Here is a 42,178-nt window from a genome sequence, read left to right as displayed (position 1 = left end):
TTTATATTTTTAAAGTAAGCTTTGGAGCGATGGTTTGCATCAAGATAACGGAAATATGCTGGCTCCGGCGGCGCCTCGTATTTATAGTAATATGCAGGTAATAAGATTCCATAAGAGCTGCATGATTTTTTAAACGTGCAACTGAAGATACTATGAAAAACGGCACACAAGTGTTGTGGCGCAAGGCACGATGCCCAACGCATTCATTACCTGTAACCAACAATTAAAACCCCCAGTCAACCACGCGGCGCAGGTATTTCCTGTCCTGTATAACCCAGGTTACTTCATAACGGCCCGCGCCTTCACCGTTTACCATATATATATAGTACTTGCGGTTGTCGGGCGAACGGTAAACATTGCAAAAAGTTTTTTGTTTGCCCTTTGCATCCGTATAATAAAGCTTAGGTTCATAGAGGTCTCCATACGCAGCCGCCGGCACAACAACGGTATCGCTTTCAATAACGGCAACCACAGATGTTATGCTGCGCGTTGGCACTTTATTTTCGGTGCCCCAGAAAGGCCTGTTATCTAATTTAACTGCATATTTATCATCATACCAGGTTACTTTATGTTTGGCGGCATCAAAACCGCCTGCTGTTATTTGCACAATGGCCGTATCGTTTGAAAAAACAAGGGTATCGTTGCTTACGCTTTCCAGCGGAAGCGCATTCAGCCTGTGCTTGGTAAGGCTTTCGCTTATACCGCCGAATGTAAACTGCGCCAGGTCTGCGCGAATGTCTTTCTCCTGCATTTTTAAAAAATTATCCTTCTTCGTTCTGTAATCAGGTATGTCATCCTGTGCAAAGGAATGCAGCACAATGCAGCAAAAGAGTATGGATAAAGCGGTACGCATGGCTTATTGTTGTTCCAGGTTTTTAAGCATATCTGCCGTTATTTTTTCAAGGTCATATTCATGTTTCCAGCCCCAGTCTGAGCGGGCAACTGCATCATCAATGCTTTGCGGCCAGCTATCGGCAATGGCCTGCCTGTAATCAGGCTCGTAAATTATTTCAAATTCAGGTATCTGTTTTTTTATAGAGGCTGCAATTTCAGCAGGCGAGAAGCTTATGCCTGAAATATTGTACGATGTGCGTACCGAAATTTTATCTGCCGGCGCTTCCATCAGTTCCATGGTGGCCCGTATGGCATCGGGCATATACATCATGGGCAGGTAAGTATCTTCTCTTAAAAAGCTGGTATATTTTTTATCTTCTATTGCATCATGATAAATTTCAACCGCATAATCGGTAGTGCCGCCGCCGGGGTCTGATTTATAACTGATCAAACCGGGATAACGCAGGCTTCTCACATCCACGCCAAAACGCTTATTGTAATAATTGCACCAGAATTCACCCGCATACTTGCTGATGCCATAAACCGTTATCGGCTCAATTATAGTTTGCTGGGGGCAATTTTTTTGGGGCGATGTGGGCCCAAAAACGGCTATGCTGCTTGGCCAGTACACTTTTTGCAGGCGCTCTTCGCGGGCAATATCCAATACATTTAACAGGCCCTGCATATTCAGGTTCCAGGCGAGGTTGGGATTTTTTTCACCCGTTGCAGAAAGTATGGCGGCGAGTAAATATATCTGTGTTACATTCTGGCGAATTACCTGCACATGCAGCATTTCTTTGTTCATTACATCCAGCGAAACATAAGGGCCGGTGCCATGCAGCAAAGGGTTTTCTTCACGCAGGTCACTGGCAATAACATTCGCATTACCGTAAATTTTGCGTAAAGCCATCGTTAGCTCCACGCCAATCTGGCCACTGGCGCCTATCACCAAAATCTTTTCTTTTATCACAAAAACCTGTTTATTATTTCGGAAAGCAGCAAACCTAATGAAAGATTAATTCAGATTTTTAAGGTTAATAAATTATTGGCAGATACACGTAAAAACCGCATTACAGGCAGGCCACTGCTCTTATAATGCCATTCATCGGGCGCATTTCAAATTTTCGCTTCATACGCGGCACTGCGGTCGGTGAGACACCGGCCGGTGGCGGGTTCTGCAGGTGGGTGTCACCAACCACCTGCGAAAATTTGAAATACACACCATTCATCTCAAACATTCCCATAGATTCGTGCATACTGTATATTTGAGCGGAATTAATTTGATAATTGATGCGGTTGTTTTGTTTTCTGAAAATTGTGCTTGTCTTCTTTATACTGCTGATTGCATTTACGCCAATAAATGGACAGCAAAACGTTACCACAAAATACCTGGGCATAGAAAACGGGTTATCCAATAATATTGTAACCGCCATTTTTCGCGATTATAACGGCTTTATGTGGTTTGGTACTTATGATGGCCTGAACAAATACGATGGCTATAATTTTAAAGTTTTTCGCAACACTATTGGCGACAGTACTTCCGTTAATTCCAATATCATTAATAAAATTGATGAAGATAAACTGCATAATATATGGATTGGCGGGCAGCGGGATATAAGTATTTATAATGGCGCAACCGCAAAATTTTCAACACCGCTTTATTCATTATACAACGGCGAACAAGTACGCAGCATACAGGATAATGTGATAGAAATAAAAATGCTTGGTAAAAACAATCTTACACTCATCGGCACTGAACATAGCGGGTTGTTTTATTTTAAGACGGTTAATAATGGCAGGCAGGTTGCTCTTTCTGACAAAGGAAAATTAATCGCTGATTATTATGTAAGCGCTATTGAATATGACAGTATAAAAAACATTGCATGGGTATTTATTCAAAACAAAGGCTTGTATACATACAACCTTTTAAACCACCGGTTAGTCCCAAAAAATAATTCCATTCAAAATGCCAATTGTTTAAAGCTTGACAGTGAGGGCAATTTATGGCTTGGTGAAGGCAACGGCCTGCATAGATATGATTATACCAGCAACACTTTCTCCGGCAACTATGTAAGTGAAAAAACATCTGTAACCAATCTTATTGAAGATAAAGATGGTTTATTATGGATCGCTACCGATGGCTCAGGCATTTTATTGCTTAAAAAAGATCAGAAGGCTGCATTGCCGTTAGCTTCTGTTTATAAAAACGGCAGCCAGCTTATTAACAGCAATTCCATATATGCTTTATATGAAGATGATCAGCAGAGAAAATGGATCGGCACTTTGCGTGGCGGTGTTAATATACTGGAGCCGGCAGCGGCGGCTTTTTCAAAAATTGTCTATGGAGAAGGGCAGCCGAATATATCGCCGGTCCAAAATTTTATTCTTTCCTTTTGTGAAGATGATGCAACACATGTTTGGGTGGGCACAGATGGCGCCGGCCTTCGTTACTGGAACCGCACAAATAACCGGTTTGATAATTACACGCACAACGGTAACACTTCATCCATAAGCAACGATTTTATTACCTCTGTTACAAAAGATGCGCAGCATAATATATGGGTGTCAACCTGGTTTGGCGGCATCAATAAATTCAACCGCCGGTCAAAGACATTCACACGTTACCGTTGTTTTAATACCCGCACAAAAACCTACAATAACCATTGCTGGTTTATGTTTGAAGACAGCCGCAAAAAATTATGGACGGCTGCGGTGCGCAACGGGGCGCTGTATTCTTTTAACAACAGGCTTAATAGTTTTGAGGAGTTTGATAACAGTTTATCGGAGATACAATGTATGGCAGAAGATGCCGCCGGCAACCTTTGGTGCGGCAATTATGCTTCCCTTATAAAACTTGATACGCTGCACAAAAAGCACATCTATTATAATATTGGCTATACGGTACGCAGCATTCATGAAGATAAAAACCATAATTTCTGGGTGGGTACGCAGGAGGGGGGCTTATTGCTTTTTAACCGCGCCAATCATTCTTTTAAAAGGTTTACAACGCAGGATGGCTTGCCCAATAACAGCATTCTGCGCATCCTGGAAGACGGGCAGGGAAACCTCTGGCTAAGCACCTTCAACGGGTTATCAAAATTTAACGTTCATAACAACACTTTCATCAATTTTTCTGAGGCGGACGGTTTGCAGAGTAACCAGTTTAGTTTTAACGGGGGGCTGGCTTTAAGCAGCGGCGAGTTTCTCTTTGGCGGTATAAAAGGGTTTAATATTTTTTATCCTGATAGCATTGCCGCGAAAGTTCCTGAACGCCCGCTATTTCTTTCTGCTTTAAAAATAAATAATAACCCTGTTGAGAATAATTTAGAATATGTGCATGAACGCGACTTTGAAAAAATAAAAAAAGTTGTCATTCCGTATAACGAGGCATCGCTGGCCCTTGATTTCCTGGCCCTGGATTATAAAGAAGCGGCTGATCTTAATTATGCCTACCTGTTAAAAGGGTGGGATAAGAACTGGAATTTTGTAAGCCACACCCGCATTGCCAATTATTCACGGCTGCACGAAGGCGATTATGTTTTTGAAGTAAAAGTAAGCGGCCCGGACGGCGTGTGGGGCGCTGCGCAGCCATTGCTGCAGGTTACCATTTTGCCGCCCTGGTACAGAACATGGTGGGCTTATGCTTTGTATATTTTTTGCGGGGTGGCTGTAATGTATGCCTACGCACAATATAAAAACCGGCAGGCCCGGCTTACTTACGAGGTGCAGTTGGCGCACCTGGAAACACAGAAAGAAAAGGAACTGAATGAAAAAAAGATAGATTTTTTTACAGATGTATCACATGAATTTAGAACGCCAATATCACTCATTATCAATCCCATAAAAGATTTATTGAATAAAAATGCTGAATTTAAAGAGCGCAGCGACCTCAAAGTTATTTACCGCAACGCGCAACGGTTGCTGCGGTTGGTAGACCAGCTTTTACTATTTAAAAAGGCAGAATCTGAATCAGACAAACTAAATCTTGTAAAACTGGATTTTTGCCGGCTTTGCCAGGATGTTTTTCTCTGCTTCACCGAACAGGCTAAATCAAAAAATATCAGGTATGAATTGCATGGCGCATCAAAACGCATCATGCTGGAGGTGGACAGAGAGAAAATGGAGATTGCCCTTTTCAACATACTGTCCAATGCTTTTAAATATACACCGGAAGGCGGGGAGATAGGATTTACGGTGGAAGAAACGGCGAAACAGGTTAAGGTTACCATTTCAGATTCCGGCGCCGGCATCCCGGACACAGAAGGCGATAAGCTGTTTGAGCGTTTTTACCAGCTAAAAAGAGCCGACAATAAAAGCGGTTTTGGCATTGGATTATACCTCGTTAAGCATTTTGTTGAGGCGCACAGCGGAGAAGTAACCTACAAAAGTGCACAAGGCACGGGCACTGCTTTCTTTATTACATTAAATAAGCCGGCTGTGGATGCAGCAGCCGTTTCTGTGGAAGACAGCAATGATGGCATTGCTATCCTGAACAAGGCATTACCTGAATTGAATGGGGCTGGTCAGCCGTTCCAAAAACTGTCTGAGTTATTGGGTGAATTATCAGAAAGCAATGAAGCGGAGAATGGGGAAGAAACGCCTGCCGTCTTTCCCGGCGGCATTGCCCATGAAAAACAAAGCCTGCTGGTGATTGATGATGACAGTGAGCTAAGGCATTACCTTAAAAATGTTTTTACAGAAACTTATACCGTTTATGAAGCGGCTTCGGCAGAAGAAGGCATTAAAATAGCGCATAAGCAACTGCCGGATCTGATCATCAGCGATATAATGATGAAAGGGCTTAGCGGCATTGACCTTTGTAAAACATTGAAGGAGGATGAAACCGTAAGCCATATACCTATTATATTATTAACCGCATCTTCGGACGAACTGCAGCTTGAGGGCATGCAAAGCGGCGCAGATGATTATATTAAAAAACCTTTTGACAACGACATTCTCCAGGCCCGCGTGCAGTCTATTTTAAAGCGCCGCAATGTTTTGCAGCACTATTTCTATAACGAGATTACGTTAGGAACAAACAGGTATAAAGTTTCGCCGGAGTACAAGGCGTTTTTAGAGAATTGTATGCGCATTGTGGAAGAACATTTGGAGGATGAACAGTTCAGCATAAAAACCCTGGCTGCCGAAATTGGCATGAGCCATTCTAACCTGTATAAAAAAATCAAAACTGTTTCCGGCCAAACGGTTTTGGGCTTTATACGGTATGTGCGCCTGAAGAAGGCAGCCGAGCTTTTCATCAATACGGAAAACAATGTAAACGAAACAGCCAATGCCGTTGGCTTTTATGATGTGAAATATTTTCGCCGGCAATTCTCCGGCCTGTTTGGCCTGAACCCTTCGGCCTATATAAAAAAGTACCGCAAGCCTTTTCATAATAATCAAAACCTGGAAGAAGGGTTCAAGAAGTAAGATTTGAATACTAAAAACGGAATACCATAGCCTCTGTTTTATAAATCATTCAATACCAGTACAATACTATTTTATTTTACGGTTTTATCCCTTTTTTGTTTACCAGTATTTTTCTTTAAAAAACCGAAAATGACCCCTTTTTTTGGCTGATTTGGCAACCATTGAAGCTATCCTGAACTGATACTTTTGCCTTGTTAATTGTTATTTTAACGTTTAAAATTGGTTGCCGGTGAAATAAAACTTCCAGAACGCTTTTGCTTCCATTCTCTTCTATTTTTTCAATTTAAAAAACAACTGTTAAATGAAATTCTTGCCAGTTAAAAGGCCGGGCAGTTTTGCCGCTGATGCAGGCCGAAAACTAAAACTAAAAATGCTGATTTTCTTTTTCAGCCTTTTCGCATCTTATTCTTTAAATGCCCAAACTGTTACAGTAACCGGAAAAGTAACCCTGGGCGATAGCACGTTGGAAAATGTTTCCGTACAGGTAAAAAACAGCGCTGTTGGAACGGTAACCGATGCAGAAGGCAATTACCGGATAAATGTGCCGGCAAACGGGGTATTGGTATTTAGTTATATTGGTTACCCGAGCCAGGAGCTTAACGTTAATGGCCAGTCTGTAATTAATGTTTCGTTTACTGCCGGTGCTACCCAGATAAACGATGTGATCGTGGTGGGTTACAGTTCCCAAAAGAAAGCGACGGTTACCGGTTCAATTTCCGTGGTGAAAGGCGCTGATATAGTAAAAAGCCCGCAGCCAAACCTGTCTAACTCGCTGGCTGGCCGTGCGTCAGGCATCATCTTAAATAACCGCAGCGGTGAGCCGGGTTATGACGGTTCCAGCATCTATATACGTGGCTTGGCCACTACCGGCAGCAACGATGTATTGGTGGTTGTGGATGGGGTGCCCGGCCAAATAGGCGGCCTTGAAAGGTTAAACCCCGCCGATGTGGAAAGCATTTCTATTTTGAAAGATGCTTCCGCTGCTATTTATGGAAGCCGCGCCGCAAACGGTGTTATATTAATCACCACCAAACGCGGCACAACGGGCAAGCCAAACATTAATGCCAGTTTTAACCAGGGCTTTTCTTCGCCCACACGTTTGCCAAAAATGGCAGATGCCGCCACGTATGCAGAAATAGTTAACGAAATAGATTATTACAATAGCCCGGATGGCGGCTTAAACCAGGCGTATTCTGATGACGAAATTACCAAGTTCCGTGATGGGAGCGACCCGCTTAACTATCCTAATACAGACTGGGCCAAGGCAACTTTAAAAAATACAGCTTTGCAAAACCAGGCCAATGTATCAGTAAGCGGCGGTTCTGAAAATGTAAAATATTTCGTGTCGCTGGGCTCTTTATACCAGGATGGATTGTATAAAAATGGCGTTACCAAATATAACCAGTACAGCTTTCGCTCAAACATAGATGCAAATGTTACCCAAAGGCTTAAAGTAAGTTTATACCTCTCCGGCCGTGAAGAAGGCAGGATTTATCCTGTGGCCAGCGCTGCAGATATTTTCCGGTCTATTTACAGGGCGTATCCCACGGTAAATGCTGTTTTTCCAAACGGGTTGCCATCGTATGGAATTGAAGGCTCAAACCCGGTAATGATGGTAACAGATGCCGGCGGAACCACTAAAAACCCCATACAGGTTTTTAATGGCATACTGAAAGGCTCTTATCTCATACCAGGCATAGATGGCCTTTCGCTGGATGGTTTTGTGGCAATTGACAGGTCATGGAATTTTTCCAAATCATTCTCCATTCCTTATAAGCTGTACACCTACGATGCATCTGACGAAACTTACAGCTCGGTGGTTGTGGGCGGTTCCAATGAGCTTGCCACCTTGACCGAAAGTTCGTATAACCAGGTACAGCTTACTGCGAATGCCAAACTCAACTATCGCCATAACTTTGGAAAACACGCCATAGATGCTTTTGCCGGTATGGAGCAAAGCGAAATAAGGAGTGAAACATTTGGCGCTTACCGGAAGAATTTTCCTACTACGGAAACACCTGAGCTTTCCCAGGGCGGCACGGCTTCAGATGATGAGACCAACTATGGCAGCAGCTATCATTTTACACGGCGCAGCTATATTGGAAAAGCCAGTTACAATTATGCAGAAAAATATTTGCTGGACGTGCAGATGCGCATTGACGGCTCTTCTACTTTTCCCGAAGGCAGCCGGTTTGGTTATTTTCCTTCTGTATCAGGCGGATGGGTTATTTCCAAAGAAAATTTCTTCAATGTTCCGGCTATCAGCAATTTAAAGCTTCGGGCCTCTTATGGTTTGCTGGGCAACGATAATGTTGACCTTTTCCAATATCTCAATACCTACGCTTTAACCAGCCAGTTGGTATTAGACGGGGAAATAGTGCCGGGCATTGACCTTACCAAACTTGCCAATCCGCAAATTCACTGGGAAACAGCCAAAAAGCTCGACATAGCTGTAGAGGCAACCTTCCTCAAAAACTTCAACCTGGAATTTATTTATTTCCAGCAGAGAAGGTCTGATATTCTTGCTACCAGAAATGCATCCATACCGAATGTGTCAGGTATAGTTAACCCCTATGGCGGAAGCCTTGTGCCCGATGAAAATATAGGAAAAGTGAACAGCAACGGTATAGAAGCCACGCTGGGTTATTTTAAACCATCGAAAGATTTTTCATGGGGCGTTAGCGGCAACTTTACGTTTGCAAAAAACAAGATTGTTTTCATAGATGAAGCTTCGGGCACGCTTTCTTACCAAAGCGAAACGGGCCACCCGCTTAATACCTACCTGCTTTATAAGTCAGTCGGCATTTTCCGTTCAGATGACGACATCGCCAAATACCCGCATCTGAGCACAGCGCAGGCCGGTGATCTTATTTATGACGATTACAATAGCGATGGTGAAATTACGGCAGATGATGAAGTGCGGAGCAAGTATGGCAATATTCCCCAAATCACGTATGGCCTTACTTTAAATGCTTCTTACAAAAATAAAATTGACATGGCCATGGTGTTTGCAGGCCAGGCAGAGGTAAGCCAGTATGTATTGCCCGAAAGTGGTACCGTGGGTAATTTTTACAGCAGTTGGGCCGATAACAGGTGGAGCCCCACCAATACAAATGGTTCATACCCGCGTGTGGATACCAGGGCATCATCTTCTGTAAACGGCGGCTTATATCCAAACACTTTCTGGCTGAACGATGCTTCCTTCCTGCGTTTAAAAAGCGTAGAGCTTGGTTATTCCTTCTCCGGCAACTGGATGGAAAGGCTGAAACTTCAAAGGGCAAGATTGTATGTAAATGCATTCAACCTGTTCACCATAACCAAGGTGAAAGACTACGATCCGGAGGGCAGCAGCACCAGTGGCCAGTTCTATCCGCAGCAACGCATCATTAACGTGGGGGCGACTGTAAGTTTTTAAACGTAAAACCAGAAAAAATGAAAAAAAATATTTTAATAAATTCCATATTGTTTACTGCTGTAGTATTGGCTGCATCCTGCAAAAAAGATTTTCTGAATGTAAATGCCACCAACCTCATTTCTGAAGAAGCCATATTTGCAGATTCCTCTTTGTTTGAAGATTATGTGGTAGCCCGTTACATAGGTGTAAAGCTGCAGGATAAAGAAGGCGAGGGCACGAACCCGGGCTTTGGCCGGGGCTTCGAATATGCGCTTTGGAGCTCTATTACCGATGAATCCATTTATACCAATGATGACAACACCTGGGTGATACAGGAAGGCCTCCTGACGCCTGCAACCCTGGGCATTGCCGGTACAATATGGGGCAGGAGCTACCGCAGCATCCGCGAATGCAATTATGCGTTGAACAATATTGACCAGGTAACCATGAGCGATGAGCACCGGGCCTATTTGAAAGCTGAATTGCGTTTTATAAGGGCTTACCGCTATCACGATCTCATCCGCAATTACGGCGGCGTGGTTTTAATGGGCGATAAAGTGTATAATCTTGATGACGATTTGCAGGACGCCGCTTTATTCACGCGCAGCACTTTGCAGGAAAGTATGGATTATGTGCTGGCTGAACTGGACACGGCTGCTGCAGGCCTGCCGCTTGATAACGGTGATAGCTGGGCTGTAGGCCGGGCAACAAAAGGTGCTGCGCTCGCACTTAAATCAAGACTCGCTTTATATGCAGCAAGCCCTTTGTATAGCGTGGGCGCCTGGGCTGATGCCGTTACGGCGGCACAAGCTGTTATTGACCTGAATAAATACAGCCTGTATAGCGGTGATTATGGCGATCTTTTCCTCGATGCGGATAACAGCGAAGCCATCTTTGCCAGATATTATACTACCAACGCCAATCATGTGTGCCTCGAAATAGCCAATGGCCCGAATGGTTATGGCGGCTGGGGCGGCAATACGCCCTTGCAAAACCTGGTGGATGATTATGAAATGGACAATGGCAAGCCGATTACCGATGCAACCTCCGGTTATGATGCCGGCAATCCTTATGAAAACAGGGATCCACGTTTTTACGCCACCATTTTATATAACGGCGCGGCTTATCGCGATGATACCGTTTGGACCTATACGCCGGGCGGAAAAGACAGTAAGGATGGCAACGATAACTGGAACACTTCATTAACCGGTTATTACCTCAAAAAGTTCATGAACGATGATTACCCGCTTACCAATCCCTGGGGCAGTGCAGGCTTTCAGCCCTGGTATTATCTGCGCTATGCAGAAGTGCTGCTGAATTTTGCAGAAGCTGCCAACGAGGCTTACGGCCCCGATGTAGTTCCTTCAGGCTCCACGCTTTCTGCCCGCACTGCCATTAATTTAATCCGGGAAAGAGCCGGTATGCCAGACCTGGATGCTGGTATGTCGCAATCGGCAATGCGTGATGCGGTAATATATGAAAGAAGGGTAGAGCTTGCATTCGAGGAGCATCGTTATTATGATGTAAGAAGATGGGAAATTGCCGAAACCACCGAGAATGTTCCTGCCTATGGCATGACCATAACATTGAACGATGACGGCTCCTATACTTATACGGAAAAAACAGCGCTGAGCCGTGCATTTGAAACACAGCACTACTGGTTGCCCATACCCCGCACAGAAATACTGGCAAGCGATAACCAGTTAGAGCAAAACGCGGGGTATTGATAAAGGGTCAATGTAGAAGCAAGCGAAAATTGTATATATAATCATTATTGGCTGATGGCCTGGGCTAAAACCCATTGTGCAAGGGTTTCAGATATATAAACCCAGGCTTAACTATGGGTTAGTAAAAAGCAAGCCCAATGCTATACCGGTTTTCATTAAGCCGGCCTTAAGGCCGGCTTAAATAGAACGCGCATTAACCGGCTTTAACCAGTTAAGCGTACAATAATGACAGGCAATACAATGCAAATAAATAATGTAATAAACCTTCAGTAATTACCTGTAACTAATGAAAAAACTTTTTAGCTGTATCTTTTTTATAACTGTAATAACAGCCTGTTCCAAGAACGTAAATGATAGTAGTGGGGATGATGATATTGATACGCCGGAAACCATGGCTGCTTCAGATACAGTTACCTCATCAACGGTAAATTTTAAAGGTGTTAACTGGGCCGACCTGGAGGATAATTTTGCCGATGGATGGCTGATGCTTTCCGGCCTTTCCGTGTCGGATGATGAAGCAACCGTAACATCAAAAGCCGAAACCATTTTATCGGCTTTTAAATCAAATGATGCAAATACAGTTCGCCTGCCGGTTAACCCGTCAACTGTTTTGCAGGACTGGTGGCCCAAACATGCAGCCGTTATAAGCCAGGCAGCATCTATGGGCATGAAAGTTATACTTGCTTATTGGGAAGGCGCTTCTTCAAAAGACGGACTGGTAGATAATGAAACAGCTTTCTGGCTGATGTGGGACAGGGTGGTGGCCAAATATTCAGGCAATCAGAATGTTTATTTTGAAGTCATGAACGAACCATATAGTTACAGCCTTGCTAACCTGGAAAGTTTATATACAACGTGGCTTGAAAAATATCCTGGTGTTCCCAAACACAGGATACTGCTTGACGGTGCAGGCTATGCTACTGATGTAAACAGCATTGGCGCCGACAGCCGCTTTGACAGTTGCCTTTTATCTTTTCATTTTTATACATGGTTCAATGGCGATTACGAAACCACAGCCGACTGGGAGCTGCCGGTTAAAAGCCTGGCTTACCCCAACCGTACAGTTATGACGGAATTTGGCACCACCATGACCAGTGGTAATGCTTTTACATCAGCGCCGGGCAATAATAATGAAGTTACTTACCTGCAGGGCATAACAAGCCAGTTGCACGATTTGGGCGTAGGCAGCGTATATTGGCCCGGCCTTCGCACGGATGATACATACAGCATGTTTGCTTACGATGGAAGCACGCTGACTGCAAATAATGAATCAGGCCTTGAACGTTTGCAATATGGCTGGGGCAGCGGCACTGCAAATGCTTTTTATGCAGATTTTGCAGCCGGCGCTTTTTATAAAGTGATAAACAGGAACAGCAGCAAAGCTTTGGATGTAAACAGCAGTTCAACAGCTAATGGCGGCAATATTATACAATGGGATTATTCGGGCGGCGATAACCAGCAATGGTCATTCAATACATTAAGCGATGGTTTTTTCTCCATCATTAATAAAAACAGCTCGAAGGCGCTTGATGTAAATGACGCTTCTGCCGATGCAGGCGCAAGTATTGTACAATGGGATTATTCAGGCGGCGCCAGCCAGCAATGGCAGATAACCGATATAGGTTTTGGCTACTACAAAATCATCAATAAAAACAGCGGCCAGGCATTGGATGTAAATGGCGGTTCCACCAGTAATGGCGGCGATATTATTCAATGGTATTGGAACAATGGCTTTAACCAGCAATGGCTGATAACAACACCTTAAATTTAAAAAATGTGTACATGTTTTTAAAATTTAAACAGTCAGCAACCATATCAGCACAGTTATTATTTCTTTCCTTTTTCCTGTTGTTATTTCAATTGGCAACAGCGCAGCAGCAGGATAAAATTATTATCAATATTAATGTTGACAGCATTTATCAAACCATCCGAAATTTCGGTGCGTCTGATGCGTGGAGCGGGCAGTTTGCAGGTAATTGGCCTGATGCAAAAAAGAATGCTATTGCAGATTGGCTTTTCAGTACCGATACTTTGGCAAACGGAAATCCAAAAGGCATTGGTTTGAGCCTATGGCGTTATAATTTGGGTGCAGGCAGCGCGGAGCAGGAAGATAACAGCGGTATAAAGGATGAATGGCGCCGTGCCGCATTAACAACCGGCAACAGCGAAAAAGTACAGGCACAAAACTGGTTTTTAAAAGCAGCGAAACAACGCGGTGTTACACAATTCCTTGGCTTCTTCAACAGCCCGCCGGTAGCGCTTACAAAAAACAATAAAGCTTTTGCCCATAAAGGCATTTGCAATATTGATAGTACAAACTATGCTGCATTTGCTAACTATGCAATGAAAGCAATGCAACAAATAAAAGATGAAACCGGCATCAGCTTTAATTATATCAGCCCTGTAAATGAGCCGCAGTGGGATTGGAGCGATAGCGGGCAGGAGGGAAGCCCTTATACCAATAAAGAAATTGCCGGTATTGTAAAGGCTTTTAATAAAGCTTTTCAGCAGGATAAAACAGATGCAAAGCTGTTGATAACAGAATCAGGCAGCCTTACATACCTGCTTCCTGCCGGCGATAAAAGAGACAAAGATGAACAGGTGAACGATTTCTTTAATGCCGCATCACCTTTATACGTTGGCAACCTGTCAAACATAACATACGCAATTGCTGCGCACAGTTATTTTACCACATCTCCTTTTAATAAAGCCATTAAGTTAAGAGCAGCCGTAAACAATTTCGTTTCTAAAATAAAAGACCTTGAATACTGGCAATCGGAATATTGCATTCTTGGCGATAATGCCGGCGAAATAAATGGCGATAAGCGGGATACAGGTATGAGCTCGGCCTTATATCTTGCAAGGGTTATTTATACCGATCTTGTTTATGGCAATGCCTCTGCCTGGCAATGGTGGCTGGCCATATCGCCATACAACTATAAAGATGGATTGATCTATATTGATAAGAATGAAAAAGATGGCAATTATCACGATAGTAAAATGCTTTGGGCAATGGGCAATTACAGCCGTTTCATCCGCCCGGGCATGAAGCGCATAAAGATGGATATGAGCATGGACAGTTTATATGCTTCGAGTTTTGCAGATGCTGCCAAACACAGGCTGGTATTGGTTTTTGTGAATACAGCAGCAAGTAAGAAAGCTGTTGGGTTTAGCAGCAAAACTATTCCGTCAAACAAAAAAATTATTACTTATACAACCAGCGCAACGCAAAGCCTGGAAAAGAAAATTATTGCAGCGAAGGACCTGGCCATACCTGCAAAAAGCGTAATAACGGTTGTATATGAACCGTAATCCCGGATGGCTTTAACCCCTTTGGAAAAGTGCAGAACAGCATTAAATAACAATAACCGATATACTGATGAAGAAATTATTATTGCCCGTATTACTATTACTGCTTCAATGCACGCTGTTTGCACAAAAAACAGCCCATACGTTTACATTAAGCGATACCGCTTTTTTACTGGATGGAAAGCCATTTCAGATTATTGCCGGCGAAATTCATTATCCGCGTGTGCCGCGGGAAGCCTGGCGGCAGCGCATGCAAATGGCAAAGGCGATGGGCATCAATACCATTGGCACGTATGTGTTCTGGAACGTGAATGAACCGGAAAAAGATGTGTTTGATTTTACCGGCAATGCCGACATAGCAGCTTTTGTAAAAACGGCGCAGGAAGAAGGCTTGTGGGTGGTACTGCGGCCATCGCCTTATGTATGCGCCGAATGGGAATTTGGCGGTTATCCGTACTGGCTGCAGAACGAAGGTATGCAGGTGCGCAGCAAAGACCCTGCATACCTTGCCGAATACAAAAAATATATTGATGAGCTGGGCAAACAACTGGCCCCTTATCTCATCGTAAACGGCGGTAATATTTTAATGGTGCAGGTGGAGAATGAATACGGCTCTTACGGCAGCGATAAAGCATACCTTGAAATAAATAAAAAGATGTTCATTGATGCCGGCTTTAAAGGTTTGCTATACACCTGCGATCCCCCGAATGACATGGCAAAAGGCAGGCTGCCCGGCCTGCTGGCGGCTGTGAATGCCGTAAATAAACCCGATGTATTGAAAAGCTGGATAAAACAAAACAACGATGGCAAAGGGCCGTTCTTCGTGGCAGAATGGTACCCGGCCTGGTTCGACTGGTGGGGCGAGGCGCATCATACGGTTCCGGCTGCACGGTATGCTGCAGAGCTGGATGAATTGCTGGGCGCCGGTTTTTCCATGAGCATGTACATGTTTCATGGCGGCACCACAAGAGGGTTTATGAATGGCGCAAACTGCTACGACAGCTCTTACTACCAGCCCCAGATCAGCAGCTACGATTATGATGCGCCACTGGATGAAGCGGGCAATGCAACAGATAAGTTCATGCAGTTTCGCGCCGTAATTCAAAAGCATGTAAATTATACGTTGCCTGATGTGCCTGCTGCCAAAAAATCAATCGCCATTCCTGCAATAAAATTTACTTCATCAGCAGATGTTTTTTCTATATTGCCCAAACCTGTTACGGCGCAGCAACCGCTTTCGTTTGAAAAACTAAACCAGGCTTATGGCTATGTTGTATATCGCACCAAAATAAAAAATGCAGCCTCCGGAATGCTTGCTGTGAAAGAATTGCGTGATTACGGCGTTGTGTTTGTGAACGGTAAAAAACAAGGAGTGCTGAACAGGATGCTGAAACAGGATAGCCTGCAGATTGAATTATCGCAGGGCGAAAATACTATTGATATACTGGTTGAAAATATGGGCAGAATAAACTTCGGCCCCAATCTTTTAAAGAATAATAAAGGCATTACTGAAAAGGTAACATTGAATGGAAAAGAGCTGCGTGGCTGGCAGATGTATTCATTACCAATGAAAGATATAAGCAGCATCAAATACAACAACAAACCGTTAACCGGTGCACCGGTTTTAAAGAAAGCATCGTTTACGCTGGCTGAAGTTGGCGACACCTATCTTGATATGCGCAAATTTGGTAAAGGCTGCGTTTGGGTAAATGGTCATAACCTGGGCCGCTACTGGCAGGCGGGCCCGCAGCAAACTATGTATGTGCCTGCCGAATGGCTGAAAAAAGGCAGCAATGAAATTATAGTGTTTGAAATGATAAAGCCCAATGTGAATGAAATTTCGGCTTTGGACCAGCCCATATTAAACGATCTTGATGAAACCTATAACAAACAGTTGCTTTCAAAATAATCTGCGCTGTATTTTTAAAACATGAAGAAGAACATATTTATCATCATCGTTTTTATTGGCTGCATGAAAATGCAGGCGGCTGCACAGGCAAACAACAATAAACTTACTGCGTACCTCTTTGCTTATTTTACAGGCAACGATAAAAGTGAAGAAGCCATTCACTTTGCCATTAGCAAAGATGGCTATCATTATTATGCTTTGAATGATGACAGGCCGGTAATCACTTCAGATACCATCAGCGAAACGGGCGGTGTTCGAGACCCGCATATTTTACGCGGCGCAGACGGCAAAACTTTCTACATGGTGGCTACCGACATGGTTTCGGCCAACGGCTGGAACTCAAACAGGGCAATGGTTTTATTGAAGTCTGGCGATTTAATTCACTGGTCGCATGCAGTTATTAATATTCAAAAAACATATCCCAACCAGGAAAAACTGGAGCGCGTTTGGGCTCCTCAAACCATTTATGATGCTGCCGCAAAAAAATATATGGTTTACTGGGCCATGAAGTATGAAGATGGCAGCGATAAAATTTATTATGCATACACCAATAAAGATTTTACGGCATTGGAAGGAGCGCCAAAGCAATTGTTTTTCAGCCCGGGCAATAAATCATGCATTGATGCAGACATTGCAGAAAGAGATGGCGTTTATCATCTGTTCTTTAAAACCGAAGGCCACGGCAATGGCATTAAACAGGCTGTTTCCAAAAACCTTACGCATGGCTATGTTATGCAGGATGCTTACCTGCAGCAAACAACAAAACCTGTTGAAGGCTCAGGCACTTTTAAACTGAACGATGGCAGCGGTTACATACTCATGTATGATATGTACACGAGTGGCAGGTATCAATTCACTTTCAGCAAAGACCTTGAACATTTTAAAGCGATAGATAATGAAATATCCATGAATTTTCATCCGCGCCATGGAACGGTAATGCCCATTACCAATGCAGAAGCAGAAAGGCTTTTGGGGAAATGGTTTAATACAGATGCGCTTGCCGGCACTGCATCCAGTCCATCCATAAAAAAAATAAATGTTGAACTTGATACAGCCAATGCTGTATTAAGCCTGCCGGTACAGCCGGGCACTGATCTTAAAGAATTCGATCCTCAGTTTTTGCAGTTGCCGGGCATAAACATTACACCAAAAGGCGCTGTTGATTTTACCAAAGGCGCCGTTACCTACACGTTGCAAATTGCCGGCACTTCAGCCCGCCATTATAAAGTAAACGCTGTTGTAAATGGTAACGCTTTGTTCAATGGATTGTATGCCGATCCTGAAGTATTGTACGCGCACAAAACCAATAAATATTATATTTATCCAACGAGCGATGGCTTTACCGGCTGGTCGGGCACTTACTTTAAAACATTCTCATCGCCCGATCTCGTTAACTGGAAAGATGAAGGTGTAATACTTGATCTGGGCAAAGATGTTTCGTGGGCCAACCGCAATGCATGGGCGCCCACCATTATTGAAAAAAAGATTAACGGGCAATACAAATATTTCTACTATTTCTGTGCTGCGCAAAAGATTGGTGCTGCAGCGGCGGATGATCCGGCAGGCCCTTTTACTGATGCCGGAAAGCCTTTAATAACAAGCCGCCCTGCCGGTGTAAAAGGCGGGCAGGAAATAGACCCTGATGTATTTGAAGACCCTGTTACGGGCAAAGACTATTTGTATTGGGGCAATGGTTATATGGCAGTTGCAGCGTTGAATAAAGACATGATTTCCATTGATACAAACTCCATTACAATAATCACACCTGATAATACTTTCCGGGAAGGCACGGAAGTGCTTTACCGAAAAGGCAAATATTATTTTATGTGGAGTGAAGATGATACACGCAGCCCCAATTACCGTGTGCGTTATGGCTACAGCGATTCGCCAACAGGAAAAATCATCGTTCCGCAAAACAATATTGTTATTGAAAAAGATACAACACAGGGCATTTACGGCACCGGTCATAATTGCGTGCTGAATATCCCGGGCACGGATGAATGGTATATTATTTATCACCGTTTCAACAGGCCGAAAGGCATAAGCATGGGCGATGCGGCCGGGTTTAACCGCGAAGTATGTATTGATAAACTGGTGTTTAATGAAGACGGCAGCATACAACAGGTAAAACCAACATTAACCGGCATTACAGAACCGGTGGCGCCAAAGTTGAAAAACGAATAATTGCCGGGTAATACGAGATTAAATGATTATCTGCTTAAAGCTCCAATAACGGGCATCTTTCAAATTTTCGCTCCTTGCATAATTTTTTGTTCCGGCAGCAGGAACAAATGATTATTGAATAACACGAATGAAGCTTATCTGTAAAGATTATATATTTAAGCTGCAAAACATATTTGCAGGTTTAAGCTGGTTAATATGGAGATAAGCATTGCTAAAGCCAACGTTCAGGAATTGCAGCCTTTGCGTGATTTGTTTCTTCATGAAAACAAGATTGAGTTTGTATATAACAAATGCCATTTGTACGGATGGGCAGATACGTATGCATTTACCATTGATAATGTAATAACCGGGTATGGGGCTGTATGGGGCAAAGACAAGCGGGAAGACAGGGATACGATTTTTGAGTTTTATATGATTGAAGCTTTCAGAAAATATGCTAACCTGGTTTTTAAAAAGTTTAAAGAGGCCTGTGGCGCCACATTTATTGAGTGCCAGAGTAATGATGTATTGTTGTTTTCGCTGCTTTGTGAACATGCACAGAATATACATGCCGGGGCTATTTTGTTTGAAGATAGTTTTCAAACAAATTTTTATCATCCTCAATTGCTGTTTGAAAAAAATAAAACACCCGGAAGCCACCCTGATGACCGTTCTTATATTCTGAAACTGCACGGCGAGACAGTGGCTGCCGGCGGATTAATGCTTAATTATAACAAGCCTTATGCAGACATATATTATGAGGTAAAAGAAAACCATCGTCGTAAAGGCTACGGCAGTTTTATGCTGCAGTTATTAAAACAGGAAGCCTATGCCATACAGCGGGTGCCTGCCGCACGCTGCCACATAAAAAACAATATATCAAAAGCAGCCTTGTTAAAAGCAGGCTTTAAAACCTGTGGGTTTATGCTTACCGGAGAGATAAAAAAAGAAGCGTAAGTTTTTCTGCAAATAAAACCTCTTTGCTTTACGGGGGCACGGCGTTTGTATAACTAAGCCAATGCATTTATCTTTCTTTGTATAAGTTGTTTGTCTGCTGATGTTTTTGCCAATTCCAATGCTTTTAAAAAATGCAAAAGGGCTTTTTGCTTATCCCTGCCTTTATATAACTCCCCTAATAAGGTATGATACAAATGGCTGTATGCAAGCTGCAGCTTACCGGCTTCTTCAATAGCTTCATCTATGCTGTTAGCCTTTGATAAAGCATAGGTTCTGTTCAGCGCAATAATGGGTGAATATTCCAGCATGAGCAACTGGTTGTAGAGCTGTAAAATATTTTCCCATTTTTCTCTGGTATCTTCTTTATGCGTGTGCCAGTAAGCAATGCCCGCTTCCAGGTGATACCTCGATAGCTGGTTTCCCTGCGATGATTGTTGTAAAAAATAGTTGCCTTGCTGTATCAGTTCCTTGTCCCACAGCGTTTCATCCTGCTCATCGTATAAAACCAGCCCGCCGTTTTCATCAAGCCTTGCATCAAACAGGGAAGCATGAAAGCTCATTAAAGCAAATAAAGCGTTCACCTGCGGCAGGTTAGTGTGCGGGTTTTCTATCAGCAGAAAACTGAGCCGCATTGCTTCATAACATAACTCTTTATGCAGCACGTTTTTGTTTTGCGAAGTATAATAACCTTCGTTATACAGCAGGTATAACGTTCTTAATACGGCATCCAGCCGGTTATTGATTTCATCAGGAGGCGGCAATTCAAGGGAGATGTTTTCTTCACGCAGTTTTTCTTTTGCGCGCACCAGCCTTTTATGGATCGTTACCTTATTGGTTAAAAACGCAGAAGCAATTTCATCAATGCCAAAGCCGCAGAGGATGCGCAAAGCCAATGCTATCTGCGCTTCTGCAGCAATGGAAGGATGGCAAACGGCAAACATCATTTTCAACTGGCTGTCGTGTATGTTTTCATCGCTCAAATCAATCTCCGCTTCTTCGCTTTGTGCAGCATTGTACTTTATCTGGGGCAATATTTTATCCCGCAATATGGTATCATGCTTCAGGTAGTTTTTTGTTTTGTTTTTTGCCACTGCAGTAAGCCATACAGCAGGATTGTCGGGCAGGCCTTTAATGCCCCATGTTTCCGAAGCCTGGAGAAAAGTGTCGCTGGCAATGTCTTCTGCGGTGGCAACAGGCGGGTGTCCACCATAGCCGTCAACTTAAGCCCGGAGGGCTTGAATTTGAATAGCCGTGAGTGAAACGCACGGTAAAAATGTCGAAGTTTTTGTTGAACCCGCGGCGGCGGGTTCAATATCAAAACCGTTTCATTTGTCCATCGGTGCAACCGATGGCTATTCAAATTAGACCCCATTCGGGGTATTTTATAGCTCATATTTCTTAAGTTGACGGCTATGTTGGAGACACATACCGGTAGGGCTTTACAGGCGGAATGCCCTCACCCGCCTGCAAAAAATATTATTCACCTTACCTTCATTGTTTTTCATAACCGCATTGTAAAAAATGGATAGTTATTTTAATGTGCTTGCGCAATTTTCCGAACTGTTGCCTGAAACCGAACTTGCCGTTGCCAAAGTGCTTACAAAGCTTGAACTGCCAAAAGGATATGTATTGGTGCGGCAAAATACGGTTTGCCATTACCTGTATTTTATTGAAGCAGGATTAACCCGCACTTTTTATTATAAGCATGGCAAGGATGTTACGGACTGGATAAGTGCCGAGCGCTCATTTGCAGTTTCTGTTTTAAGTTTTATTACACAACGGCCCGACAGGCGGATTATTGAGCTGCTGGAGCCATCCGTTATCTGGGCAATGCATTATGATGATTTTGAAAACCTGTGCAAACACCATCATGATTTTGAACGGATAGGAAGGCATTTGACTGCTTCAGGCCTGGTTCAGCTTCAGAAAAAATTTGATGAACTGCATTTCTCTACCGCACAGGAGCGTTATGAAACATTCATGCAATCCAATCCAAGTTTTATTCAAAGGGTGCCGCTTGGAATTATTGCTTCCTACCTTGGTATTACACAGGAAACACTCAGCAGGATACGCTCCCGGATATGCTGATATAATCCGATTTCTCCTGTAAGTTTTATTGTTTTTTTGACAGCAGTAACCTTTGATGAAATTTTTCATGCTTACTTTGTGTAATCTTCGCATGAAAAATTTCATGCCGGTTTGTATAATGCAAAATACTTCTGCACTTATTGTTTCTTTATTGTTGTCCTGCAGCCTGTATGCCCAGCCTGTGCAAGTGATCTTTGATTCTGATATGGGGCCTGATTACGATGATGTGGGCGCCATTGCATTATTGCATGCTTTTGCCGATGAAGGCAAAGCCAATATTCTTGCCACGATAGCCAGCACAAAATATACGGATGTTGCCGTCGTATTCAGTGTATTCAACACTTATTTTAAAAGGCCTGATATACCCATAGCCGTTCCCAAAGGCGAAGCGCCTGACCTGCGGGATTTTCAGCACTGGAGCGATTCCATCGTAAAAAATTATCCGCATGCCGTAAACAGCAACAGGGATGTGCCGGATGCCGTGGCTTTGTACCGCAGGGTCTTAGCCATTCAGCCAAACAATAGTGTAACCATAATTACAGTAGGCTTTTTAACCAATCTTAAAAACCTGCTGCAATCAAAGGCCGATATGTTTTCGCCATTAAGCGGTGAGCAACTGGTAAAGCAAAAAGTAAAGCAACTCGTAAGCATGGCAGGCAGGTTTCCTGCAGGCAGCGAGTTTAATATCAATAAAGATTTTGTTGCGGCCAAATATGTGTTTGATCATTTTCCGGCGCCTGTATTGTTTTCCGGGTTTGAGATAGGGGAGAAGATAAAATGCGGCATCCCGCTTATTCAAAACGATTCTATTGAACAAAGCCCGGTAAAAGATGTTTTCCGTATTTCAATTCCGCAGGCGAAGGAAGACAGCGCCGGCAGAAAAAGCTGGGATGAAACCGCCGTGCTGGTGGGCGTTAAAGGTTATAAAGACTGGTACACGGTACAGCAGGGAAAAATAATCATCAGCGATAAAGATGGCAGCAATACCTGGATGGATGATAAAACTTCAAAACAATATCATCTTGTTGAAAAAGCGCAGCCGGCTGTAGTGCAGGAGCTGATTGATAGATTGATAATGTATAAACCGGGAAAGGAGGAGTAATAATACACATTGCCTTTGTGTTAATATGTCCCACATTGCCGCCTGCTGCTGGTCTTCTTCACCAGTTGCACCCAGCACAACTTACAGCACATCCCGCTTCGCCTCGATGGTTTTCTGCGTTTCTTCCTGGCTGGCATATTCTTCTTCAGGCTGCGGTAAAATTTTTATAACAGCTTCCTGCAGCGATATTACAGACGATGCAGAATACAGGCCAATGTATTCGCCTGAATAAGTATAATCAATCAGCGTAAGCTTTACAATGCCATCAACAGAAACTTCTATATAATTCCCATAACTCAGCAGGCTGAAATGAAAGCTCCTGTCTTCATTCACCTTAAAAAGGTTTGACTGTATATCGTTAAATATAAAATTGCTCCTGTCGTTGTTGGGATTGTATCCCCATGTCCTTATTTTCACCACGCCGTTCGATACGTCGAAGGAAATATAGTAACCATTGCCATCTTTATCAATATCGGTAACAATGCCCAGCTTGCCCATGCCCTCCACGTTAATCCTTCCTTCCCATATAAATGCGGTGGATGGCTTCTTAAAATAAAACACCTCATAGCCGCTTCTCGATCCGCATACCCATTTATTATCGTTTAAAAAAAGCGATGCGGTAGGATTATTAAATAAACAGGCTACCTCTTTTATTTCATGCTGCAATACCTGGCCTGTTACCATTTGCTGCCAGCGGTAATAGGTTTTTAACAGCAGTCTTCCTTTATCATCGGTGTCAAACTGTTTTGGCGGCGGCAATACCCGTAAGCGGTCAACGGTGCCGGCATAAAAAAAGTTAAACACCAGCAGATGGCTGCCATCCTGCACCGTTCGCGCTGCATAATTGCCCAGCGGCAATACCACATCGGAATGAAATGAATGGTATTCGCCCAAAAATTCCGGCGCAAACCAGTAGCGCACTTTTATATCTTCCCGTATGGAGCCCAGCAGGTAAAAACGCCCATGCAGTTCAAATACACAAGGGCATTCAATATCGTCATAAGCCATAGGATAAATTAATGGCGGCAGAAATTCGGCGCCGTCATCCTTCAGCTTAATTAAACCTGCACAACCCCGGCGGGAAATAGGGCCTTCATTGCGCCTGGCACAAACCACCAGATAAGTGTCGCCATTATAGTCAAAGCGAAAAGGATCGCGAAAGCTCAGCCATTTGCGCGGGTTATCTTTCCTGCACTCATAATAAATACCGGGCGGCTCAATAAATAATGCAGGCTTATCCGTTTTACGCCATTCAATTAAATCGTCAGAAACTGCAAAACCAACCCGTGATATAATACCACGGTCTCGTCTGGCCAAACCGGTATAATACATAATGAATTTGCCTTTGTCTTCCCGCACATCCATCGTCCAAAGCATATCATCGTCCCAATCGCCGGGGTCGCCCACAAACAGGGCATTTTTGGTGCGGCGCCACGACATGCCGTCTTTTGAAACCGCATGCGCTATATAATCGTGATTGGGTATGATAAGATGGAACAGATGATACACGCCATTGTGGATTATTACTGTTATATCGCCTATTTCCCATTCATTAAAGCCGGAACCTGAATACATACAACTTGTTTTACAATCTGTTGAAATAAGTGCAAATATCTCATTTTATGAGGATTGGTTACTTTTGGCGCTTTACTAATTATTGAAGCCTGATGAAGAAATATTATATTCAATTATTCAGCCCGCATGGGCTGATACGCTATCACGAACCGGAAATAGGAAGGGACAAAGACACCGGCGGTCAGGTGAAATATGTACTGGAGCTTTTGGAGGTTTTATCAAAACATCCGCAGGTAAGAAAAGTGGATTTGTTTACAAGAAAGATTATTGATAAAAGAGTTTCGGCAGATTATGGAAAAGGCATAGAGCCCGTAAACGATAAAGCCCGCATAGTGCGCATTGCCTGCGGCGGTAATGCCTACCGCCAGAAAGAGTCGTTATGGGACCACCTGGATGAATATGTTGACAGGACCATTAAATTCATAGAACAGGAAAATGACATTCCTGATGTGGTGCATGGCCATTATGCCGATGGCATTTATATAGCCGGCCAGCTTAGTGAAATGTTTGGCATGCCTTTTTTTGCAACGGCGCATTCGCTTGGCAGAAATAAAAAAAATATTTTGCTGCAGCAGGGCATGCCCGAAGAAAAAATTAATGAGAAATTTAACATGCAGCGGCGCATTAAAGAAGAAGAACAATACCTGAAAACAGCCGATGCGGTTATTACCAGCACGAACTACATTGTTGAAGAGCAGTACAGCCTTTATGAAAACAAGGCGTATGGTAAATTTATTGTGAATCCCCCGGGCGTAAACAATCATATCTTCTTTCCGTTTTACCGGCTTGATATGCCGTCTTATAATTTAACGCTTGAACAGGAGCAGGCATTATACCGCGTAAATTCTGAGATAGAGCGTTTTCTTTTTCAGCCTGCAAAACCATTGGTGCTTTCCATAGGCCGCGCCGATAAAAGAAAAAATTTCGAGACCATTATACAGGCTTACGGACAGGATAAAGAACTGCAGGCAATGGCCAACCTTGCCATTTTTGCCGGTGTAAGAAAAGATATTTCGCAAATGCAGCCCGATGAGCAGGAAATACTTACCAACCTTTTATTGCTGCTGGATAAGTACGACCTGTATGGTAAAATGGCTATTCCCAAAAAGAATGATCCCAAATTTGAAGTGCCCGAAATTTACAGGATTGCCGCCCGCAAAAAAGGCGTGTTTGTAAATGCTACGCCCGGCGAAAATTTCGGGCTTACCATTCTGGAAGCGGCAGGTTGCGGCCTGCCGGTAATTGCCTCGCCAACGGGCGGCCCAAAAGAAATTATTGAAAGTAATCATAATGGCATTTTAGTAGATGTGGAAGACCCGGCCGCTATTGCAGCCGCTTTGAAAAAGATAATTGCCGACCAGAATTTATGGGAGCAATATTCTGCCAACGGCATTAAAGCTGCCACGCAGGATTATTCGTGGGAAGCGCACGCCAATAAATATATTGAGCTTATCAATAAGGTTTTTGAAGACAAGAGCACCTATGTGCATAAAACGGCTTACGGCAAAAAAATGTCTTCTGCGCAAATGGCTTTTGTTTCAGATATTGACGGAACCTTGTTTGAAAGAGACGATACAGAAGGCCTTGGCGAATTACTGCAGTGGATAAAAAATAACAGGGAGAAAATGATATTTGGCGTTGCCAGCGGCAGGAACAAACAACTAACCCTGGACGGTTTACACAGCAAGGGCATAATTGATTTTGACGTGCTGATTTGCTCAGCCGGATCGGAAATTTATTATACAGATAAACTTATTCCTGATAATGGTTATGAAAATCACATTAACCGCCAGTGGAAGCGGGAAGAACTAAAGAAAGCGCTTGAATCATTTAAGGGCATTCATCTGCAGGGCCCCGATGCACAATGGCCTTTTAAGCTCAGCTATTACGTGGATGAAGATTTTACAAGAGCTGACCTTCAAAGCCTCTATAAATTTTTAAACGAACAAAAACTGAGGGCAAAGATTTTATTGACAGAAAACCGTTACCTCGACCTGTTGCCGTTTCGTTCAGGCAAGGGCAGTGCGGTGCAGTATCTTAGTAATAAATGGAAACTGCCTTTGGAAAAATTTATAACAGCCGGCAATAGCGGTAATGATATTGATATGGTGCGTGGTAAAGCCCGCGGCATAGTGGTGGCCAATTACAGTGCCGAAATGCAGGCGCTAAAAAACAACCGGCAGGCTTATTTTGCCAGGAAGCCTTTGGCAAAAGGCGTGCTGGAAGGTATTGAACATTATCTCTCGCAAAGGGATTGAAGCTGGTGTAAGTTGAGACTGGTTTAACAGGCTATCACTCTTCTACTGCAATGATCTCAGCCAAGGGTTCGAGCAGGCTTTTTAAAACGAAAAATTCCCTGTCATCAATATAGGCTGCTTTTACCTGGTAAACGTGGTCTGTTGCCAGCGCATCAAGGTGTTCCTTTTTTATAAGGTCTTCTGTTGCACAGTTGTTTACGGTTATCCTGCATGGCTTATCATCCATCCTGTAGTCAACCAGTTGGGGTTGCTGCAGGATGCCAGCCATCTTAACAGCCGCTCCTTTTTTTATTTTATAGGGATAAAACTTTTTCATAGCATGAAACCGCAAATGTAAGTGAGGGCCTGAATATGATGAGACAAAAGAATTGACAACCTAAATAAAGTTTCTCAGGCAAAAAATATCAACCATGTAAGCCCTTGCATTTTAGTAAAAGGCAAGCCGCGAAAGGCATTAGACCGGGAGAAAATATTTTAGCCGGGCAACAATTTTATTAACCTAAGCGTCCGCCTTCCGTTTGTAATTCACCTCAAAAAAAAGCGCTTCCACCTCAATTGTCCGTGGCCGGCAAATAATCCCCTGTTAAAAAACATTATTAATCCAGCGATAAATGACGGGCTTATAGAACAATTTAACTTAAACAGTAGATCAGAATTGACAAAGTGTAGTGTTGCTTATAAACTGCTATGGGGTATTCTTTTGATATTTTTTTTATGCAACGAAGTAAAAGCCCAAATAAAAAATGTGGGGGATACTTCTTTGCACGACAGCCTGCGCTATCCTTTGCAGGACAGGCGCGGCGACAGGTTTTCGTGGGATTATGCCAATCCTTTTGACCTGAATGACACAGCTTTTATCAAACAAAATATTGAATATGATCCGCTCACCAATCAATATTATATAACAGAGAAGATAGGCGATATCATTTACCGCAAGCCTACCTATCTCACCTTTGATGAAATGTACCGCCTGCAAAGCCAGATGCAGGAGGATGATTATTTCAGCCAGCGCGGAGAAGCCCTGCTCGACCTTAACCGGAAGATTTCACGCCCAACGCCCCGCGTGTATAACAAGCTTTTCAACAGGATGTTCGGCCAGGATACCGGCAACCTCAAGATTGATATAAAACCCCAGGGCACGATTGACCTTAAAATGGGTTACCAGGGCCAGGTAATTCAAAACCCTTCCTTATCGGAAAGCGCACGCAAAAGCGGGGGGCTGGATTTTGACATGAGCACCAACCTGAACATTAATGCCAGCATCGGCGATAAGCTGAAACTGCCCATCAGCTATAATACGCTTGCCAATTTTGATTATGAAAATCAGCTAAAGCTCGATTACAAAGGTATGGATGATGAAATATTGAAATCGGTGGAGGCCGGCAACATTTCGTTTCAAACCAAAAGCAGCCTGATGAGCAGCCCGCAAAGCCTGTTTGGCGTGAAAACACAGCTCCAGTTTGGAAAGCTGTATGTTACGGCCGCTATCGCCAGCCAGAAATCAGAGCAAAAATCCATAAGCCTATCCGGCAGCGGTGTAAGCCAGTCCGTTGATAAAAAGCTGGATGATTATGATGAAAACCGGCATTTTCTGCTGGCCCAGTATTTTAAGAATAATTATAATAAAGCCATGAGCAACCTGCCGGTGGTGAACAGCCAGGTGCAGATTGTGCGCATGGAAGTTTGGGTTACCAACCGTACCAGCGCCACTACCAATGTAAGGACGGTAGTAGGTTTGGCAGACCTGGGGGAAAGCAGCCCGGCCAACAGCAATATTCACGCAATTACAAGCGATCTGCTTCCCAAAAATACGACCAATGACCTGTATGCAACCCTGACCGGCAACAGCAGCTTTCGCGACCCTTCCCTTGTAAACACGCTGTTAACCGCCCGCGGCTTTAAGGCGGTAAATGACTATGAAAAAACATTTGCCCGCAAGCTGGATTCAACAGAATATTATTACAACCCCAAAGTGGGTTTCCTTTCGCTCAATACCCAGTTGTCGTCCGATGATGTATTGGCAGTGGCCTATCAATATACCTATAATGGTAAAGTGTATCAGGTAGGCGAGTTTGCCCAGGATGTTACCATTGATTCTTCTACGGGCATACAGAAGGTAGTGTTCCTGAAATTATTAAAAGCCACCGCCCAGCGGGTGAAGCTGCCCATCTGGAACCTGATGATGAAGAATGTGTATTCGCTGGATATTACAGGAATGGATTCTGCAAATTGTAAATTAAATGTGTTGTATAAGGAGCCGGGCGGCGGCACCAAAAGGTATTTGCCGGTAAGCGCCGCTGATGTTTCCGGTACAACGCTGATACGCATTCTCGGTGCAGACCGCCTGAACACCCGCAACGACCCCCAGCCCGACGGCTATTTTGATTATATTGACGGCTATACGGTTATATCCGCTCATGGCAAGATCATTTTTCCTGTACTGGAACCGTTTGGGCAGGACCTTGCCGACCGCGCCTTCCAGGGTGTGAACCAGGATACGGTGAATGAATATGTTTATTACCCGCTCTACGACTCCATAAAAACAGTGGCCCAAACATACACAAACCTGAACCGGTATGTATTGCAGGGCACGGTTAAAGGCAGTTCGAGCAACCAGATATCGCTTGGTGCATTTAATATTCCCCAGGGCTCTGTAACGGTAACAGCCGGCAGCCAGACCTTAACGGAAAATGTGGATTATGTAATTGATTACAACCTGGGCACATTAACCATTATTAACCAGGCGCTCATCAATTCCGGCGTAACGCTTAATGTTGATTTTGAAGACAATTCAACCTATGGTTCGCAGCAGCGCAGTTTTTTTGGGCTGCGGTTTGATTACCTGGCCAATAAACATTTCTCCATAGGCGGCACATTTGAGCGGCTGGCCGAGAAACCATACTATACAAAAGTGAGTTACGGCGAAGACCCCATCAGCAATAACATGTATGGCCTCGACTTTAATTACCAGAATGAATGGCCCGGCCTTACAAGGCTGCTGAACAAGCTGCCGTTTTACAGCACCACGGCCGCAAGCTCCATTTCTGCCCATGGCGAAATGGCGGCCCTGCAGCCCGGCCATGCATCGCAGATAGGCGAAGGCAGCAGCGGCGCGGTGTATATTGATGATTTTGAAAGCGCCACCAGCACTACCGATATACGCTACCCGCTTACCTCCTGGAAACTCGCTTCAACACCCAGCTCGTTTACAGAAAGCAGCCTGAGCAATGACCTTGATTATGGAAAAAACAGGGCCAAATTAGCCTGGTATATGATCGAGCCCATTTTGCAGCAAAAGTCAAACGCCAATAACCCGCTTAAAAGCAATTTAAAAGAGCTGAGCGACCCCAGGGTAAGACAGGTTTATACAAGCGAGCTGTTTCCCAACCGCACCACCAATATCACAAATGTGCTTACCACCACCTTCGACCTGGCCTATTACCCAACCGACCAGGGACCTTATAATTTTACCGATGATAAAGCCGATTTAACGGACGAGGGCAAACTAAGAAATCCCAAAGAACGCTGGGGCGGCATTATGCGCAGCCTTGACCAGACTGATTTTGAAACCGGCAATGTGCAGTACATTGAATTTTGGGTGCAAAATCCTTTTATTAAAAACCCGACAAGCACGGGGGGAAAGCTATACATTAACCTGGGAAATGTAAGCGAGGATATTTTAAAAGACGGCCGCAGGTTTTACGAGAATGGCCTGCCTACGCCTTCCACTTCGGCAACGGTTGCTTATTCCGTTTGGGGCCGTTCACCCCTTAATCCTGTGCAGCTTACAAATGCCTTTAGCAGCGATGAGAGTGAACGTTCTTACCAGGACCTTGGCTTTGACGGGGAAGCTGATGATTCGGAAAGGGTAAAGCGCAGCAGCTATCTTACCAGCCTGGCCTCAAATTTTGGCACAAGCTCATCTGTTTATCAGAAAGCCTATACCGACCCTGCCAGTGATGACTATAAATGGTACCGCGATGACAGCTATACCAGCGCCGGCACCGGCATTCTCGGCCGGTATAAAGATTATAACAACCCCCAGGGAAATTCACCCGTTTATTCCGGCACTTCCCAGTTTTCGCCTGCCGCTACTTCATATCCCGATGATGAAGATTTGAATGATGACAATACATTAAACGAAACGGAATCGTATTATGAATATGAAATTGACCTGCAGCCGGGCATGTCTGCAGCGTCTAATGCATACATAGTGGATGAGCGCACCGTTACGCCCAAACTGGCAGATGGCTCTACCACAACGGAAGAATGGTATTTGTTCAGGGTGCCGGTTGATGAATATACAAGCACCACCGGCGATATATCAGATTTTAAATCCATCCGTTTCATCCGCATGTACCTTTCCGGCTTTGAAGATTCGGTGGTGCTGCGTTTTGCCACATTGAATATGGTGCGCAACCTGTGGCGCACCTTTGGTTATGAAGTGGATACCACGGGCAGTTACACACAACTGTCCTCTACCTCTACAACCACCATGGATGTTTCATCGGTAAATATTGAAGAAAACAGCAGCCGCCAGCCCATACCTTACGTTATACCGCCCGGCATTGAGCGCACGCAGGAGCTAAGCAGCAATGGCGTAACCCTTTTGCAAAATGAACAGGCCATGAGCCTGCAAATTGATAACCTGCAAAAAAATGAGAGCAGGGCCGTATTTAAAACATGCGATCTTGACCTGAGAAGGTATGGCAAATTAGACATGTTCATCCATGCCGAATCCGGGCTTACACAGTCGCCTGCCTTAACTGACGGGCAGATATCTGCCGTAATACGCATCGGGCAGGATTTTCTTGAAAATTATTACGAAATAAAGATCCCTTTAACCATTACGCCATACAGCAGTTCAACGGCTTCGCAGATATGGCCTGATTCCAATGATTTAAACCTTACCCTGAACGATCTTGTTCAGCTTAAAGTAAGGCGCAATGCCGCCTCTGTAACCAAAACACAATACTATTCCGAGCAAATCGGCAACAGGGTTTACAGTATAAAAGGCAACCCCAACCTGGGCGAAGTGGAAGGGATTTTAGTCGCCATAAAAAATGAAACCACAAGCGCCATCAGCACGGAAGTATGGTTAAACGAATTGCGCCTTTCCGACCTGGATGAAAAAGGCGGGTATGCTGCATTGGGCAGGGTGGACATGCAACTGGCAGACCTGGGCACGCTTTCCCTTTCTGCCAATACCTATACGTATGGCTTTGGCAGCATTGAGGACGGCGTAAACGACCGCGCCACAGATAATATGCTGCAATATGATGCCGCGCTGAATATTGACGCCGGCAAGCTATTGCCGCAAAAATCCGGGTTATCCATACCTGTTTACACAAGCATTAATAAAACCATCCTGACGCCTGAATACGACCCGTATGACCTGGACATACTGTACAAAGACAAGTTGAAGATGGCAACTACCCAAAGAGAAAGAGATTCCATAAAAAATGCGGCGCTGGACATAAGCACAACAAAAACGATCAATTTTACCAATATGCGGTTTGTGCAGGGAAGCCGCAGGCCCAGACTATGGAGCATCAGCAATTTTGATTTTAATTATTCCTATACCGAATTTGATCAAACCAATTCAACCATATTGCTCAGCCATACAAAAACATACCGGGCGGCTATCGGCTATACTTTCAATACTGCTTCAAAATTTAAGGAGCCTTTTAAAAAACTTATTAAGAATAAAAGCAACTGGCTGGCGCCCATAAAAGACTTTAATTTCAACCTTATGCCATCATTGCTCAGCTTTAAATACGATGTAAACAGGCAGTTTGGCATGTATATTCCCCGGGTGGTGAATACGTACGATTCAAAAGTGGAAGAAACAGATACCACTTATGATAAATATTTTGATTTTGATCGTTATTATAACCTGAGATGGGATTTAACAAGAAGCCTTAATCTCGATTTTTCCGCAACTGCTTATGCAAGGGTAGATGAACCGGATGGCCTGCTGAATACAAAAGCAAAGAAAGATTCGGTGCGCACCAATTTTTTTCGCGGCGGCAGGAATACGCTGTATCAGCAGAAATCGGCCATCAGCTATAATTTCCCATTCGGAAAACTGCCGCTTACCGACTGGATAACAGGCCGCTACAGCTATGCTGCTGCCTACAACTGGACGGCTGCCAGCCTGCTTGCCACCAGCCTGGGCAATACCATTGAAAATTCGCAGCAGAACAGCCTGGCCGCAGAATTTGATCTTACCAGGCTGTATGCAAAATCTAAATTTCTGAATGCCATCAGTCAACCAGAGGATACTAACACTGTTTCACCTGCGAGAGGCAGTATTCAGCCTCCAAAGCCGAGAGCAGAAATTATAAGAGATTCGGCCGGAAATAAGCTTAGAGGCGCTGCCAAACGGCATGCCCTGCAAAAATGGCGTCAGCAAAAAAGAGATTACCGCACACAACTGCGCAATAACAGGCAGGTAAGCGGCCCTGCCGGCCCTGTTAAAGCTGCGGCGCAATTACTCACAATGGTGAAGCATGCTTCCTTAAGTTACAACGAAACGTATAGCAGCCAGGTACCCGGCATAACCACAGGCACCGGCTGGCTGGGGCAGGATCAAAAAAACAATCAGCCGGGTTATGCCTATATTTTTGGCAGGCAGCCAGACACAAACTGGCTGAACCAAAAAGCCCGGCAGGGGATTATAACTACAGACACTACGTTTAATCTGTATTATTACCAGGACTTTCAGCAGCAACTGAATCTTGCCGTACAGCTTCAGCCCATACCTGATTTAACGATAGACTTAACCCTGCAAAAAACGCTTTCCAAAAATTATTCCGAGCTGTTCAAGAACACTTCTTCATCCGGCACTGACGTGGTGTTCAGCCATCTCAGCCCGTCGGCCGGCGGCGGCTTTTCCGCTTCTTATATCAGTTTTAAAACACTGTTTAAAAAAACAAGCCCCGACCAGGTATCAGGCACATTTAAAAAGTTCCAGGATTACCGCCTTATAATTGCCAACCGCCTTGCCAAAGCCAACCCTTACTGGGATAAAACATACCTTTCAGACAGCTTCCCTACCGGCTATGGGCGTTACCAGCAGGATGTGCTGCTGCCGGCATTTATAGCCGCTTATACGGGAAAAGACCCGAATACCGTATCACTGATAAATGAAAATAATTCCGGCATTAAATCAAACCCTTTTAAAGGCATACATGCCTTGCCCAACTGGCGTTTAACTTATACCGGCCTTACAAAAATGGCAGGCCTTTCAGATATATTCAGCAACATTACCATAACGCACGGGTACAGCAGCACATTCGCCATGGGAAGTTTTACCAGCTCATTGCTATATACCGATTCGCTGCACCTGAAGCAGCCATCTTATATAGACTCCACCTCCGGCAATTTTGTATCCTATTACATTATACCAAGCCTTACTATCCAGGAGCAGTTCAGCCCCCTGATTGGTTTGGATGTTACAACAAATGACCAGACATCGGTTCGCTTTTCCTATTCCAAAGGCAGGACGTTAAGCCTTAGCCTGACAGACTACGCGATAACAGAAGTAAACACCAACGCCTTTAGCTTTGGCGGCTCCTTCAGGCAAAAAGGCGTAAACATGCCTTTTAAGCTGCCTTTTATAAAAGTGGACCCCACTAAAACCGAAATGAAGGCAAGCCTTGATTTTTCTTTTAGCAACAGCTTTCAAACAAACAGCGTGCTTGACCAGTCGTCGGCCTATACTACCAGCGGCCAAAAAACAATTGTTATACAGCCGAGCATCGGCTATTTGATAAACAACCGCATTGACCTTACCCTGTATTTTGAACAGCAGCGCATCATTCCATATATCTCGTCTTCAGCGCCGGTTATTACTACCAGCGCCGGCATTGAGGCGCGCATATCCATAGCCCCGGATAAATAATTGCAGACTGAAAAATCTGGCTGTAATCGTTTTTTATAGCAGGCAGAGAATAAAGCGCTTCTATCCGGCATCAAGGCTCAGCCCGAAGCAGCAGTGCGAAATGTTTTACCTGCATTTTTTGAAAAAACAAGCACTGCGCCAAACAGGGAAACCAGCGCTGATATTATATAAAAGCACAGGCTTACCGATGCAGAAATATCCTTGTCGAGCGACAAAGCAGCAGCAGCCCATATAATAACAATTTCCCTTGCACCCAAACCGCCAATGGTTAAGGGAAATAATGTTGCAAAAGCAGACAACAGGAAAATAAAAAGATAGGGCGGCTTATAACCGGTATGCCCAAGCGACAGCAGGATAAAAAAAACACAAAGGCACTGAAAGGCCTGTACGAGTAAAGCCAGTAAGTGCGCAGTAACAAAGCGGCTAGCGTGCTTACTAAAATATTTGCGTATTATAATATAGTATAATGCCGTAGCTGCTACAAATATTATGATGGCCCAATTAACAAAATCGGGGGCGGCCTTAACCATAAGGCCAAATACAATAATAAAAAAACATATAGCCCAGGCGCCGCTTATCCTGTCAAGCAAAACAGGGATAAATAATGTTTTAGGCTTTTCTTTAAACCGTTTGCCAAGCACTACTATTTTATATCCGTCGCCACCAATGCCGCCGGGCAGAAAAATATTATAAAACATACCCTGCAGGTACAAACCAATATTAAATAGCGCAGTGATTGGAAGCCCTGTATTTTTGAAAAAAACCAGCAGGCGAAAAGAAGATATGACCTGTGAAGCAATAAAGCATGCAACAGCCGGAATAAAGAACCACGGGTTTGCCTTGCCCCATATCCGTTCCAATGCCGTAAAATCCACTTTGTTATATACCAGCCATAAGGCAACTGCCGTAAATGCCAGCTTAAAGCAAAGCTTCAATATGTTCTTTTTCTTTGTTTTGTCCATGCATAATGCGTCGTACCTGGTACGTTTTCCTGTTGCCTGATTCAAAGTAAATGCGGATGCTGATTTCTGCAAGAAAACCAATGGTGATTAACTGTATTCCACCCAATAAAAGTATCATGCCCAGTATCAGCAATGGCTTGCCCCAGATATTTTCCCCTGCGAATTTCAGGCACAACAGGTATATATTAATCATTAAACAGAAGCCAAGCATAATAAAACCCATAGACCCCAAAAGGTGCATGGGCTTTTGGATGTATTTGCGAAAGAAAACCATTGTAAGCAGGTCGGACATTATGTTTCAGGCAATCCCTGTCATTAAATCAGCTCCATTCTTCAGCTTCTTTCTGCTGCTCCCGTTTGTACACCCTTGCAGAAAGATAAACGCCCAATTCATACAGGCCGAATAAAGGCAGGAATACAATGGTTTGGCTGTACCAGTCGGGGCTTGGTGTGATGATGGCGGCCACAACCAGCAAAATTACAAGCGCATATTTACGGGAACGGCGCAGGAAATGCGGTGTGATAATGCCTATTTTGGTGAGCGCATACGTAAGCACCGGTAGCTCATAGGCAATGCCGCAGCCTAAAATAAGATTGGTGAGGTTATCAATATAATCGTTTATGGTAGGTTTTGTTTGTACTGTATTAAGTGCGCTCACCTGAAAAGTAGCAAGAAAATTAAAGGTGAATGGGCCAAGCACAAAATACCCGAATGCTGCGCCCAGAAAGAAGAAGAAGGATATCCAGAAAATTACAAACCTTGTTCCCTTTAGCTCCCTTGGTTTTAATGCGGGTTTTACAAAACGCCAGAACTCCCAGAAGATGTAAGGGAAAGCTACGATCAGCCCGCCCACAAAGGCAATGGAGAAGCTGCTGAAAAACTGGCCGCCAAACGTGGTGGTTTGCATGCTGATGTTTACAGGTTTAAGGCAAAGCTGGTCTCCAAGGCCAAGCTTGTGGCTTAAGTTGCAAATAACACGGTAACTGATGAAATCGGGATTAATGGGGCCTGAAATTACATTATCAAATACCCATTGTATTTTAATAAAGATAATGAATGCGAAAGTTAAAATTGCAATCAGCGAGCGCACAATATGCCATCTTAATTCTTCCAGGTGATCCACAAAAGCCATTTCTCCCTTGCCCTGATTGCGGCGGCCAATAAATCCTTCAGTCATTTCGTTCGTCTTTATGTATAAGGGTTACAAATGTACGGGGCTGCATGAGAAATGGATTTATAAAAATTATTTTATAAACGGAAGAAGTTTAAACGTTCACAGGTTCACAGGTTTTAAGTTTTTACGCTTGTAGCTCGCAGCTCACCGCAGTATCTTCAGCTTTACCATTTCAATGCGGGTATCGCTTACGGTAACAATGTCAAATTCATATTTGTCAATAATGATGCGCTCTTTGGCGCGTGGTATGGTTTCATGCTGGTTTATGATATAACCCGATAATGTTTCCGAGTCTGAATTGGGAAAGTCGAGGCTGTATTTTTCATTCAGGTAGTCCAGTTCAAGCCTGCCTGAAAAAATAAATTCATTTTCGGCTATCTGCTTTTCAACAAACTCTTCGGTATCGTATTCATCCTTTATCTCGCCAAAAATTTCTTCCAGTATATCTTCCATGGTTATTATACCGGCGGTGCCGCCAAATTCATCAACCACCCAGGCAATGCTTTTTCTTTCTTTGCTGAATTTATTAATAAGGTCTGTAGCGCTCATTGTTTCCGGAACAACAGGTATGGGCAATAAAATGGAGCGCAGCTCAGTGGGTTTTTTAAACAGATCGAGCTGGTGCACGTAGCCTTGTATATTATCTATGTTGCCTTCGTACACCACCAGCTTGCTTAGCTTGGTTTCCAAAAAAAGCTTCAGCACATCATCCACAGGCGTGTTTATTTCTGTGGCTTCTATTTCTGTTCTTGGCACCAGGCACTGGCGCACCCTTACAGAAGGCAGCGACAAAGCATTTTCAAAAAGCTCCGTATTCAGTTCCTGTGTTTCAGGATCCTGGTCGTGCGTTTGCTGGTAGAAATTGTCAAGATCAATTTTAATAAAAGGTTCATCTTTATCTTTTGGCCGCACATTAAACAGGTATTTCAGGATGGCTTCAGACAGTTTTACAAATAAGGAAGCCACCGGGTTGAATATTTTATAGAATAGCTGGGCCACCGGGGCAAAAAAGTTTAAAAGGGTATTATTTTTTGCACGAAAAATGGCCCTGGGCAAAAACACGCCGATGATTAAAACAATCAATGAAGAGAAAATTGTATCGGCCAGCAATTTCACATACGCGTTGGTTAATTTAAGCGGGTTCCACAGAGAAGTGCGCATCAGTTCGCTGAACAGCAAACCATAGCAAATAAGGAAAACGCTTATGCCAATTAAACATACGCCGATAAACCGCGAAGGTTCTTCCATGAATTTGGAAAGGATGGAGCCACTGCTGAGGCCCTGCTTTTTTTTAAGCTCTACCGTAAGCCTGCTGGCGCTTATAAAAGCAATTTCGATGCCTGTGAAAAAAGCGATGAGAAGCAGTGCAACGGAAATGTATATTACCAGGTGAACAGAATCCATAATTCGAATATAGCAGAAAACTAATTAAAACAGAACAGTTGCCAGAAATTTCCCGGCGGCATAAATTCAAATTTGGCTCTTTTATATTTTTAATCATTATTGGCTTTCTGAAAAATAAAACTGCTGCCAATAGCTAATGTTGCTGCAGGGTGAATGTAGCCTTTTGTTACGCCTGCCAAACTATTGCCCTGTAGTTGCGGGGCATATTCCCAAAGCATAAGCAAAGTTCAGCTTATGGTTCCTGGTTTTCTTCGGCAGACTGATGAAGCTGTTCTTTCTTTCCCATTTCAAGTATCCAGTCTTTACGGCGCAGCTCAAAATTGGTACCGAGGTACAGGCGCCTTACCTGCTCGTTGGCAGCCAGTTCTTCGGCAGTGCCATGCTTGAATATCTTTCCTTCAATTAAAAGATAAGCGCGGTCGCAAATAGAGAGCGTTTCATTCACATTGTGGTCGGTAATAAGAATGCCAATATTTTTATATTTTAACCTGGCCACCACGCTCTGAATGTCTTCCACTGCAATGGGGTCAACGCCGGCAAAAGGTTCGTCCAGCAAAATAAATTTGGGATCCACAGCAAGCGCACGGGCAATTTCGGTCCTGCGCCGTTCGCCGCCGCTCAGGCTGTCGCCATTATTTTTACGAACGTGGTTAAGGTTAAATTCTTCCAGCAGCACTTCCAGCTTATCCTGGCGTTCCTGTTTGCCCAGCCTGGTCATTTCAAGCACGGCAAGAATATTATTTTCCACGCTCAGCTTCCGGAACACCGAAGCCTCCTGCGGCAGGTAACCTATGCCCAACTGCGCCCGCTTATACATGGGCAGCTTGGTAATATCTTCTTTCTCCAGGAAAACTTCCCCGGAATCGGCCTTAATTAAACCAACAACCATGTAAAAAGTGGTGGTTTTGCCGGCGCCGTTGGGGCCAAGCAAACCCACAATTTCCCCCTGCTGCACCTGTATGGAAACATCGTTCACCACCGTACGGCTGCCATACGTTTTAAAGAGATGTTGCGTAGTAATTGTAATGCTCAAAACAAAAAGGTTTAACAACAAAAATAAATGAAGCTTCATAAACTATGCAAGCGGCAATACATATTAACAAGTGTTTGAAAGGAAGATGGCGCACTTAAAATCTTTACCTCTTGCCACTTACCGCCCGCCACCTGCCATCTGCCTTGATAATTCCTGCTTTTAACTTTTCACTTTGCCTGCAATTCCCCAATCTGTTACCTTTGCCGCTCATTTTTTTATATGAAGGATAAGAATACGATTATAGGTATTGTGTTACTGGCTATTTTATTTTTTGTTTTTTTCTGGTACACCAATAAGCAACAGGGCGAATATGTAACGCATCAAAAACGTATTCAGGATTCCCTGCGCACAGATTCCCTTAAAAAGATCACGCCCGAACAGAAAGCGGCCTTCATCCTCGATTCCCTTCGCGCTGATTCTATTGGAAGGGCGAATGCCGCCGGCAATTTTGCCAATACAGCCAACGTGCCGGAGCAATTGGTTACGGTGGAAAACGATTTGATAAAAGCCGTATTCACTACCAAAGGCGGTGCTGTAAAATATGTGGAATTAAAGCATTATAACTCAAGCAGCGGTGGCAAGGTAGTATTGGGCGAAAGCGGTAAAGACGGCATCAGCTATGCTGTAAATACCGGCGCCAATAAATCAGCTTTAACCACCGAAATGAATTTTGTGGCAGGCCAGCCCGAAAAAAATGCAGATGGCAGCCAAACCATTCAATTCAAATTAACAGATGCTGCAGGCGCGGGCATTATTCATCAATATACCATAAAACAAGGCAGTTATTTAATTGACTGGAATATATCCTTAACGGGCGCGCAAAGCCTTATCACCAATAATACGCTCAATTTTCATTTTGTTTCGCAGCCCATGCAGGTGGAGAAATCGGCAGATTATGAGCGCCGCATGACGAATGTTTGTTTTTCGGAAGGCAACGATTTTGACTACATATCTTCCAAAACAGAACATAAGTTTGAAAAACCCGTGCAATGGGTAAGTGCAGCCCAGCAGTTTTTTAACGTTGCGCTTATTGCCAAAGATAATTTTAAAGGAGGGGAAGTGCATTGGGCCCGCAGTACCGATACCACCCAGGTAATTGGCCTGGTGGATGCATCGCTGCAAATGCAGGCGCCTGCTTCCGCTTCTGTAAATATTCCCATGCAGCTGTATTACGGCCCCAATGATTATAAGATTTTGCAGAACGCCGCCCCGGAAATGGATGGCATTGTAAATCTCGGCCGCGATTTTTATGCGTTTGTTAGGCCCATCAACAAATATATTATCATGCCGGTATTTAATTTCTTCGCCGGCTTTATTTCTGTATATGGATGGGTTATCGCCCTGCTTACCATTTTCATCAGGCTGGTAACCTCCCCACTGGTGTACCGCAGTTATAAAAGCGGCGCCAGGATGAAATTATTAAGGCCGGAATTAGATGAACTGAGAAAGAAGTTCGGAACCGACCAGCAGGGCTTTGCCATGGAGCAAATGAAGCTTTTCCGCGAAGCTGGTGTAAACCCGCTGGGCGGTTGTTTGCCCTTGCTGCTGCAAATACCGATATTCTTTGCTTTGTACAGCTTCTTCAACTCCAATATAAGCCTGAGGGGACAGCCGTTTCTCTGGTCAAAAGACCTTTCTACTTACGATATACTGGTGCAGTTTGGCAGCAAGATATTTGTTATAGGCGACCATATCAGCTTATTCGCATTACTGGCTGTAGCTACCAGTTTTCTTATTTCTGTGTATAATATGAATATGACGCCGCAGGACCCTAATAACCCGGCGCTGAAATATATGCCGTACATCTACCCGGTATTCATGCTGTTGTTCTTTAACTCGCTGCCGGCGGCATTAACCTGGTATTATACGGTTTCAAACCTTATTACGCTGGGCATTCAGTTCACTATACAGAATTATATTCTTGACCATGATAAAATTCTCGCCCAGATGCATGAACGCCGCAAAGCGCCCAAGGTGAAACCAAAAAGCAAATGGCAGGAGCAGTATGAAAAAATGCTGGAAGCGCAAAAGAAAGTGCAGCAGATGAAAGACCAGCAGCAGAAAAATAAAAAATAGCCGTTGGTTTTTTATAGGGAATTCTCACAAGTTTCTGTATTTTTATTCTTATGAGAAACGTTGCTGACATATTGAAACGAAAAGGCAGCCATGTGGAAACGGTTGAATCTGAATTAACCGTGATAGCAGCCTTGAAATTAATGGCTGATAAGAACATTGGTTCTGTGGCTGTATCCCAAAGCGGTAAGTTTATTGGCCTTATGACGGAACGTGATTATTCCCGCAAGGTTATTCTAAAAGGCCGGTCTTCCAGTGAAACAACAGTGGGCGAAATAATGGAAACAGACTGCCCGTATGTAAAAAAGAATGATACGGTGGAACATTGCATGGAGCTGATGTCTGCCAGAAATATCCGGTATTTGCCGGTTATTGAAAACGGGCAGCTTGCCGGTATTGTTTCCATTAACGATGTGGTTAAAGAAACCATTCTTACCCAAAAAGAAACCATCGAACATTTACAGAATTACATTCATTCTTAATTGTTGGTTTAAGAAATATATTCAACAATACAATAATTCCTGTGGACGAGCAGGAATATTCGATTGTAAAAGTCTTTAAGCGCTTACTGAAGAATAATTTATACAAGACATTTTTTATCGGCCACAGATGCACAGATAAAAATCTGTGCATCTGTGGCTAACTTTATTTAAATAACATTGATTGAGCATTGATTATTGAATATTTCAAAGATTAAATCCTGAAAGGGAAAGAAACTAAAATAACGTGAGTTCGGGATAAGCGATATGTTTAAAGCTTGCAGACAGACCTCACCTAAATCCTCCCGAATGGCCGGGACAGGTTCTCCAAAGGAGAGGACTTCCTACGCCCTAAAACACATAAAACATGCAAAAAATCATGTTTTTTTCCTGCCCTTCT

At 43.8% G+C, this 42,178-nt stretch carries 26 protein-coding genes; 14 read left to right on the top strand and 12 right to left on the bottom strand.

Annotation, left to right across the window (positions count from 1 at the left end):
- Positions 1 to 223: 223 nt before the first annotated feature.
- The 3 genes from QM629_RS05245 to QM629_RS05235 form a co-directional block, all read right to left on the bottom strand.
- Positions 224 to 853 (bottom strand): hypothetical protein, encoded by a 630-nt coding sequence (locus QM629_RS05245; protein ID WP_415157917.1) that lies wholly within the window; start codon positions 851 to 853, stop codon positions 224 to 226.
- Between the two features lie 3 nt (positions 854 to 856).
- Entirely contained in the window at positions 857 to 1,804 is a 948-nt protein-coding gene (locus QM629_RS05240; RefSeq protein ID WP_415157915.1) for an NAD-dependent epimerase/dehydratase family protein, read from the bottom strand.
- 100 nt (positions 1,805 to 1,904) lie between these two features.
- Positions 1,905 to 2,090 (bottom strand): hypothetical protein, encoded by a 186-nt coding sequence (locus tag QM629_RS05235; protein WP_415157913.1) that lies wholly within the window; start codon positions 2,088 to 2,090, stop codon positions 1,905 to 1,907.
- A gap of 61 nt (positions 2,091 to 2,151) precedes the next feature.
- On the opposite strand from QM629_RS05235, the gene QM629_RS05230 reads away from it, so the two are divergent.
- From QM629_RS05230 to QM629_RS05195, 8 genes are all read left to right on the top strand, one after another.
- Complete coding sequence (locus QM629_RS05230) at positions 2,152 to 6,264, top strand: two-component regulator propeller domain-containing protein (protein ID WP_415157911.1); 4,113 nt, start codon at positions 2,152 to 2,154, stop codon at positions 6,262 to 6,264.
- Positions 6,265 to 6,565: 301 nt separating this feature from the next.
- Positions 6,566 to 9,679 carry a SusC/RagA family TonB-linked outer membrane protein gene (locus QM629_RS05225; protein WP_415157909.1) on the top strand — a complete coding sequence of 1,038 codons (3,114 nt, stop codon included), beginning with the start codon at positions 6,566 to 6,568 and terminating at the stop codon, positions 9,677 to 9,679.
- 17 nt (positions 9,680 to 9,696) lie between these two features.
- Entirely contained in the window at positions 9,697 to 11,385 is a 1,689-nt protein-coding gene (locus tag QM629_RS05220) for a RagB/SusD family nutrient uptake outer membrane protein (protein ID WP_415157907.1), read from the top strand.
- Positions 11,386 to 11,671: 286 nt separating this feature from the next.
- The gene (locus QM629_RS05215) at positions 11,672 to 13,150 is read left to right on the top strand and encodes an RICIN domain-containing protein (protein WP_415157905.1); all 1,479 of its coding nucleotides are present in this window, start codon (positions 11,672 to 11,674) and stop codon (positions 13,148 to 13,150) included.
- A 17-nt stretch (positions 13,151 to 13,167) separates the two neighbouring features.
- Positions 13,168 to 14,697, top strand: a complete 1,530-nt coding sequence (locus QM629_RS05210; RefSeq protein ID WP_415157903.1) for a glycoside hydrolase — start codon at positions 13,168 to 13,170, stop codon at positions 14,695 to 14,697.
- A 67-nt stretch (positions 14,698 to 14,764) separates the two neighbouring features.
- Positions 14,765 to 16,603, top strand: coding sequence for a glycoside hydrolase family 35 protein (locus QM629_RS05205; protein WP_415157901.1), 1,839 nt, complete (start codon positions 14,765 to 14,767; stop codon positions 16,601 to 16,603).
- Positions 16,604 to 16,624: 21 nt separating this feature from the next.
- Positions 16,625 to 18,787, top strand: coding sequence for a family 43 glycosylhydrolase (locus QM629_RS05200; RefSeq protein WP_415157899.1), 2,163 nt, complete (start codon positions 16,625 to 16,627; stop codon positions 18,785 to 18,787).
- A 195-nt stretch (positions 18,788 to 18,982) separates the two neighbouring features.
- A complete protein-coding gene (locus QM629_RS05195; RefSeq protein WP_415157897.1) occupies positions 18,983 to 19,723 on the top strand; it encodes a GNAT family N-acetyltransferase in 741 nt (246 codons plus the stop codon).
- A gap of 53 nt (positions 19,724 to 19,776) precedes the next feature.
- Here QM629_RS05195 and QM629_RS05190 read toward each other — a convergent pair whose 3' ends face one another.
- Complete coding sequence (locus tag QM629_RS05190) at positions 19,777 to 20,814, bottom strand: RNA polymerase sigma factor (RefSeq protein ID WP_415157895.1); 1,038 nt, start codon at positions 20,812 to 20,814, stop codon at positions 19,777 to 19,779.
- A 430-nt stretch (positions 20,815 to 21,244) separates the two neighbouring features.
- On the opposite strand from QM629_RS05190, the gene QM629_RS05185 reads away from it, so the two are divergent.
- Both QM629_RS05185 and QM629_RS05180 read left to right on the top strand, forming a co-directional pair.
- Positions 21,245 to 21,811, top strand: a complete 567-nt coding sequence (locus QM629_RS05185; RefSeq protein WP_415157893.1) for a Crp/Fnr family transcriptional regulator — start codon at positions 21,245 to 21,247, stop codon at positions 21,809 to 21,811.
- A gap of 91 nt (positions 21,812 to 21,902) precedes the next feature.
- A complete protein-coding gene (locus QM629_RS05180; protein ID WP_415157891.1) occupies positions 21,903 to 22,913 on the top strand; it encodes a nucleoside hydrolase in 1,011 nt (336 codons plus the stop codon).
- Between the two features lie 81 nt (positions 22,914 to 22,994).
- Here QM629_RS05180 and QM629_RS05175 read toward each other — a convergent pair whose 3' ends face one another.
- Complete coding sequence (locus QM629_RS05175; protein ID WP_415157889.1) at positions 22,995 to 24,488, bottom strand: glycosyl hydrolase family 32; 1,494 nt, start codon at positions 24,486 to 24,488, stop codon at positions 22,995 to 22,997.
- A 92-nt stretch (positions 24,489 to 24,580) separates the two neighbouring features.
- On the opposite strand from QM629_RS05175, the gene QM629_RS05170 reads away from it, so the two are divergent.
- On the top strand, positions 24,581 to 26,746 hold the full coding sequence (locus QM629_RS05170; protein ID WP_415157887.1) for an HAD-IIB family hydrolase: 2,166 nt from the start codon (positions 24,581 to 24,583) through the stop codon (positions 26,744 to 26,746).
- Between the two features lie 34 nt (positions 26,747 to 26,780).
- Here the strand turns inward: QM629_RS05170 and QM629_RS05165 are convergent, their stop codons facing one another.
- The gene (locus QM629_RS05165) at positions 26,781 to 27,062 is read right to left on the bottom strand and encodes a hypothetical protein (RefSeq protein ID WP_415157885.1); all 282 of its coding nucleotides are present in this window, start codon (positions 27,060 to 27,062) and stop codon (positions 26,781 to 26,783) included.
- Between the two features lie 429 nt (positions 27,063 to 27,491).
- Between QM629_RS05165 and sprA the strand changes: the two genes are divergently transcribed.
- Positions 27,492 to 34,652, top strand: a complete 7,161-nt coding sequence (gene sprA / locus QM629_RS05160) for a cell surface protein SprA (protein ID WP_415157883.1) — start codon at positions 27,492 to 27,494, stop codon at positions 34,650 to 34,652.
- A 77-nt stretch (positions 34,653 to 34,729) separates the two neighbouring features.
- On the opposite strand, the gene QM629_RS05155 is transcribed toward sprA, so the two are convergent.
- From QM629_RS05155 to lptB, 6 genes are all read right to left on the bottom strand, one after another.
- Entirely contained in the window at positions 34,730 to 35,587 is an 858-nt protein-coding gene (locus tag QM629_RS05155; protein WP_415157881.1) for a lysylphosphatidylglycerol synthase transmembrane domain-containing protein, read from the bottom strand.
- The gene (locus tag QM629_RS05150) at positions 35,571 to 35,906 is read right to left on the bottom strand and encodes a hypothetical protein (protein WP_415157879.1); all 336 of its coding nucleotides are present in this window, start codon (positions 35,904 to 35,906) and stop codon (positions 35,571 to 35,573) included. Before QM629_RS05150 ends, QM629_RS05155 begins: the two co-directional genes overlap by 17 nt.
- A gap of 28 nt (positions 35,907 to 35,934) precedes the next feature.
- On the bottom strand, positions 35,935 to 36,792 hold the full coding sequence (gene tatC / locus QM629_RS05145) for a twin-arginine translocase subunit TatC (RefSeq protein ID WP_415157877.1): 858 nt from the start codon (positions 36,790 to 36,792) through the stop codon (positions 35,935 to 35,937).
- Positions 36,793 to 36,933: 141 nt separating this feature from the next.
- Entirely contained in the window at positions 36,934 to 38,193 is a 1,260-nt protein-coding gene (locus QM629_RS05140; RefSeq protein ID WP_415157875.1) for a hemolysin family protein, read from the bottom strand.
- A gap of 89 nt (positions 38,194 to 38,282) precedes the next feature.
- Positions 38,283 to 38,411: a hypothetical protein gene (locus QM629_RS05135; protein WP_415157873.1), complete on the bottom strand. Its 129-nt coding sequence runs from the start codon at positions 38,409 to 38,411 to the stop codon at positions 38,283 to 38,285.
- A gap of 14 nt (positions 38,412 to 38,425) precedes the next feature.
- Positions 38,426 to 39,226: an LPS export ABC transporter ATP-binding protein gene (gene lptB, locus QM629_RS05130; protein ID WP_415157871.1), complete on the bottom strand. Its 801-nt coding sequence runs from the start codon at positions 39,224 to 39,226 to the stop codon at positions 38,426 to 38,428.
- 219 nt (positions 39,227 to 39,445) lie between these two features.
- On the opposite strand from lptB, the gene yidC reads away from it, so the two are divergent.
- On the top strand, positions 39,446 to 41,302 hold the full coding sequence (yidC, locus tag QM629_RS05125) for a membrane protein insertase YidC (protein ID WP_415157869.1): 1,857 nt from the start codon (positions 39,446 to 39,448) through the stop codon (positions 41,300 to 41,302).
- Positions 41,303 to 41,352: 50 nt separating this feature from the next.
- Positions 41,353 to 41,781, top strand: coding sequence for a CBS domain-containing protein (locus tag QM629_RS05120; protein ID WP_415157867.1), 429 nt, complete (start codon positions 41,353 to 41,355; stop codon positions 41,779 to 41,781).
- Positions 41,782 to 42,178: the final 397 nt, after the last annotated feature.

This window comes from Parafilimonas sp., assembly GCF_047606085.1.
In the GTDB taxonomy this organism is placed as follows: Bacteria; Bacteroidota; Bacteroidia; order Chitinophagales; family Chitinophagaceae; genus Parafilimonas.
The sequence above is the reverse complement of the archived record's forward strand: the minus strand, read 5'-3'. Positions and strand labels throughout refer to the sequence as shown.

Bases quoted from the DNA above. Each gene is read 5' to 3' on its own strand.
- yidC (WP_415157869.1), top strand. From the start codon at position 39,446: ATGAAGGATAAGAATACGATTATAGGTATTGTGTTACTGGCTATTTTA.
- QM629_RS05245 (WP_415157917.1), bottom strand. From the start codon at position 853: ATGCGTACCGCTTTATCCATACTCTTTTGCTGCATTGTGCTGCATTCC.
- QM629_RS05180 (WP_415157891.1), top strand. From the start codon at position 21,903: ATGAAAAATTTCATGCCGGTTTGTATAATGCAAAATACTTCTGCACTT.
- QM629_RS05225 (WP_415157909.1), top strand. From the start codon at position 6,566: ATGAAATTCTTGCCAGTTAAAAGGCCGGGCAGTTTTGCCGCTGATGCA.
- QM629_RS05220 (WP_415157907.1), top strand. From the start codon at position 9,697: ATGAAAAAAAATATTTTAATAAATTCCATATTGTTTACTGCTGTAGTA.
- QM629_RS05195 (WP_415157897.1), top strand. From the start codon at position 18,983: ATGGAGATAAGCATTGCTAAAGCCAACGTTCAGGAATTGCAGCCTTTG.
- QM629_RS05235 (WP_415157913.1), bottom strand. From the start codon at position 2,090: ATGCACGAATCTATGGGAATGTTTGAGATGAATGGTGTGTATTTCAAA.
- QM629_RS05200 (WP_415157899.1), top strand. From the start codon at position 16,625: ATGAAGAAGAACATATTTATCATCATCGTTTTTATTGGCTGCATGAAA.
- QM629_RS05205 (WP_415157901.1), top strand. From the start codon at position 14,765: ATGAAGAAATTATTATTGCCCGTATTACTATTACTGCTTCAATGCACG.
- QM629_RS05120 (WP_415157867.1), top strand. From the start codon at position 41,353: ATGAGAAACGTTGCTGACATATTGAAACGAAAAGGCAGCCATGTGGAA.
- QM629_RS05185 (WP_415157893.1), top strand. From the start codon at position 21,245: ATGGATAGTTATTTTAATGTGCTTGCGCAATTTTCCGAACTGTTGCCT.
- QM629_RS05215 (WP_415157905.1), top strand. From the start codon at position 11,672: ATGAAAAAACTTTTTAGCTGTATCTTTTTTATAACTGTAATAACAGCC.
- tatC (WP_415157877.1), bottom strand. From the start codon at position 36,792: ATGACTGAAGGATTTATTGGCCGCCGCAATCAGGGCAAGGGAGAAATG.
- QM629_RS05175 (WP_415157889.1), bottom strand. From the start codon at position 24,488: ATGTATTCAGGTTCCGGCTTTAATGAATGGGAAATAGGCGATATAACA.
- QM629_RS05140 (WP_415157875.1), bottom strand. From the start codon at position 38,193: ATGGATTCTGTTCACCTGGTAATATACATTTCCGTTGCACTGCTTCTC.
- QM629_RS05150 (WP_415157879.1), bottom strand. From the start codon at position 35,906: ATGTCCGACCTGCTTACAATGGTTTTCTTTCGCAAATACATCCAAAAG.
- QM629_RS05135 (WP_415157873.1), bottom strand. From the start codon at position 38,411: ATGCTTTGGGAATATGCCCCGCAACTACAGGGCAATAGTTTGGCAGGC.
- QM629_RS05210 (WP_415157903.1), top strand. From the start codon at position 13,168: ATGTTTTTAAAATTTAAACAGTCAGCAACCATATCAGCACAGTTATTA.
- QM629_RS05170 (WP_415157887.1), top strand. From the start codon at position 24,581: ATGAAGAAATATTATATTCAATTATTCAGCCCGCATGGGCTGATACGC.
- QM629_RS05165 (WP_415157885.1), bottom strand. From the start codon at position 27,062: ATGAAAAAGTTTTATCCCTATAAAATAAAAAAAGGAGCGGCTGTTAAG.